Annotated in this window: 54 protein-coding genes (1 of these 54 running past the window's edge); 32 read left to right on the top strand and 22 right to left on the bottom strand. The window is 69.7% G+C overall.

The window, feature by feature from the left end:
• A protein-coding gene (locus AU195_RS15600; protein ID WP_059159966.1) for an NUDIX domain-containing protein crosses the window boundary here: on the bottom strand, positions 1-486 show its 5' portion. The gene continues 60 nt to the left of window position 1, outside the view; the window shows 486 of its 546 coding nt (coding positions 1-486); its start codon is at positions 484-486; the stop codon falls past the left edge of the window.
• A gap of 41 nt (positions 487-527) precedes the next feature.
• On the opposite strand from AU195_RS15600, the gene AU195_RS15595 reads away from it, so the two are divergent.
• Together AU195_RS15595 and AU195_RS15590 are read left to right on the top strand one after the other, a co-directional pair.
• Positions 528-1931, top strand: coding sequence for an acyl-CoA synthetase (locus AU195_RS15595; RefSeq protein ID WP_059159965.1), 1404 nt, complete (start codon positions 528-530; stop codon positions 1929-1931).
• Entirely contained in the window at positions 1922-2269 is a 348-nt protein-coding gene (locus AU195_RS15590; RefSeq protein ID WP_059159964.1) for a VOC family protein, read from the top strand. Before AU195_RS15595 ends, AU195_RS15590 begins: the two co-directional genes overlap by 10 nt.
• A 46-nt stretch (positions 2270-2315) precedes the next feature.
• Here the strand turns inward: AU195_RS15590 and AU195_RS15585 are convergent, their stop codons facing one another.
• Complete coding sequence (locus AU195_RS15585; protein ID WP_059159963.1) at positions 2316-2717, bottom strand: DUF302 domain-containing protein; 402 nt, start codon at positions 2715-2717, stop codon at positions 2316-2318.
• Positions 2718-2753: 36 nt separating this feature from the next.
• Positions 2754-3023, bottom strand: a complete 270-nt coding sequence (locus AU195_RS15580) for a metal-sensitive transcriptional regulator (protein ID WP_059159962.1) — start codon at positions 3021-3023, stop codon at positions 2754-2756.
• A gap of 143 nt (positions 3024-3166) precedes the next feature.
• Here AU195_RS15580 and AU195_RS15575 point away from each other — a divergent pair, with 143 nt between their 5' ends.
• The 4 genes from AU195_RS15575 to AU195_RS15565 are packed head-to-tail and all read left to right on the top strand — an operon-like array spanning position 3167 to position 6899.
• Positions 3167-4546: an MBL fold metallo-hydrolase gene (locus AU195_RS15575; protein ID WP_059159961.1), complete on the top strand. Its 1380-nt coding sequence runs from the start codon at positions 3167-3169 to the stop codon at positions 4544-4546.
• 18 nt (positions 4547-4564) lie between these two features.
• Positions 4565-4729, top strand: a complete 165-nt coding sequence (locus AU195_RS26480; protein WP_502687348.1) for a DUF8730 family Cys-rich protein — start codon at positions 4565-4567, stop codon at positions 4727-4729.
• Between the two features lie 18 nt (positions 4730-4747).
• Positions 4748-5521 (top strand): sulfite exporter TauE/SafE family protein, encoded by a 774-nt coding sequence (locus AU195_RS15570; protein WP_059159960.1) that lies wholly within the window; start codon positions 4748-4750, stop codon positions 5519-5521.
• Between the two features lie 16 nt (positions 5522-5537).
• The gene (locus AU195_RS15565) at positions 5538-6899 is read left to right on the top strand and encodes an MBL fold metallo-hydrolase (protein WP_059159959.1); all 1362 of its coding nucleotides are present in this window, start codon (positions 5538-5540) and stop codon (positions 6897-6899) included.
• Here AU195_RS15565 and dapD read toward each other — a convergent pair.
• The gene (gene dapD / locus AU195_RS15560) at positions 6874-7848 is read right to left on the bottom strand and encodes a 2,3,4,5-tetrahydropyridine-2,6-dicarboxylate N-succinyltransferase (RefSeq protein ID WP_172800598.1); all 975 of its coding nucleotides are present in this window, start codon (positions 7846-7848) and stop codon (positions 6874-6876) included. The two genes, AU195_RS15565 and dapD, sit on opposite strands and share 26 nt — an antisense overlap.
• Between dapD and dapE the strand changes: the two genes are divergently transcribed.
• Positions 7847-8947, top strand: coding sequence for a succinyl-diaminopimelate desuccinylase (dapE, locus tag AU195_RS15555; RefSeq protein ID WP_059159957.1), 1101 nt, complete (start codon positions 7847-7849; stop codon positions 8945-8947). The two genes, dapD and dapE, sit on opposite strands and share 2 nt — an antisense overlap.
• A 101-nt stretch (positions 8948-9048) precedes the next feature.
• Positions 9049-10668: an ABC-F family ATP-binding cassette domain-containing protein gene (locus AU195_RS15550; protein WP_059159956.1), complete on the top strand. Its 1620-nt coding sequence runs from the start codon at positions 9049-9051 to the stop codon at positions 10666-10668.
• A 3-nt stretch (positions 10669-10671) separates the two neighbouring features.
• Here AU195_RS15550 and AU195_RS15545 read toward each other — a convergent pair whose 3' ends face one another.
• Both AU195_RS15545 and AU195_RS15540 read right to left on the bottom strand, forming a co-directional pair.
• Positions 10672-11322 carry a type VII secretion target gene (locus tag AU195_RS15545; protein WP_059159955.1) on the bottom strand — a complete coding sequence of 217 codons (651 nt, stop codon included), beginning with the start codon at positions 11320-11322 and terminating at the stop codon, positions 10672-10674.
• 9 nt (positions 11323-11331) lie between these two features.
• A complete protein-coding gene (locus AU195_RS15540; RefSeq protein ID WP_059159954.1) occupies positions 11332-13440 on the bottom strand; it encodes an ATP-binding protein in 2109 nt (702 codons plus the stop codon).
• 26 nt (positions 13441-13466) lie between these two features.
• Between AU195_RS15540 and log the strand changes: the two genes are divergently transcribed.
• From log to AU195_RS25250, 7 genes are all read left to right on the top strand, one after another.
• The gene (gene log, locus AU195_RS15535; RefSeq protein ID WP_059159953.1) at positions 13467-14048 is read left to right on the top strand and encodes a cytokinin riboside 5'-monophosphate phosphoribohydrolase; all 582 of its coding nucleotides are present in this window, start codon (positions 13467-13469) and stop codon (positions 14046-14048) included.
• 38 nt (positions 14049-14086) lie between these two features.
• Positions 14087-15895, top strand: a complete 1809-nt coding sequence (gene fadD6 / locus AU195_RS15530; RefSeq protein ID WP_059159952.1) for a long-chain-acyl-CoA synthetase FadD6 — start codon at positions 14087-14089, stop codon at positions 15893-15895.
• 103 nt (positions 15896-15998) lie between these two features.
• A complete protein-coding gene (gene folP, locus AU195_RS15525) occupies positions 15999-16823 on the top strand; it encodes a dihydropteroate synthase (RefSeq protein ID WP_286149278.1) in 825 nt (274 codons plus the stop codon).
• Positions 16820-17794, top strand: a complete 975-nt coding sequence (locus AU195_RS15520; protein WP_059159950.1) for a glucosyl-3-phosphoglycerate synthase — start codon at positions 16820-16822, stop codon at positions 17792-17794. The genes folP and AU195_RS15520 overlap by 4 nt, the downstream gene beginning before the upstream one ends.
• A gap of 64 nt (positions 17795-17858) precedes the next feature.
• Complete coding sequence (locus tag AU195_RS15515; protein ID WP_059159949.1) at positions 17859-18170, top strand: DivIVA domain-containing protein; 312 nt, start codon at positions 17859-17861, stop codon at positions 18168-18170.
• Positions 18167-18799, top strand: a complete 633-nt coding sequence (locus tag AU195_RS15510; protein WP_059159948.1) for a DNA-3-methyladenine glycosylase I — start codon at positions 18167-18169, stop codon at positions 18797-18799. The genes AU195_RS15515 and AU195_RS15510 overlap by 4 nt, the downstream gene beginning before the upstream one ends.
• A 113-nt stretch (positions 18800-18912) precedes the next feature.
• Positions 18913-19080 carry a DUF3117 domain-containing protein gene (locus AU195_RS25250; protein ID WP_005059648.1) on the top strand — a complete coding sequence of 56 codons (168 nt, stop codon included), beginning with the start codon at positions 18913-18915 and terminating at the stop codon, positions 19078-19080.
• A gap of 68 nt (positions 19081-19148) precedes the next feature.
• Here AU195_RS25250 and glgA read toward each other — a convergent pair whose 3' ends face one another.
• The gene (glgA, locus tag AU195_RS15505; protein ID WP_157531146.1) at positions 19149-20312 is read right to left on the bottom strand and encodes a glycogen synthase; all 1164 of its coding nucleotides are present in this window, start codon (positions 20310-20312) and stop codon (positions 19149-19151) included.
• A 173-nt stretch (positions 20313-20485) separates the two neighbouring features.
• Here glgA and glgC point away from each other — a divergent pair, with 173 nt between their 5' ends.
• Complete coding sequence (gene glgC / locus AU195_RS15500) at positions 20486-21700, top strand: glucose-1-phosphate adenylyltransferase (protein WP_059159947.1); 1215 nt, start codon at positions 20486-20488, stop codon at positions 21698-21700.
• A 16-nt stretch (positions 21701-21716) separates the two neighbouring features.
• Here glgC and AU195_RS15495 read toward each other — a convergent pair whose 3' ends face one another.
• The 4 genes from AU195_RS15495 to AU195_RS15480 form a co-directional block, all read right to left on the bottom strand.
• Entirely contained in the window at positions 21717-23318 is a 1602-nt protein-coding gene (locus tag AU195_RS15495) for an ABC transporter permease (RefSeq protein WP_059159946.1), read from the bottom strand.
• A complete protein-coding gene (locus AU195_RS15490) occupies positions 23315-24256 on the bottom strand; it encodes an ABC transporter ATP-binding protein (protein WP_059159945.1) in 942 nt (313 codons plus the stop codon). Before AU195_RS15490 ends, AU195_RS15495 begins: the two co-directional genes overlap by 4 nt.
• Positions 24219-24905, bottom strand: a complete 687-nt coding sequence (locus AU195_RS15485; RefSeq protein WP_059159944.1) for a TetR/AcrR family transcriptional regulator — start codon at positions 24903-24905, stop codon at positions 24219-24221. The genes AU195_RS15490 and AU195_RS15485 overlap by 38 nt, the downstream gene beginning before the upstream one ends.
• Positions 24906-25035: 130 nt before the next feature.
• Positions 25036-25722 (bottom strand): O-methyltransferase, encoded by a 687-nt coding sequence (locus AU195_RS15480; RefSeq protein ID WP_059159970.1) that lies wholly within the window; start codon positions 25720-25722, stop codon positions 25036-25038.
• A 178-nt stretch (positions 25723-25900) separates the two neighbouring features.
• Between AU195_RS15480 and sigE the strand changes: the two genes are divergently transcribed.
• The 4 genes from sigE (at position 25901) to tatB (ending at position 29145) form a co-directional block, all read left to right on the top strand.
• The gene (sigE, locus tag AU195_RS15475) at positions 25901-26683 is read left to right on the top strand and encodes an RNA polymerase sigma factor SigE (RefSeq protein ID WP_059159943.1); all 783 of its coding nucleotides are present in this window, start codon (positions 25901-25903) and stop codon (positions 26681-26683) included.
• Between the two features lie 86 nt (positions 26684-26769).
• The gene (gene rseA / locus AU195_RS15470) at positions 26770-27168 is read left to right on the top strand and encodes an anti-sigma E factor RseA (RefSeq protein ID WP_059159942.1); all 399 of its coding nucleotides are present in this window, start codon (positions 26770-26772) and stop codon (positions 27166-27168) included.
• A 73-nt stretch (positions 27169-27241) separates the two neighbouring features.
• A complete protein-coding gene (gene htrA / locus AU195_RS15465; RefSeq protein ID WP_059159941.1) occupies positions 27242-28732 on the top strand; it encodes a serine protease HtrA in 1491 nt (496 codons plus the stop codon).
• Positions 28732-29145, top strand: coding sequence for a Sec-independent protein translocase protein TatB (tatB, locus tag AU195_RS15460; protein ID WP_059159940.1), 414 nt, complete (start codon positions 28732-28734; stop codon positions 29143-29145). The genes htrA and tatB overlap by 1 nt, the downstream gene beginning before the upstream one ends.
• Positions 29146-29149: 4 nt before the next feature.
• Here tatB and AU195_RS15455 read toward each other — a convergent pair whose 3' ends face one another.
• The 4 genes from AU195_RS15455 to AU195_RS15440 form a co-directional block, all read right to left on the bottom strand.
• Complete coding sequence (locus tag AU195_RS15455; protein ID WP_059159939.1) at positions 29150-30295, bottom strand: Mrp/NBP35 family ATP-binding protein; 1146 nt, start codon at positions 30293-30295, stop codon at positions 29150-29152.
• A gap of 58 nt (positions 30296-30353) precedes the next feature.
• Positions 30354-31709 carry a lytic transglycosylase domain-containing protein gene (locus AU195_RS15450; protein WP_059159938.1) on the bottom strand — a complete coding sequence of 452 codons (1356 nt, stop codon included), beginning with the start codon at positions 31707-31709 and terminating at the stop codon, positions 30354-30356.
• Positions 31710-31836: 127 nt separating this feature from the next.
• Positions 31837-32352, bottom strand: a complete 516-nt coding sequence (locus AU195_RS15445; RefSeq protein WP_059159937.1) for a DUF1003 domain-containing protein — start codon at positions 32350-32352, stop codon at positions 31837-31839.
• A complete protein-coding gene (locus tag AU195_RS15440) occupies positions 32349-33644 on the bottom strand; it encodes a magnesium transporter MgtE N-terminal domain-containing protein (RefSeq protein WP_059159936.1) in 1296 nt (431 codons plus the stop codon). Before AU195_RS15440 ends, AU195_RS15445 begins: the two co-directional genes overlap by 4 nt.
• 25 nt (positions 33645-33669) lie before the next feature.
• Between AU195_RS15440 and AU195_RS15435 the strand changes: the two genes are divergently transcribed.
• Positions 33670-34656 (top strand): HpcH/HpaI aldolase/citrate lyase family protein, encoded by a 987-nt coding sequence (locus AU195_RS15435; RefSeq protein WP_059159935.1) that lies wholly within the window; start codon positions 33670-33672, stop codon positions 34654-34656.
• Here the strand turns inward: AU195_RS15435 and AU195_RS15430 are convergent, their stop codons facing one another.
• Complete coding sequence (locus tag AU195_RS15430; protein ID WP_059159934.1) at positions 34657-35250, bottom strand: DUF4190 domain-containing protein; 594 nt, start codon at positions 35248-35250, stop codon at positions 34657-34659.
• A gap of 104 nt (positions 35251-35354) precedes the next feature.
• Here AU195_RS15430 and AU195_RS15425 point away from each other — a divergent pair, with 104 nt between their 5' ends.
• The 6 genes from AU195_RS15425 (at position 35355) to AU195_RS15400 (ending at position 41042) form a co-directional block, all read left to right on the top strand.
• The gene (locus AU195_RS15425) at positions 35355-35882 is read left to right on the top strand and encodes a YflT domain-containing protein (RefSeq protein ID WP_059094253.1); all 528 of its coding nucleotides are present in this window, start codon (positions 35355-35357) and stop codon (positions 35880-35882) included.
• Positions 35883-36060: 178 nt separating this feature from the next.
• On the top strand, positions 36061-37458 hold the full coding sequence (locus tag AU195_RS15420; protein ID WP_059159969.1) for an ABC transporter substrate-binding protein: 1398 nt from the start codon (positions 36061-36063) through the stop codon (positions 37456-37458).
• 8 nt (positions 37459-37466) lie between these two features.
• Entirely contained in the window at positions 37467-38393 is a 927-nt protein-coding gene (locus AU195_RS15415; RefSeq protein ID WP_059159933.1) for a carbohydrate ABC transporter permease, read from the top strand.
• A 12-nt stretch (positions 38394-38405) separates the two neighbouring features.
• The gene (locus AU195_RS15410) at positions 38406-39230 is read left to right on the top strand and encodes a carbohydrate ABC transporter permease (RefSeq protein ID WP_172800599.1); all 825 of its coding nucleotides are present in this window, start codon (positions 38406-38408) and stop codon (positions 39228-39230) included.
• Positions 39231-39234: 4 nt separating this feature from the next.
• A complete protein-coding gene (locus AU195_RS15405; protein ID WP_059159931.1) occupies positions 39235-40452 on the top strand; it encodes an ABC transporter ATP-binding protein in 1218 nt (405 codons plus the stop codon).
• Complete coding sequence (locus AU195_RS15400) at positions 40449-41042, top strand: suppressor of fused domain protein (RefSeq protein WP_059159930.1); 594 nt, start codon at positions 40449-40451, stop codon at positions 41040-41042. Before AU195_RS15405 ends, AU195_RS15400 begins: the two co-directional genes overlap by 4 nt.
• Here the strand turns inward: AU195_RS15400 and corA are convergent.
• Entirely contained in the window at positions 41039-42070 is a 1032-nt protein-coding gene (gene corA, locus AU195_RS15395; RefSeq protein WP_082703078.1) for a magnesium/cobalt transporter CorA, read from the bottom strand. The two genes, AU195_RS15400 and corA, sit on opposite strands and share 4 nt — an antisense overlap.
• A 91-nt stretch (positions 42071-42161) precedes the next feature.
• Between corA and AU195_RS15390 the strand changes: the two genes are divergently transcribed.
• On the top strand, positions 42162-43367 hold the full coding sequence (locus tag AU195_RS15390) for an NAD(P)-dependent malic enzyme (RefSeq protein WP_059159929.1): 1206 nt from the start codon (positions 42162-42164) through the stop codon (positions 43365-43367).
• A gap of 13 nt (positions 43368-43380) precedes the next feature.
• On the top strand, positions 43381-44211 hold the full coding sequence (locus AU195_RS15385) for a glycine betaine ABC transporter substrate-binding protein (RefSeq protein WP_059159928.1): 831 nt from the start codon (positions 43381-43383) through the stop codon (positions 44209-44211).
• A gap of 3 nt (positions 44212-44214) precedes the next feature.
• On the opposite strand, the gene AU195_RS15380 is transcribed toward AU195_RS15385, so the two are convergent.
• A complete protein-coding gene (locus AU195_RS15380) occupies positions 44215-45045 on the bottom strand; it encodes an SDR family NAD(P)-dependent oxidoreductase (protein ID WP_059159927.1) in 831 nt (276 codons plus the stop codon).
• Between the two features lie 101 nt (positions 45046-45146).
• Here AU195_RS15380 and AU195_RS15375 point away from each other — a divergent pair, with 101 nt between their 5' ends.
• Entirely contained in the window at positions 45147-45515 is a 369-nt protein-coding gene (locus tag AU195_RS15375) for a DUF732 domain-containing protein (protein ID WP_059159926.1), read from the top strand.
• A gap of 75 nt (positions 45516-45590) precedes the next feature.
• Here AU195_RS15375 and AU195_RS15370 read toward each other — a convergent pair whose 3' ends face one another.
• Positions 45591-49361 carry a multifunctional oxoglutarate decarboxylase/oxoglutarate dehydrogenase thiamine pyrophosphate-binding subunit/dihydrolipoyllysine-residue succinyltransferase subunit gene (locus tag AU195_RS15370; RefSeq protein WP_502687349.1) on the bottom strand — a complete coding sequence of 1257 codons (3771 nt, stop codon included), beginning with the start codon at positions 49359-49361 and terminating at the stop codon, positions 45591-45593.
• A gap of 217 nt (positions 49362-49578) precedes the next feature.
• Positions 49579-50337 (bottom strand): hypothetical protein, encoded by a 759-nt coding sequence (locus AU195_RS15365; RefSeq protein ID WP_059159924.1) that lies wholly within the window; start codon positions 50335-50337, stop codon positions 49579-49581.
• A 148-nt stretch (positions 50338-50485) separates the two neighbouring features.
• On the opposite strand from AU195_RS15365, the gene AU195_RS15360 reads away from it, so the two are divergent.
• Both AU195_RS15360 and AU195_RS15355 read left to right on the top strand, forming a co-directional pair.
• Complete coding sequence (locus tag AU195_RS15360) at positions 50486-51799, top strand: multidrug effflux MFS transporter (protein WP_059159923.1); 1314 nt, start codon at positions 50486-50488, stop codon at positions 51797-51799.
• A gap of 88 nt (positions 51800-51887) precedes the next feature.
• Positions 51888-53738 carry an MFS transporter gene (locus AU195_RS15355; RefSeq protein ID WP_059159922.1) on the top strand — a complete coding sequence of 617 codons (1851 nt, stop codon included), beginning with the start codon at positions 51888-51890 and terminating at the stop codon, positions 53736-53738.
• A 32-nt stretch (positions 53739-53770) separates the two neighbouring features.
• On the opposite strand, the gene AU195_RS15350 is transcribed toward AU195_RS15355, so the two are convergent.
• Positions 53771-57196 carry a TM0106 family RecB-like putative nuclease gene (locus AU195_RS15350; protein WP_059159921.1) on the bottom strand — a complete coding sequence of 1142 codons (3426 nt, stop codon included), beginning with the start codon at positions 57194-57196 and terminating at the stop codon, positions 53771-53773.
• A gap of 30 nt (positions 57197-57226) precedes the next feature.
• A partial coding sequence (locus AU195_RS15345; protein ID WP_059159920.1) for an LppP/LprE family lipoprotein occupies positions 57227-57671 on the bottom strand: 445 nt, incomplete at its 5' end.

Below are 57671 nucleotides of genomic sequence, written 5' to 3'. Positions count from 1 at the left end.
GGTGATCTCGCCGTCGGCGACCATCCGCTCGAACTCGCCCCGCGTGAACCACGCGCTGCGCATGTCCTGCTCCTCGTGCTCACGGTCGTGGTCACCCTCGGTCAGTTCGGTGGCGAGAAACACCCAGCCGCGCTGACTGCTCATCCCGGGCGCCACGTCGAGCAGGCCGAGCTTCGTGATGTTCCCGGCCCGCAGCCCTGTCTCCTCGCGCAACTCCCGCTCGGCCAGGTCGCGCGAGTCCATGTCGGCCCGCCCCGGGGCGGTGCCCTGCGGGAACTCCCACCGGCGCAACCCGAGTGGGTACCGGAACTGCTCCACCAGCTTCAGGCGGTCACCGTCACAGGCGATCACCAGCGCATAGTTCGGCTTGTCGACGACGGCGTAGATCCCGTCACTGCCATCCGGGCGTCTGATGTCGTCCTCGCGCAACGTCAGCCAGTCGTTCCGGTACACCTCGCGCGACGACACCTGCCGGATCGAATCCACGGGCCCAGTATCGCCCAGCCCGGACGAGTAGCCTCGTCGGCGTGTTGCTGACCTCGCTGAACCCCGCCGCGGTGGCCGGCGGCGCCGACATCGCCGACGCGGTCACGATCGGGGAGGCCGTGCTGAGCCGAAGCGATCTCGTCGGGGCCGCCACGTCGGTCGCCGAGCGCGTCGGTGGCGCACACCGGGTGGCGGTGCTGGCCACGCCGACGCCGGCTACCGTGCTGGCGATCACCGGCTGCCTGATCGCGGGCGTCCCCGTCGTACCCGTTCCCGCCGACGTGGGTGTGGCCGAACGCCGCCACATCCTCACAGACTCCGGTGCCCAGGCCTGGCTCGGGGAACAGCCGGACGACACCGACCTTCCACACATCCCGGTCCGCCTGCACGCCCGGTCCTGGCACCGCTATGCCGAACCCCGTCCCGACGACGCCGCGCTGATCATCTACACCTCCGGCACGACAGGCCCGCCGAAGGGCGTCGTCATCAGCCGCCGCGCGATCGCCGCCGACCTCGACGCGCTCGCAGAGGCGTGGCAGTGGACCGCCGAGGACACCCTCGTTCACGGTCTGCCGCTCTACCACGTGCACGGCCTGGTTTTGGGACTGCTCGGCTCTCTGCGCATCGGAAACCGGTTCATCCATACGGGCAAGCCGACCCCCGAGGCTTACGCGCAGGCGCGGGGCACGCTCTACTTCGGGGTGCCGACGGTGTGGTCCCGCATCGCCGCCGACGACAACGCCGCCCGCGCACTGACGTCAGCGCGGCTGCTGGTGTCGGGCAGTGCGCCGCTGCCGGTTCCGGTGTTCGACCGGTTGGCGGGCTCGACGGGGCATGAGGTGGTGGAGCGCTACGGCAGCACCGAGTCGCTGATCACCCTCAGCACCCGCGTCGACGGGGAACGCCGTCCCGGCTGGGTGGGACTCCCGCTGACCGGTGTGCAGACCCGTCTCGTCGGCGACGACGGTGCGCCCGTGCCCCACGACGGCGAAACCATTGCGCGCCTGCAGGTTAAGGGCCCGATGCTGTTCGTCGGCTACCTGAACCGGCCGGACGCGACGGCAGGCGTGCTCGACGCGGACGGGTGGTACCGCACCGGTGATGTGGCGGTCGTCGATGCGGACGGTATGCACCGCATCGTCGGGCGCGAGTCGGTCGACCTGATCAAGACCGGCGGCTACCGGGTCGGGGCGGGGGAGATCGAGACGGTGCTGCTGGGTCACGACGGCGTCGACGAGGCCGCAGTGGTCGGGGTGCCCGATGACGACCTCGGCCAGCGCATCGTCGCGTTCGTCGTCGGTGACGCGACGCCGGCCACACTGATCGACTATGTGGCCGAACAACTCTCAGCGCACAAGCGGCCCCGTGAAGTGCGCCTCGTCGACAGCCTGCCCCGCAATGCGATGGGCAAAGTGCTCAAGAAGGAGCTGACGCAATGGGTTTGACGTTCACCGATCTGTGCGTCGACGCCGCCGACATCCACGCGCTCGGCGGCTGGTGGGCCGAGGTGCTCGGATACACTCAGGAGGTCACCGACGACGGCGACGTGATCCTCCGGCCACCGGACGGTACCGGCCCGAACATCCTGTTCCTCGCCGTGCCGGACGACAAGGTGGTCAAGAACCGCCTGCACATCGACCTCACACCCGACGACCAGCAGGCCGAGGTGGACCGGCTGATCCGGCTCGGGGCCCGCCGGGTCGACATCGGTCAGGGCGACCAAAGCTGGGTGGTGCTGGCCGATCCGGAGGGCAACGAGTTCTGCGTCCTCTCCGGCGAATGACGCGCCGACGCGTCGGGCGAATGAGCCCGGCGCGAGGATCTCGCCGTCAGGCGGCGGCAAGGGCGTCGATGGCGGCCTGCAGCCGGGTGGTGACCTCTTCGGCGATCGGTTGCAGCTGCGGTTCACCGCTGACGTCCACGAGCAGCTGCGGGTTCATCGCCTCGACCAGGGTGGTCTGCGGATCGTCGGGATCGCTGCGCACCACCACGTTGCACGGCAGCAGCAGGCCGATCTGCCGGTCCACGCCGATTGCGCGGTGGGCCAGCGGGGGATTGCAGGCGCCGAGAATCAGGTAGTTCTCCATGTCCTCGTCGAGTTTGTTCTTCAGTGTGGACTTGACGTCGATCTCGGTGAGGACGCCGAAACCCTGTTCCGACAACGCCTCACGCGTACGCGCCACGGCGTCGTCGAAGGTCGTCTTGAGGCTGGTGGACAGTGCGATGCTCATCGTGACTCCTTTGTCGATTCGTCCGGCCGATGCGGATCAAGCCAGTGCGAGGAACAGCTTCTCGAGCTCGGCGACCGTCATGGGGTCCCTCGCATCGGCACCCTCACCCGCGACGCATTCCCGCAATCCGGTGGCCACAATCTTGAATCCGGCGCGGTCGAGCGCGCGTGACACCGCGGCCAGCTGTGTCACGACATCCTTGCATTCGCGCCCCTGCTCGATCATCGAGATGACGCCGCCGAGTTGACCCTGGGCCCGGCGGAGCCGGTTGAGAACCGCGTCGATGGCTTCCTGGTCGCCGACCATGGCTGTTCCTTTCGTCTACCTACGGGCCAGCATACCCGTCCGGGTATCACCCTGTAGATAGCTGGACGCTTGAAATAATTACCCGCGGGGGTATTGTTACGAACCATATATACCCCCTAGGGTATCTATCGAAAGGATGGCCGATGATCCTCGAGCAGTACTACATCGAGTGTCTGTCGCACGCGTCGTACCTGATCGGTGACGAAACCACCGGTCGCGCCGTCGTCGTCGACCCGCGCCGCGACATCACCGACTACCTGTTCGACGCGCGCAGATACGGTCTGACGATCGAGGGTGTCATCAACACCCACTTCCACGCCGACTTCGTCTCGGGCCACCTGGAGCTCGTCGACGCCACCGGCGCCTGGATCGGCTTCGGAGAGGCCGCCGAGACCGACTACCCGATCCGCCGCCTCGCCGACGGCGAGCACCTCTCACTGGGGCAGGTGGACCTGGAGATCCTGTCCACCCCCGGCCACACCTGGGAATCGATCAGCGTGCTCGTCCGCGAGCGTGTCGACGCCGAACCCGTGGCCGTGCTGACCGGGGACTCGCTGTTCATCGGCGACGTCGGCCGACCGGATCTGGTCAACATCGGCGACAGCTCGACCGGCGACCTCGCCCGGGCGATGTACCACACGATCCACGACACGCTGATGGCCCTGCCCGATGGCGTCACCGTGATGCCCGCCCACGGCGCCGGCTCGTCGTGCGGCAAGAACCTGTCCACCGAACTCACCTCCACCATCGGCGAACAGCGCAGGAGCAACCCATCGGTGCAGCCGATGAGCGAAGACGCCTTCGTCGCGATGATCACCGAGGGGCAACCGGCTGCACCCGCGTACTTCGCCTCCGATGCCGCCATGAACAAGCGGATCCACCCGCTGCTGGTCCAGGACCGTCTCGTGCCCCGCATGACGCCGCAGCAGGTGCGCACCGCCCTCGACAGCGGGGTGCGGGTGGTGGACGCCCGCACCGTCGACGACTTCGCCGCGGGACACCTGCGCGGGTCGGTCAACGTCGGCTTCGACGGCCGATTCGCCGAGACCGGCGGCATGGTGGCCGACGTCGGCGACCCGATCGCCCTGATCACGTATCCGGGCGAGGAGCAGGAAGCCGCGCTGCGGCTGGCCCGCATCGGCTCCGACAACGCCATCGGCTACCTCAACGTCGGTCGCGACGGTCGGTTCCCCGCCGAGCTGGCCGATCTGGTGCGCACCGCCCCTCGTACGACGGTCGCCGAATTCGACCGGCTGCTGGCCGAGGATGCGGTGACGCTGATCGACATCCGCAACCCCGGCGAGCGCGAAGCGGGCGCCATCCCCGGCTCCTTGCCCATTCCGCTCGCGCAGCTGCGGACGCGACTGGGCGAGGTGCCCGCCGGTAAGCCGATCGTCCTGCACTGCGCGGGCGGCTGGCGATCCAGCGTTGCGGCGTCGTTGTTGCGTGCCAACGGTTTCGAGCAGGTATCCGACCTGCTCGGTGGATACAACGCGTGGGTCGACGCCCACGCGACGCTCTGATCGGGAAAGGAGAGGCAGATGTGTTACGCCGTCACGTGCCCGTCCTGCGGCAAGACGTCGTGGGACGGCTGCGGCCAGCACGTCGACGACGTGATGCGGTCGGTTCCGGCCGCGGACCGTTGTCGCTGCGAACGAGCCGCTGCACCACCGCGCCGCACCGCCGGCCGGTTCTGGCGCCGGTGACCGGGTAGAGGAGGTCGTATGGCGGTGGCGACAGGACTGGGCCTCGGTGCGCTGATCGGCGTCCTGCTGGGGTTGCTGGGCGGCGGGGGATCGATCCTCGCCGTCCCCGCGCTGGTCTACGGGATGGGACTCGGAATCGAGCAGGCCATCCCCATCTCGCTGATCGTCGTCGCCGCGGCCTCCGTCGTCGGGGTGCTGCCGAAAGTCCGTGCCGGACAGGTGCAGTGGCGGCTCGCCGGCATCTTCGCGGCGGCCGGCGTCCCCGCGACCGTCGTCGGCAGCGCGATCAGCAGGCACCTACCCCAGTCGGCGCTGCTGATCGGGTTCGCGGCGGTGATGGTGGTCGCCGGTACCCGCATGCTCACCGACCAGGAGAACACCGGCACCGCATGCGAGGTCCGGGGCGGGCGGGTGAACTGGCGGCGCTGCGCACCCCGGTCGATCGGCGCCGGCCTGCTGGTCGGACTGTTGACCGGCCTCTTCGGCGTCGGCGGCGGGTTCCTCATCATCCCGGCGCTCGTCGTGGTGCTCGGCGTCGAGATGGCCACGGCCATCGGCACTTCGCTGCTCATCATCACCGCCAACTCCGTCGCCGGCGTGCTCTCCCACCTCGACGCCGTCACCGTCGACTGGACGGTGACCGCGGTGTTCGTCGCCGCGGCGATGGCGGCGTCGCTGGTGGCCGGACATCTCGGCACCAAGATCGACACCGGCCGGCTGCAACGGTGGTTCGCCTACCTCGTGTTCGCCGTCGCCGCATACGTACTCGTCGACACCATCTTCCTACGCTGACCCAGAAGGGATCTCCATGGACGTCTCCATCATCGAAACCTCAGGACTCGGTGACCGCAGTTACCTGATCAGCGACGGTGACACCGCCGTCGCGATCGATCCGCAGCGCGACATCGACCGCGTGCTCGCACTCGCGGCCGAACGCCGCGCACGCATCACCCACGTGCTGGAGACCCACCTGCACAACGACTACGTGACCGGCGGGCTGGAACTCTCGCGCACCGTCGGAGCCGAATACGTGGTGCCCGCGGGCGATGACGTCGGCTACACCCGGCGCGCCGTCACCGACGGTGATGTCATCGAGGCCGGACCCATCCGGTTGGAGGTGATCCACACGCCGGGCCACACCCATCACCACGTCAGCTATGTGCTGCGCGACGACACCGGCGCGGTCCACGGCGTCTTCACCGGCGGCTCGATGCTGTTCGGGACCACTGGACGCACCGATCTGGTCGCGGCCGACGACACCGAAGAGCTCACGCACGCGCAGTACCACTCGGTGCGCAGGCTCGCCGAGTGCCTACCCGGCGATACCCGCGTCTACCCGACCCACGGATTCGGCAGTTTCTGTTCGGCGACACCGGCTTCCGGCGACGCGTCGACCATCGGCGAACAGCGGCAGGCCAACCCGGCGCTCACCCAGGACGAACAGAGCTTCGTCGACGAACTGCTCGCCGGACTGGCGGCCTACCCCGCCTACTACGCGCACATGGGCGTCATCAACCGCGAGGGCCCCGCACCGGTCGACCTCACACCGCCCGCGCCCGTCGACCCCACCGAACTGCGCCGCCGGATCGAAGCCGGTGAATGGGTGGTCGACCTGCGCACCCGCACCGCGTTCGCCGCGGGACACCTGCAGGGAACCCTCGGTTTCGAGCTGTCCGGGTCCTTCGTCAGCTACTTCGGCTGGCTCTACGAGTGGGGCGCCCCGGTGACGCTGATCGGGGAGTCGCAGGACCAGATCAACGACGCCAAACGGGAACTGGTGCGCATCGGGGTGGACCGGCTCACCGGTTCGGCCACCGGCGACATCGACGACCTGCGCGACGGGGCCGCGATCGGCAGCTATCCGGTGTCCGATTTCGCCGGCCTGGCAACACAACTGGAGGATGACGCGGTTGCCGTACTCGACGTGCGGCAGAGCCACGAATACGACGACGACCACATCACCGGAGCCGTCAACGTCCCGCTGCACGAACTCCCACAGCGACTCGACGACGTCCCCGCCGGAACGGTCTGGGTGCACTGCGCGTCGGGCTACCGGTCGTCGATCGCGGCGTCCGTCCTCGACCGTGCCGGCCGCGACGTCGTCCTGATCGACGACGATTTCGACAACGCCAAAGGATTGCCGCTCAGTTCGCGTGCAGCGCCTCGTTGAGCGTGATGCCGGACCCGTCGCGCTTGACCACCTCGACGGCGCCGGACACCGAATTGCGCCGGAACAACAGGTTGTTCGCGCCGGAGAGCTCCCGGGCCTTCACCGTCTGCCCGTCCGACGTCTGCACCTTGGTGCCCGCGGTGACGTAGAGACCGGCCTCCACGACGCAGTCGTCGCCCAGCGAGATGCCCACCCCGGCGTTGGCGCCGAGCAGGCAGCGCTTGCCGACGGAGATGACCTCCTTGCCGCCACCGGACAGGGTGCCCATGATCGAGGCGCCGCCACCGACGTCGGAGCCGTCGTCGACCACGACACCGGCCGAGATCCGGCCCTCCACCATCGACGAACCCAGGGTGCCGGCGTTGTAGTTCACGAAGCCCTCGTGCATCACCGTCGTGCCCGCGGCGAGGTGCGCACCCAGCCGCACGCGGTCGGCGTCGGCGATGCGCACACCCGTCGGGGCCACGTAGTCGACCATCCGGGGGAACTTGTCGATGCCGAAGACGGTGACCGCGCCGCGGCGCCGGAGCCGGGCGCGGACGGTCTCAAAGCCGTCGACCACGCACGGCCCGTAGTTGGTCCAGACCACGTTGGCCAGCACCCCGAAGATGCCGTCCATGTTCGCGCCGCGCGGCTGGATCAGCCGGTGTGAGAGCAGGTGCAACCGCAGGTAGGCGTCGTACCCGTCGGCCGGCTTATCCTCCAGCGACCCGATGACGGTGCGCACGACGACGATGTCGACGTCGCGGTCCTCGTCGCGGCCGGTGAGCTCGCCGAGTTCGGCGGGCACCTCGGCAATAGACAGACGCACCGTGCCCGACTGGCCGAGGTCCGCGCCCAGTTCGGGCGCCGGGTACCAGGTGTCGAGGACGGTTCCGTCGGCGGCGATGGTGGCCAGGCCGATTCCTGCAGCTGAAGTCACGGGGCTAGAGATTACCGTTGACCCCATGGTCTCCCCACAGGCTCTTCGCGCAAGCGGCTCATCGCTCGACCTCCGTGGTGACCCCGTCGACCTGACCGCCGCCCTGGTCGACATCCCCAGCGAATCGCGTCACGAGAAGCGCATCGCCGACGAGATCGAAGCCGCGCTACGCGAACAGACCGAGGGCTTCGAGGTCATCCGCAACGGTGACGCGGTGCTGGCCCGCACCAACCGTGGGCTGCCCTCCCGCGTGCTGCTGGCCGGGCACATCGACACGGTGCCCGCCGCCGACAACGTCCCCAGCCGCCTGGTGGGTGACGAACTCCACGGCTGCGGCACCTCCGACATGAAGTCCGGCGACGCGGTGTTCCTGCACCTCGCCGCGACCGTGACGCAGCCCGCCCACGACATCACGCTGGTGATGTACGACTGCGAGGAGATCGAGGCGTCGGCCAACGGGCTCGGCCGCATCGAACGCGAACTGCCCGACTGGCTGCAGGCCGACGTCGCGATCCTCGGCGAACCGTCCGGCGGCTTCATCGAGGCCGGTTGCCAGGGCACCCTCCGAGTCGTGGTGCGCACCACCGGGACACGGGCGCATTCTGCACGAAGTTGGTTGGGCGACAACGCGATTCACAAACTCGCCCCGGTCCTCGACCGGTTGGCGGCCTATCAGGCGCGCAGCGTCGACATCGACGGCTGCGTCTACCGCGAAGGGCTCTCCGCGGTCCGGATAGACGGCGGCATCGCCGGCAACGTGATCCCCGACGCCGCGTCGGTCACCGTCAACTTCCGATTCGCGCCCGACCGCACCGTCGAGCAGGCGCTGACCCATGTGCACGAGGTGCTCGACGGACTCGACATCGCCATCGAGCAGACCGACGCGGCCGCCGGGGCGCTACCGGGGCTGACGAAGCCGGCCGCCGCGGCCCTGGTCGAGGCGGCCGGCGGGCGGGCGCGGGCGAAGTACGGGTGGACCGACGTGGCGCGGTTCGCGGCGCTGGGCATCCCCGCCGTCAACTACGGGCCGGGTGATCCGAACCTCGCCCACCGCGCGGACGAGCGGGTCGAGGTAGGCCAGATCACCGCGACCACCGGCGTGCTGCGGCGCTACTTATCCGCTTGACCGTCTCCGTATCGTGAGAAGCATGCTGGGAATCGACGCCTGAGCCGTCCTGTTCCGTTCCGCGGTGCCGCCGTACCCGCAGCTCACGAGAGATCCCACGCATGTCCGATCCATCGATCGTCTGTTCCGGCCTGTCCTTCGCCTGGCCCGACGACACCGTTGTCTTCGCCGACCTGTCCGCCTCCTTCAACCCGGGCCGCACCGGGCTGGTCGCCCCCAACGGTGCGGGCAAATCGACCCTGCTGCGGTTGATCGCGGGCGAACTCCGGCCGTCGGCCGGCACCGTGACGGTCACCGGTTCGCTCGGTCATCTCCCGCAGACCCTGCCGTTGGCCGCCGGCCTCACCGTCGCCGACGTGCTCGGCGTCGCCCCGGTGATCGCCGCATTGAACGCGCTGGCCGCCGGTGACGCCGGCGACGCCGTGTTCACCGCGATCGGCGACGACTGGGACGTCGAGGAACGCGCCCGCGCCCAACTGGACCGGCTGGGGCTCGACCACGTCGGTCTCGATCGTCGCCTCGAAACGCTGTCCGGGGGCGAGATCGTGTCGCTCGGCTTGGCGGCACAACTCCTCGAGCGGCCCGACGTCCTGCTGCTCGACGAGCCGACCAACAACCTCGACGCCGGGGCGAGGCGTTCGCTGTACGCCGCGCTCGACGAGTTCGGCGGCACCCTGCTGCTGGTCAGCCACGACCGGGTGCTGCTCGACCGGATGGACCGGATCGCCGAGCTGAGCCGCGGCGAGATCGTCTTCTACGGCGGCGGTTTCACGGTCTACCGGGAGGCGGTGGCGCTCGAGCAGCGGGCGGCAGAGAGCGACCTGCGCAACGCCGAACAACAGCTCAAACGCGAGAAACGGCAGATGCAGGAGGCCCGTGAACGCGCGGTGCGGCGGGCGAACACCGCCGCCCGCAACCTCTCCGACGCCGGTCTGCCGAAGATCCTCGCCGGAGCGAGAAAGCGCAGAGCGCAGGAGTCCGCGGGCAAGGCCGACGATGTCCACGCCAGGCGGGTGGGGGACGCGCGAGCACGGGTCGACGACGCCGAGCGTTCCCTGCGGGACGACGACGCGATCGTGCTGGACCTGCCGGACACCCACGTGCCCGCGGGCCGGACCCTGTTCACCGGCCGGGGGTTGCGTGCCCACCGAGGCGAGCGAATTCTGTTCGCGGACAACGGGATCGATCTCTCCGTCCGCGGGCCGGAGCGCATCGCGCTGACGGGGCCGAACGGCGCGGGCAAATCCACGCTGCTGCGGATCGTCGCCGGAGCCGTCGAGCCCGACGCCGGTGTCGTACAGCGGGCCGACGGACGCACCGCCTACATCTCGCAGCGGCTGGACCTGCTCGACGACGATCTGTCGGTGGCCGATAACCTGGCTCGCTTCGCCCCCGACATGACGGTGACCAGGAGTCGACACCTGTTGGCGCAGTTCCTGTTCCGCGGTGACCGGATCCAGCTGCCGGTGTCGGCGCTCTCGGGTGGGGAGCGGCTGCGGGCGACGCTGGCGTGCGTGCTCTACGGCGAAACCGCGCCGCAACTGCTGCTGCTCGACGAACCGACCAACAACCTCGACCTGGTGAGCGTCGGCCAGCTGGAGTCGGCGCTCGACGCGTACCGGGGGGCCTTCGTGGTGGTCAGCCACGACGAGCGGTTTCTGGCCGAGATCGGCGTGAACCGGTGGCTGCGCCTGGCCGACGGGGTGCTGGCCGAGATGTGAGGGTCAGACCTGCTGCGTCGGGGGCGGGGTGGCCGGCTCGGGCTCACCCTCGCGCGTCTCGTCCACGGGCGCCCGTTCGGATTCGGGGCCCGCCTGCGCGCCGGTCTCCCCGGCGGCGCCCGTCGCCGACTCCACGATCTGCTGTACGCCCTGCATCACCTGCTGCGGGATCTGCTGTGCCGCCTGCGCGATGCCCTGCATCGCACCGCTGCCCTGCTGACCTGACTGCCCGAATTGGCCGAGCTGACCCAGCATCTGGGCGATCGCGCCGGTCGCCCCGCCCGCCGCGTTGGCACCACCACTCGCCGGACCGCTCGCATTCGGAGGAGTCCCGGCGCCGGCGTCGCCCATGGCCGCCTTGAGCTTGCCCGCCGAACGTTCGTCGCCCTTGTCATAGGCCGCGGCGGCCTTGCGGAGCAGCTCGGCGATCTTGTCACCGCTGTTGGCGGTGGTCTGCAGCGTGCCCTGCCGCGCCCCGAGCAGGGTGCCGAGCGCGTTCTGCACCGCGAAGGCGACCTGCCCGTGGGAGGTCTCGACACCCGCGACGGTCGGGGAGCCACCCATCAGTTGGGAGACGCCCGCGGCGATCTCGGCATGCTTCTCGGAGAACTGGCGCAGCCCATCGGTCTGCACGAACAGCGGCCCACCGGTCATGGAGCCAGTTTAAGGGCGGGCCGGCGGACCGGTCGGCGGCAGTTTCCCGGTGCGCGCGGCGTCGGCCTGGCGTACGGCGTCGGCCGCGGCGCCCTGCAGGCCCATCCCGGCGAACGCCGCTGCCGCCTCGTCCAGACCGGCCGGATCCGACGCCGTGAAGGCCCTGGCGTGCAGGAGGGCGATCCGCCCGAACGCGCAGTCGACGCCGAGGCGGGCCATGTGGTCGGCGGCGCGGGCATCACCGAGGCGCACCGCGATGTGCAACGCCCGCAGCGCCACCGCCAGCTGACCGCCCCGCTCGGCGGCGCGAGCCGCGTCACGGGCCGCCGCGACCGCTCCGTGGGTGTCGCGCCGCGCCGACATCGTCCATGCCCGGCCGAGACCGAGTTCGGGCGCGAACAGCATCGACTTGAGCCCGTGCCGAGACTCGGCGCGGGCCAACGCCTTACCGGCCTCGACGGCGGCGCCCTGCTCACCGAGGGCCTGCGCGAGCAGCATCCACGCCAACGGACCCCACGAATAACCCGTCGGTGCGAGCGCCGCGGCGGCCTCACGCAACAGAGCCACCGCGTCGTCCACGTCACCGCGGGCGATGAGGACGTCGGCGATCAGCACCTCGCCGATGGCCCGGCCCGGCTGCTGCAGTTCGGCGAAATCGGTGAGCCGGCGGGCCAGTTCGTGTGCGCGGTCCAGGTCGCCGGACATCATCAGCGCCGTCGTCTGTCCGAACCCGCTGGTGAACCGCAGCAGGCCGGGATGATGGGCGGCGGCCGCCCGCTCCGCCAGCGCGTCGACCTCGGCGAACCGGCCCATCCGCGCACAGCTGAGGGCCGCGGCGGCGGCCGCCCACCCGATCGCCGTGTCGTCGGCGTCCGCGGAGGCCAGTACCTCGGAGGCGATCTCCACCGCCCTTGCCGGCGTGCCCGCGTTCATCGCGAAAGTCGATGACAGCGCGTCGATGGTCGTCCTGGCGCCCTGGCGCTGGACCCGCTTGCGCACCGTGCGCAGGAACGCCGTCGCCCGTTCGGGTTCCGACAGCATCCAGAACCGGTTCGCCGCGCACGGCAGCGCCCACGCCATCAACTCCGTATCGGTGAGCGAGGCCTCGTCGACACCGGCGAGCACCTCGTCCGCGTCGCGTCCGCGGCCCTGCCAACCGAGCGCGTAGCCCAGCGCCAACCGGGCCCGCAGGTCACCTGGATCCTGCATCGCCGCCCGCGCCAACCGTTCGCTCAACCGGAGGTCGCCGAGCCGCAAGGCCTCCTCGGCCGCGGACGTCAACTCCGCGGCGGGCACCGGGTGGTCGCTGTCGAGCGCCATCGCCGCCACCCGCAGTCGCTCCAGCACACCCGTCGGGCGGCCGGCCGACAGCCGGGCCACCACCTCGGTGCGCAGCCTGCGCAGTTCCGGCCCGCCGATCAGATCCCGCACGGCGTCGACGAACAGCGGATGCCCGGCACGGACCGACGCACCGTCGACGCTGACCGCTCCTGCCGCGGTCGCCGCGGCCACGGCATCCTCACCGGCCAGCTGACCCAACTGCGCCGTCGGCAGCGGATCGCACACCGCCAGGTACTCCAGCGCGTGCCGCGCCGGGACGGGGAGATCGGCGATGAACGACTCGACCTGCGCCGCCACCCGGGCGTCGTCGTGTCCCGGCGGCTGCAGGTCGATGCGGGCCAGCAGATCGTCCTCCCACAGCGCCGCCAACGGCGCGGGCACGGGCCCGTCTGCGGCCACCGACACCACCAGGCTCGCGGTGCCGGTCAGGCCGAGCTGGTACAGCAGGGTCGCCGACAGCGGGTCGAGGAGGTGCGCGTCGTCGACGTACAGCACCTGATCGCGCAGCCTCTCGCGCGCGGCCCGCACGATCGCGGCGGTCTTGCCGGTGGCCGGGATGTCGATCAGATCGCCCAAGGCGCCGAACGGGATGACGGCCTGCGACGCGGTTGCCGTCACCGCCGGGCCCGGCCCCAGACGCTGCGCGGCCGCCCGCAGCAACGTCGTCTTACCCACCCCGGCCGGGCCGATGAGGACCGCGCCGGAGCGCCCGCGAACCCCCGCCTCGATGGCTTCCAGCGCCGGTTCGTGCGGCGCCACCACCCAGTCGACAGGCACCGCCGGATTGTAGGACCGTCTAGGTTGTGCGTGTGCCCGATCGACCCGACCGCGCGTGGGCGGTCTGTGTGTACTGCGCCTCCAGCCCGACCGACGAGCGGTTGCTGAACCTGGCCGCCCGCGTCGGTGAGGCGATCGCCGACCGCGGTTGGACCCTGGTGTCCGGCGGCGGAAACGTCTCGGCCATGGGAGCCGTCGCGCACGCCGCGCGTGCCCACGGCGGCCGGACCGTCGGCGTGATCCCCAAGGCGCTGGTGCACCGGGAGGTGGCCGATGTCGACGCCGACGAACTCGTCGTCACCGACACGATGCGTGAGCGCAAGCAGGTGATGGAGGAGCGCGCCGACGCGTTTCTGTCGCTTCCCGGCGGTATCGGCACACTCGAGGAATTTTTCGAAGCCTGGACTGCGGCGTATTTGGGTATGCATAGCAAGCCGGTGGTGATGCTCGATCCGATCGGTCACTACGACGGCCTGCTGGCCTGGTTGCACGGGTTGGTCGACAGCGGTTACGTCGCCCGCGGTGCGCTGGAACGGCTGATCGTCGTCAGCGACCTCGACGAGGCGATGGAAGCGTGCGCCCCTCGCCTCCAGTTCGGGCGTGGTTAGGTGTTGCGCACGGACGACGATCGGAGGGGTTGCACCGCATGAGCGACGAGAAATCGGGGACTCGGCACAGCGTCGGGTTGTTCGACATCGCCGGCCAGGTTCCGGGTCTGATCATGGATGTGCCCGTGATCGTCCGTGGCGTGCTGACGGGGTTTCTGGCACGCCCGTCGGCAAAGACGTCGATCGGGAAGGTGTTCCAGGAGCGGGCCGCCAAACACGCCGACAAGGTCTTCCTCAAGTTCGAGGATCGAGAGGTCACCTACCGCGAGGCGAACGAGACGGTGAACCGCTACGCGGCCGTGCTCGCCCAGCGCGGTGTCGGGCCCGGTGACGTCGTCGGGATCATGTTGCGCAATTCGCCCGAACCGATCCTGCTGATGCTGGCGGCGGTGAAGTGCGGCGCGATCTCCGGGATGCTCAACTACAACCAGCGTGGCGACGTGCTCGAGCACAGCCTCGGCCTGCTGTCGGCGAAGGTCGTTGTCGCCGACCCCGACTTCCTCGAGCCGATCCGGGAGTGCGGCGCCGACACCGACAACCTGATCGACCTCGACGAGTTCCAGTCGCTCGCCGAGTCCCAGTCGACGTCGAACCCGTCGTCCGCCTCCGAGGTACACGCGAAGGACAAGGCGTTCTACATCTTCACCTCGGGCACCACCGGGATGCCCAAGGCCAGCGTGATGACGCACTACCGCTGGCTGCGCGCGCTCGCCGGGTTCGGGGGCATGGGCATGCGGCTGAACAGTGACGACGTCGTCTACTGCTGCCTGCCGCTCTACCACAACAACGCGTTGACCGTCGCCCTGTCCTCGGTGCTCAACTCCGGGGCGACGCTGGCGATCGGCAAGTCGTTCTCGGCGTCGAAGTTCTGGGACGACGTGATCCGCTACGACGCCACCGCATTCGTCTACATCGGAGAGATCTGCGCCTACCTGCTCAACCAGCCCGAGAAGGACACCGACCGCAAGCATCGGGTGCGGGTGGTCGCCGGAAACGGTCTGCGGCCGGCCATCTGGGACCAGTTCACCGAACGGTTCGGCATCGACCGGGTGTGCGAGTTCTACTCCGCCAGCGAGAGCAACACCGCGTTCGTCAACTTCTTCAACCTCGACAAGACGACAGGCATCTGCCCGACCCCGGTGGCGTTCGTCGAATACGACGAGGAGTCCGGCGACCCGGTCCGCGACGACAAGGGCCGGGTGAAGAAGGTCCGCCGCGGCCAGCCGGGTCTCCTGCTGAGCAAGGTGAGCAGCTTCCAGCCGTTCGACGGCTACACCGACGACAAGGAGTCCGAGAAGAAGCTCGTGCGCGACGCCTTCAAGGACGGCGACGTGTGGTTCAACACCGGCGACCTGATGCGTTCGCAGGGCTTCGGGCACGCGGCGTTCACCGACCGGCTGGGCGACACCTTCCGCTGGAAGGGCGAGAACGTCGCCACCACCGAGGTGGAGGCCGCGGTGTCGACGGATCCGCAGGTCGAGGAGTGCACGGTGTTCGGCGTCGAGGTGCCCGACACCGGCGGCCGCGCCGGCATGGTGGCGATCCAGCTCAAGGACGGTCAGGAGTTCGACGGCAAGGCGCTGGCGAAGGCCGCGTTCGACAAGTTGCCGGTCTACGCGGTGCCGCTGTTCGTTCGCGTGGTGGAGGAACTCGCGCACACCTCGACCTTCAAGAGTCAGAAGGTCGACCTGCGCAAGGAGGGCTACGGCGGCAGTAGCGGCGAGGGCGACGACGAGGACGTCAAGATCGACGACCCGATCTATGTGCTGTCCGGCCCCGACGAGGGTTACGTCCCGTTCTACGACGAGTACCTGACCGAGGTGAAGGACGGCAAGAAGCCGAAATAGCGGCCGGCCGCGCTCACACACGCCGGAAGCACGCCGTCCGTAGCCTGAAGAGGTGGAGTCGACCTTCTGCGGACGCCGCGTGGCCGGTGACCGTGCCTTGATCATGGCGATCGTGAACCGGACGCCGGACTCGTTCTACGACCGGGGCGCGACGTTCACCGACGAGGCCGCCAAATCCGCCGCGCACCGCGTCATCGAGGACGGGGCCGACGTCGTCGACGTCGGGGGAGTGAAGGCCGGGCCCGGTCAGACCGTGGACGCCGACGCGGAGATCGCTCGCGTCGTGCCGTTCATCGAGTGGTTGCGCGGCACGTTCCCGGACGTCGTGATCAGCGTCGACACCTGGCGTGCGGCGGTGGCGAAACAGGCCTGCGCCGCCGGTGCCGATCTGATCAACGACACCTGGGGCGGTGTCGACCCGGAACTGCCCGCGGTCGCCGCGGAGTTCAACGCCGGCCTGGTGTGCTCGCACACCGGCGGAGCGGTGCCGCGCACCCGCCCGTTCCGCGTGAACTACGGCATCACCGAACGCGGCGTGGTCGACGACGTCATCGCCGAGGTCACCTCGGCCGCGCAGCGGGCGGTCGCCGCGGGCGTGGCGCCCGACCGCATCCTCATCGATCCGACGCACGATTTCGGCAAGAACACTTACCACGGTCTTAGTTTGTTGCGGCACGTGGAAGAGCTTGTAAAAACTGGATGGCCGGTCCTGATGGCGCTGAGCAACAAGGACTTCGTCGGGGAGACTCTGGGTGTGGGTTTGACTGAACGCCTCGAGGGCACCCTCGCTGCAACCGCTCTGGCTGCCTCGGCCGGGGCGGCGATGTTCCGGGTGCACGAGGTCGGGCCCACTCGGCGCGTACTGGAGATGGTCGCGTCGATTCAAGGCGTGCGTCCGCCGACGCGCACGGTGAGGGGACTGGCATGACTGTTGTTTCGCGGTTACCGGAACTGGAGACACCCGAACTGCACTCCGCCGATGCGATCGCGCGGCACCGCTGGTTCGACACCCACAGCTGGAACCGACCGACGTGGACGATCGACGAACTCGAAGCCGCCAAGGCCGGACGCACCGTGTCGGTGGTCCTGCCCGCGCTCAACGAGGAGGAGACCGTGGCAGGGGTGATCGAGACGATCAGCCCGCTGCTCGGAGGCCTGGTCGACGAGTTGATCGTGCTGGACTCCGGCTCCACCGACGACACCGCGATCCGGGCGCTGGCCGCCGGAGCGCGGGTGGTCAGCCGTGAGACCGCACTGCCGGAGGTGAGCCCGCAGCCGGGTAAGGGTGAGGTGCTGTGGCGCTCGCTGGCCGCGACCACCGGCGACGTGGTGGCCTTCGTCGACTCCGACCTGCTCGACCCCGATCCGATGTTCGTGCCGAAACTGCTCGGCCCGCTGCTGCTCACCCCGGGTGTGCATCTGGTCAAGGGTTTCTACCGGCGGCCGCTGAAGGTGAGCGGCCGCGAGGACGCCAACGGCGGCGGCCGCGTCACCGAACTGGTGGCCCGTCCGCTGCTGGCGTCGCTGCGGCCCGAGCTGACCTGCCTGCTGCAACCGCTGGGCGGCGAGTACGCCGGCACCCGCGAACTGCTCACCTCGGTGCCCTTCGCACCCGGCTACGGCGTGGAGATCGGCCTGCTGGTCGACACCTACGACCGGCTGGGGCTCGACGGCATCGCCCAGGTCAACCTCGGCGTGCGCAGCCACCGCAACCGCCCGCTGACCGAACTGGCGTCGATGAGCCGCCAGGTCATCGCGACGCTGATGTCACGCTGCGGGGTCGGTGACTCCGGCGTCGGGCTCACCCAGTTCTTCGCCGACGGGGAGGGGTTCACCCCGCGCGCATCGGGCGTCTCGCTCGAGGACCGGCCGCCGATGGTCACGCTGCGTCCGCGATGAGCGCTCGCGCGCAGAGCAGACTGCCCGGCTAGCGCTGTCACACCGGTCAGGCAGTATCGGTGTCGTGACGCTGATTCTGCTCTACCTGGTGGTGCTCATCCTCGTGGCCGTCGTGCTGTTCGGGGTGGGCAGTGTGCTGTTCGGCCGGGGCGAATCCCTGCCGCCGCTCCCGCACGCCACCACCGCGACGGTGTTACCGGCCTCCGGCGTCACCGGCGCCGACGTCGACGCGGTGAAATTCACCCAGACGCTGCGCGGCTACAAGGCCGGCGAGGTCGACTGGGTGCTCGACCGGCTGGGGCAGGAGATCGACGCGCTGCGCGGTGAACTGGCCGCGGTGCGCGCCGCCGCCGACATGGCCGAGGACTCCCCGTGACCGTCACCGCCGGGGGTGGGCCCGTCGACGACGGGCGGGTCCGGTGCGGCTGGCTCGACGGATCCCGGCTCGCCGCAACGGATTTCGAGCTCTACCGGGACTATCACGATTTCGAGTGGGGCCAACCGGTTCGCGAGTCGCCCGCGCTGTTCGAGCGGATCAGCCTGGAGGCCTTCCAGAGTGGTCTGTCGTGGCTCATCATCCTGCGTAAGCGGGAGAACTTCCGGCGGGCGTTCGACGGCTTCGACATCGAACGGGTCGCCGGCTACACCGACCGCGACGTCGAGCGGCTGATGGCCGACACCGGAATCGTCCGCAACCGCGCGAAGATCGAGGCGACGATCGCCAATGCCCGCGCGGCCACCGCCCTCTCCGACGGCGGGGTCGACCTCGCGCAGTTGCTGTGGTCGTTCGCACCGGCCCGACGCGCCAGGCCCGCGACCTTGTCAGAGGTGCCCGCGGTGACCCCCGAATCGACCGCCATGGCCAAGGAACTCAAACGCCGTGGATTCCGATTCGTCGGTTCCACGACCGCCTACGCCCTCATGCAGGCAACCGGAATGGTCGACGACCACGTCGTCACATGCTGGGTGCGGCCGGCCACCGAGGCGCCCCGACACAGCGGTTAAAACGGGTCTTTGCACACGTGGTCGCGCGGATAGGGAACAATGGAGGAGTTGAGTGCCGGTTCCGCCGAGAGGTGGGCGGCCTGGCGGTTGGTTCAGTGTGGAGGGAGCTCTCGATGGCGGCGATGAAGCCCCGGACCGGTGACGGTCCCCTGGAAGCAACCAAGGAGGGGCGCGGCATCGTGATGCGGGTACCACTGGAAGGTGGTGGCCGGCTCGTCGTCGAATTGACTCCCGACGAGGCGGCTGCGCTGGGCGACGAATTGAAGAACGTCACCAGCTAGCAGTTTTCGTCCTTCCCGGCGCGGCGGCCTTCGAGCCCCGCGCCGGACCCCGACTGCCTGTCGGTCGGCTACTCCGACACCTTGCGGTAGATCTCCATGGTCTGCTCGGCGATGTGGGCCCACGAGAACTCGGCGATGCACCGCTCGCGGCCCGCGGCGCCGTACGCCCGGGCCCGCTGCGGTTCGGCGACCAGTGAATTGACGGCATCGGCCAACCGGGTCTCGAAGAATCCGGTGTCGTTCGCGTCGTAGTGCACCAGCAACCCGGTCTGGTGGTCGGCGACGACCTCGGGGATTCCGCCCACATCGGAGGCGACCACCGCCGTCCCGCACGCCATGGCCTCGAGGTTGACGATGCCCAGCGGCTCGTAGACCGACGGGCACACGAAAACTGTTGCCGCCGAGAGTATTTCGCGGATCTTGCCGATGGGCAGCATCTCGCGGACCCAGAACACCCCGGTACGGGCCCGAGCCAGCTGCTGCACCGCGGCCGTCACCTCCGCCGCGATCTCCGGGGTGTCGGGGGCGCCGGCGCACAACACCAGCTGCACCTCGGGGGCGAAGTGGTGGGCGGCGGCGACCAGGTGCGCCACCCCCTTCTGCCGGGTGATGCGGCCGACGAACGCGACGATCGGCCGGCCGGGATCCACGCCGAGTTCGGCCAGCACCGACTCGCCCGGCTCGGGCTGGGTGGGATACCAGACGTCGGTGTCGATGCCGTTGCGCACCACGTGCACCCGGCCGGGGTCGAGCGCGGGATAGGTCTTGAGCACGTCGTCGCGCATCCCGGAGCTCACCGCGATCACCGCGTCGGCGGCCTCCACCGCCGTCTTCTCCACCCATGACGACACCCGGTAGCCGCCGCCGAGCTGTTCGGCCTTCCACGGCCGCATCGGCTCCAGCGAATGCGCGGTCAGCACGTGCGGGATGCCGTACAGCAGCCCCGACAGATGGCCGGCGAGCCCGGCGTACCAGGTGTGGGAGTGCACGACCGTGGCGCCCCCGGCGGCGTTGACCATGTTCAGGTCCGCCGACAGTGTGGACAACGCCGGATTGGCGCCAGCCAGCGCCGGGTCGGGTGCGGCGACGAAGGCATCCGCGCGCGGTGCCCCCATGCAGTGCACGTCGACCTCACACAGGCGGCGCAACTGCGCGACGAGTTCGGTGACGTGTACGCCTGCTCCGCCGTAGACCTCGGGTGGGTACTCCCGAGTCATCATCGCCACCCGCATGGGTACGACGGTAGTGGTCGCACCCCGCTGACGACAGTCCGGTTCGCGAACGCGATTGCCGCGGATGCCTGCGGGTATGCCAACTGTCGAAATCGACGTTCTACCACCCGCGAACGCGTGACCAAAGGTGTCAATGGCTGGCCCCAGTCCCCGGCGCCGGATAGGTTTGAGACATGAGGGAATTGCCACACGTGCTGGGCATCGTCCTGGCCGGCGGGGAGGGCAAGCGGCTGTATCCGCTCACGGCGGACCGTGCCAAGCCGGCGGTTCCCTTCGGTGGGGCGTACCGGCTCATCGACTTCGTGCTGTCGAACCTCGTCAATGCGCGCTACCTGCGGATCTGCGTTCTCACCCAGTACAAGTCGCATTCGCTGGACCGGCACATCTCGCAGAACTGGCGGCTGAGCGGCCTGGCCGGCGAGTACATCACCCCGGTTCCCGCGCAGCAGCGGCTCGGACCCCGCTGGTACACCGGTTCGGCCGATGCGATCTACCAGTCGATGAACCTCATCTACGACGAGGATCCGGACTACATCGTGGTGTTCGGCGCCGACCACGTCTACCGGATGGACCCCGAGCAGATGGTCCAGTTCCACATCCAGAGCGGGGCGGGCGCGACGGTCGCCGGGATCCGGGTGCCGCGGTCGGAGGCCAGCGCGTTCGGGGTCATCGACGCCGACGAATCGGGCCGCATCCGCAGCTTCGTCGAGAAGCCCGCGGACCCGCCCGGGACACCGGACAACCCCGACGAGGCGTTCGTGTCGATGGGCAACTACATCTTCACGACCAAGGTGCTCATCGACGCCATCCGCGCCGACGCCGACGACGACGACTCCGATCACGACATGGGCGGCGACATCATCCCGCGCCTGGTGTCCGACGGGATGGCCGCGGTCTACGACTTCAGCAACAACGAGGTGCCCGGCGCGACCGAACGCGACCACGGCTACTGGCGCGACGTCGGAACGCTCGACGCGTTCTACGACGCACACATGGATCTGGTGTCGGTACACCCGATCTTCAACCTGTACAACAAGCGCTGGCCGATCCGCGGTGAGTCCGAGAACCTCGCGCCCGCCAAGTTCGTCAACGGCGGTTCGGCGCAGGAGTCGGTGGTGGGCGCGGGCAGCATCATCTCCGCGGCCTCGGTCCGCAACTCCGTGCTGTCGTCCAACGTCTACATCGACGACGGCGCGATCGTCGAGGGCAGCGTCATCATGCCCGGCACCCGGATCGGTCGGGGGGCGGTCGTCCGGCACGCGATCCTCGACAAGAACGTCGTCGTCGGCCCGGGCGAGATGGTCGGCGTGGACCTCGAGAAGGACCGGGAACGGTTCTCGGTCAGCGCGGGTGGCGTCGTTGCGGTCGGTAAGGGCATCTGGATCTGAACGGCCGCTGACCGGCTCAGATCGCGTCGCGACGGCGGTACAGCCACCCGGCCAGCGCCGTGAACGCCGCGGCCACCACACCCATGACCACCATCGCCGTCACCGGATAGTCGGTGGGGGCGGTCGTCTGCAGGACCGGTGACGCGTCGAGCAGCCACTGCGGCAGCCGCAGCAGCGCCCCGAGGTACAGCGAGACGACGATGAACGCCACCGCCAGCCAGGCGACCCACGGCCGGCGCACCGCAACGGCCAGCGCCGCGACACCGGCGACCACCGCGAGCGCGGGCACGAACGCCAGCCCGGCGACGGTGAGCTTGCCGATGGTCGCCGGTTCGCCGAGCGTCAGACCGGCACCCAGCCCGTTGCCGAGTCCCGCGCCCAGCATCAGCAGCGTGGCCCCCAGGATCGCGGCGGCCACCGCGCCGAGCAGCCAGCGCCACCGGGACACCGCTGCGGCCAGCACGGCTTCGCCGGTGCCCGACTGTTCGTCGGCGTGCACCCGCAACACAGCGCTCACCACGTATGCGGTCGCCGCGGCCGCGAGGAACTGCGTCATCGTCGTGTAGACGCCGTCGTTGCCCTGCACGGCGAGCACCCGGGCCAGCAGGTCGTTGGTCGCCGCGGCGTCGATCAGCGATTTCGTCATCGAGCCGAACGCCAGTCCGCCGAGAAACAGGCCGACACCCCAGCCGACGGTCAGGCCGCGCTGCAGCGTCAGGTGCAGACCCAGCACGCCGCGGATGGCCGGGGCGCCGGGCCGGTCACCGGTGGTGGGCAGCGTGCCGTCGTCGTACTGCCTGCGGTTCTCGAGGTACGCGGCGAGCGCGATGAGCGCGACGGTGACGGCGACGAGCAGGGCGAGCGGCCACCAGCGCAGCGCGACGAACGCCCGCATCTGCTGCGCCCAGGCGATGGGGGACAACCAGCTCAGCGCGCTTCCCGAGTTGTCGATGACGTCACCGATCCCGCGGACCAGCGCGGCTGCCGCCAGCACCCCCATCGCGGCGCCGGTCGCCGCCCGGGCCTGCCGCCACAGCTGGGCGGTGACCGCGGCGACGGCGCCGAAGAGCATCGACACCGCGGTGACGCCGAGGCACATCGCGAAGGTGTCCACGAACGCGAAACCCGCCGCCGACATCGCCACCGCCATCGTGACGGTGAGCACGGCGTTGACCGCCCCGACCAGGATGAGTGCCGCGGTCGTGCGCGCGTAGCGGCCGACCACCGAGGACAGCACCAGTTCCGCTGCGCCGCTTTCCTCTTCGGCCCGAGTGTGCCGGATGACGGTGAGGATGGACAGGATCGAGGCGGCGACGATCAGCGTGAGCATCAGCTCGTTGGCCATCATCGCGCCCAGGTCGGTCTCGCGAACGCCGAACATGGGTCCGCCCATGATGATTCCCGCAGGCGTCTTCATCAGGTTCACCCGGGCCAGCCGCTGTGGCTCGTCGGGATAGGCGAGTTTCACCGCGTTCGGGGCGTAGACCATCATCAGTGTCAGCACGGCGATCCAGACGCCGAGCCGCACTCGGTCGCGGCGCAGCGCGAGCCGAATCAGTTGGCCCACACCGGTGTACGGGGAGGCCGTGCGGGCCGGTGTCGCCACGGTGGTGGTCATCGCCCGGCCCCCGCGTATTCGCGAAGGAACATGTCCTCGAGTGATGCGGGGGTGACCGTGAGTTCGGTGATCCCCAGCTCGGACAACCGGGCCATGGCCGCGTCGAGATCCGCGCGGTCCACCGCGAACCTGGCACCGCCGTCGACCGTCGTGAACTCGTGGACGAACGGGGCGTCGCGCAACGCGGCGGCGTCGCCGCGGATTCGCGCGGTCACCGTGGTGCGCATCAGGTGGCGCAGTTCGTCGAGTGGTCCCGAGCGCACGGTGCGGCCCGCCCGGATGATCGTCACGGTGTCGCAGAGCTTCTCGACCTCGGCGAGGATGTGGCTGGACAGCAGGACCGCCGCCCCGTCGCGGGCCACCTCCCGGACGCAGTGCTGAAAAGCCTTCTCCATCAACGGGTCCAGACCGGACGTCGGTTCGTCGAGGATGAAGAGGTCGGCGCCGGTGCTGAACGCGGCGACCAGGGCCACCTTCTGCCGGTTGCCCTTGGAGTAGGTGCGGGCCTTCTTGTGCGGGTCGAGTTCGAAGCGTTCGATCAGTTCGTCGCGGCGGCGGGTGTCGAGCGCGCCGGGGCCGCGCAGCCGGGCGAGGAAGTCGATGGCCTGCAGGCCGGTGAGGTTGGGCCACAGTGTGACATCGCCGGGTACGTAGGCGATGCGGCGGTGCAGGTCGACCGCGTCGCGCCATGGGTCCCCGCCGAGCAGGCGCACCTCGCCCGCGTCCGCGCGCAGCAACCCGAGCAGGACGCGGATCGTGGTGGACTTACCCGACCCGTTGGGGCCGAGGAATCCGGCTATGTCACCGGGGGACACGCTCATGTCCAGGCCGTCGAGCGCGCGGGTGCGGCCGAACGTCTTGACCAGTCCGCGGATCTCGACGGCGCGTGGGGCGGTGCCCTCAGGCCGTCGCGGGGACCTGCTCGTCTGAACCGTCATCACCGTCTCCTTGGTGTGTGAGAAGGGCGTCGCGTTGTGCGAGGAAGGCGTCGTACATCGTCGAATCGGCCATCAGCCCGTTGGTGTAGAGCTCGAGCGCGGGCAGGACCATGTCGGAGGAGTAGTCGCGCAGGACCCGGCGCAGGTCGGTCGGGTCGTCGTGCATCTGCAGGTACAGCAGGAAGCCGCCGCCGTTGGCCATCGCCAGGAAGCGGGCCCGGGCACTGGGGTCGTGGCTGGGTTTGACGGTGCCCGCCCTGACCCCCTCGTCGAGATACTGCTCGACGTTGTCGATCATGCGCCGCCACAACGTCTTCGCGAGGTCGCCGCCGGACTGCATGCTGCGCACCAGGTAGGCCATCAGCGGGGCGTACGACTCGATCTCGGCCATCTGCGCCAGCCAGGTGGCCGGGTCGTTGCTCTGGATCGACGCCGACTTCCCACTGCGGATCTCCTCGGTGACGTAGTCGTCGCACGCCTTGCGAAGACCGTCCTTGGAGCCGAAGTGGTGGATCACCAGAGCGGCGCTCACCCCGGCGGATTCGGCGATCGTGCGCACCCCGACGCGGAAGCCGTGCTGGCCGAACTGCTCGATCGCCGCATCGCGGATGCGGGCGAGGGTGGTGCGGTCCTCCGCGGCTGAACGCATGTTCAATATGCTAAACGCGCGTTCAGTCGCGGGTCAAGGCCTGGACACGCATCGCGCCGAGATCGACGAAATGGCGGCGACTACTCGCACTTTTGCGCCCGTTTGTTCGTTTCGGCGCAGGGGGAAAGCTTCAGTCGCGGGCGGCGGCGAGCAGCCCGTCGCCGAGCGGGATCAGCACCGGCGTGAGGCGTTCGTCCTCGGCGATCAGCCGGGCCGCCTCACGGACGGCGCTGACCTCGGCGTCGTTGGCCCCTGCGTCTCCGGCGCGGCCGCCGAGCGCGGCGCGGTGCACGACGATCGCCCCGCCGGCGCGCAGCAACCGCACCCCCTCGACCACGAACTGCGGCTGATCGACCGGATCGCCGTCGATGAACACCAGGTCGTAGGACTCGTCGGCCAGCCGGGTCAGCACGTCCTGGGCGCGACCGCTGATCAGTCGCGTCCGCCCCGGCCCGATGCCGGCCTCGGCGAACGCCTGCTTGGCGATGCGCTGGTGCTCGGGTTCGACGTCGATGGTCGTCAGCACGCCGTCCTCGCGCATACCCGACAGCAGCCACAGCCCGCTCACGCCCGCGCCGGTGCCGACCTCCACGACCGCCTTCGCCTCGGTCAGCCGTGCGAGCACGGACAGCAGAGCCCCCACCGCGGGCGTGACCGCCCCGGCGCCGATATCGACCGCACGGTCGCGGGCCGCCGCGACGATCGCGTCCTCGGAGATGGACTGTTCGGCGTGCGCGACGATCGCTTCGGCGCGGCTGGGTCGCTCTTGACCCCGGGGGTCGTGTCGCTGACCCGCCGGGTCGTCGGTGCTGGCCATGCCCGCACTGTAGAGCGCGGCCACGAGGCGCGCGCCCGCGACACGCCCGCACGGCAACGTGTGATGTACGTCCAATCGGGCCTGTTTTCGCAGGTGAACAAACGGGTATCCGGCATTCTCAGGGAACGTTCATATTGCTCATATCGCTCCCACACCCCGTTCGGGAACGGTGGCTGGCATGGAACACGGGAGGCGTCTCCGCTTCGGGAATAGGAACCCCGCCGATCGTGTTGCGCACAGTGACCAGCCGACGACCATGACCGACGCCGGCCATGACTGCGCCGGCCTTGACTTGGAGGATCCGACGACCACCACGACTGCGGCGGCGCAAGCCGCTCCCGTTTCGATGGCGCATCTCGAACAGTTCAGCGATTCGGACTGGGTCGAGCCGACCGACGAACTCACCGGGACGGCCGTGTTCGACGCCACCGGCGACAAGACGACGATGCCGTCCTGGGACGAGCTCGTGCGTCAGCATGCCGACCGGGTGTACCGGCTGGCCTACCGCCTGTCGGGTAACCAGCACGACGCCGAGGACCTCACGCAGGAGACGTTCATCCGCGTCTTCCGCTCCGTGCAGAACTATCAGCCCGGCACCTTCGAGGGCTGGCTGCACCGCATCACCACCAACCTGTTCCTCGACATGGTGCGGCGCCGAGGTCGCATCCGCATGGAGGCGCTGCCCGAGGATTACGACCGGGTGCCCGCCGACGATCCGAACCCGGAGCAGATCTACCACGACTCCCGGCTCGGACCGGACCTGCAGGCCGCGCTCGATTCGCTGCCGCCGGAGTTCCGCGCCGCGGTCGTCCTGTGCGACATCGAAGGTCTGTCCTACGAGGAGATCGGCGCCACGCTCGGCGTCAAGCTCGGCACGGTCCGCAGCCGGATCCACCGCGGCAGGCAGGCGCTGCGTGACCACCTGGCCCGTCACGCGCCGGACGCCGCCGCATCCGCCTGATCACGATGTCCTGGCGGACCGGTCCGCGCTACATTCGTGGGAGCGGTGACGTACAGACCGGTGAGCGAACCGAGAGGAGTCAGGTGATGGTCGATCCCGGGCATGTGTTCCGGCGGGCGTTCTCCTGGCTCCCCGCTCAGTTCGCGTCTCAGAGCAACGCCCCGGTGGGCGCACCCCGCCAGTTCGGCTCCACGGAGCATCTGTCCATCGAGGCCGTCGCGGCCTTCGTCGACGGGGAACTGAGCATGACCGCGCACATGCGGGCGGCCAACCATCTGTCGCTGTGTCCGCAGTGCGCCGCGGAGGTCGACGCGCAGGGCCAGGCCCGCAAAGCGTTGCGGGACTCGCAGCCGATCGCGATACCGAACACGCTGCTCGGAATGCTGTCGCAGATCCCGCAGCACATGCCGCATTCACCGGTCGAGGAAGCCGAGCAGTCGAAGTTTGCTGACGACCCTACGCGTGACCGGCGCAGACGCCGGTAGGCTGAGTTCTGAGGAGTCGAGCAGCGCCTGCGCCCGGCCATGCCGGGCGCTCCGATAGAGAGTGATACCACCGGTGACCAATCAGGACCAGGCCAGCCGACGCATGGCACCTCGCCCCGTCGAGCGTCCCCCGGTCGACCCGGCGGCCCAACGCGCCTTCGGCCGGCCCAGCGGTGTCAGCGGTTCATTTCTCGGTGTCGACGAATTCCGTGGCCAGGGCGAGTACACCCCGACGAACAAGGCGCCCGACCCGGTGCTGGCCGAAGCCTTCGGCCGTCCGCCGTACGCCGGTGCCGACTCCCTGCAGCGCCACCCGGCCGACGCCGGAGCGCTCGACGCCGAACGCGGCGACACCGGCGACATCGAACCGGATCCATGGCGCGACCCCAACGCCCCCGTCGCGCTGGGCACCCCGGCCGTCCACGCACCTGCGCCGGCGCACGCCCCTGCCCAGGTCGGCAAGCTCGGTGTCCGCGACGTGCTCTTCGGCCGCAAGGTGTCCTACGTCGGCCTCGCCATCCTCCTGCTCACCGCGTTGATGGTCGGCGCGCTCGGCGGCTGGGTCGGCAACAAGACGGCCGAGACGGTGCAGGCGTTCACCACCTCGAAGGTGACGCTCGAGACCAGCGACAGCGGTGACCCGCCGGAGGGCCGCATCACCAAGGTGGCCGACGCGGTCGCCGATTCCGTGGTGACCATCGAGGCCAAGAGCGACCAGGAGGGCTCCCAGGGCTCCGGTGTGGTGATCGACGGCCGCGGCTACATCGTCACCAACAACCACGTCATCTCCGAGGCGGCCACCAACCCCGCCAAGTACAAGATGTCCGTCGTGTTCAACGACGGCAAAGAGGTGCCCGCCAACCTCGTCGGCCGCGACCCGAAGACCGATCTGGCCGTGTTGAAGGTCGACAACATCGACAACCTCACCGTCGCCAAGATGGGCGACTCGGACACACTGCAGGTCGGCGAGGAGGTGATCGCCGCGGGCGCCCCGCTGGGTCTGCGCAGCACCGTCACCTCCGGCATCATCAGCGCCCTGCACCGGCCGGTCCCGCTATCGGGCGACGGCTCCGACACCGACACCGTGATCGACGGTGTGCAGACCGACGCGTCGATCAACCACGGCAACTCCGGCGGCCCGTTGATCGACATGGACGCCAACGTGATCGGCATCAACACCGCAGGCAAGTCGCTGTCGGACAGCGCCAGCGGCCTGGGCTTCGCGATCCCGGTCAACGAGGTCAAGACCGTCGTCGAGGCGCTGATCAGGGACGGCAAGATCTCCCACCCGACGCTCGGCCTGACCGCGAAATCGGTCAGCAACGACGTGGCCTCCGGCGCCCAGGTCGCCAACGTCAAGGCGGGCAGCGCCGCCGAGCGGGCCGGCATCCTGGAGAACGATGTGGTGGTCAAGGTCGGCAGCCGCGACGTCGCGGACGCCGACGAGTTCGTGGTCGCGGTGCGTCAGCTCAAGATCGGCGAACCCGCGCCGATCGAGGTCGTCCGCGACGGCCGCCCGGTGACGCTGACGGTCACGCCCACGCCTGACGCCAGCACCGACTGATGTTCGCGAACATCGGTTGGGGGGAGATGCTGATCCTGGTGATCGCCGGGCTGGTGATCCTGGGACCCGAACGGCTGCCCGGAGCGATCCGCTGGACCTCGAGCGCGCTGCGCCAGGCCCGCGACTACGTCAGCGGTGCGACCTCCCAGTTGCGTCAGGACTTCGGCCCCGAGTTCGAAGACCTCCGCGAACCCATCACCGAACTGCAGAAGCTGCGCGGTATGACCCCGCGCGCGGCGCTGACCAAACACCTGCTCGACGGCGACGATTCGTTCTTCACCGGGAAGTTCGATCAGCAGAACGGCACACCGGCCGCCGGTCGGGAGAAGCCGGTCACCCCGGTCAGCCCGCCCGCCGCGGCCACCCCGCCGGGCGAGTCGACCGCGACGCCGTTCGACAGCGACGCCACGTAGCGGTTCAGCGTCCTGCGGGATCCAAGCCGAGCGACATGCCGGCCAGCCCGCGTTTGCGTGCCGACAGCGCGTCGGCGATACCGCGCAGTTCCTTACCCGCCGGTGAGTCGGGCGCCGAGAGCACCAACGGCACGCCCGAGTCGCCCGCGGCGACCAGCGCCGGATCCAGCGGGACCCGACCGAGCAGCGGTACGTCGGCGCCGACGGCGCGGGTCAGCCGCTCGGCGACCTGACGGCCTCCGCCCTCACCGAACAGCTGCATCGTCGTCCCGTCGGGCATCAATAGGCCCGACATGTTCTCGACGACGCCGACGATGCGCTGGCGGGTCTGCAGGGCGATCGCGCCGGCCCGCTCCGCCACCTCGGCCGCCGCGAGCTGCGGTGTGGTGACCACGAGGATCTCCGCGCCCGGGATCAGCTGGGCCACGGAGATCGCCACGTCACCGGTGCCCGGGGGCAGGTCGAGCAGCAATACGTCCAGGTCGCCCCAGAACACGTCGGCGAGGAACTGTTGTAACGCCCGGTGCAGCATCGGGCCGCGCCACACCACCGGGGTGTTGCCCTGGGTGAACATCGCGATCGAGATGACCTTCACCTCGTGCGCGATGGGCGGCAGGATCATCGAGTCGACCTGGGTGGGCCGGTCGGTGGTGCCCATCATGCGGGGCACCGAATGGCCGTAGATGTCGGCGTCGAGCACCCCCACGGACAGGCCGCGGGCCGCCATGGCCGCGGCGAGGTTGACCGTGACGCTCGACTTGCCGACCCCGCCCTTACCGGAGGCGACGGCGTAGACGCGGGTGAGCGAACCGGGCTGGGCGAACGGGATCACCGGCTCGCGGGGGTCGCCGCGCAGCTGTTTGCGCAGTTCGGCGCGCTGCTCGTCGTTCATCACGTCGAGGCTGACCCGGACCGCACCGGTGCCGGGCACGTCGGCGACCGCCCGCTGGACCTGTTCGGTGATCTCGGCGCGCTTCGGGCACGCCGCGGTGGTGAGGTACACCTCGACGTGGACCGAGCCGTCACCGGGATCGACGGTGACGTTCTTGACCATGCCGAGCTCGGTGATCGGTCGGCGCAGTTCGGGGTCGATCACCTTGGCCAGTGCGGCACGGATCGCCGTCTGGCGCTCATCGGAATTCTGGGACATCACCTGCGAGTCTAGGCCGACCCGGCAGGCCGTTCCCACACGCGGGCGGTGCCGCCGGTCAGGCCAGCGGACCAGGGGCCGGACCGGTCGGTGCCGGGCCGGGCAGAGGAGCCGCCGGCACGGCGGCCGGTCCAGGGGCGGCGGGCGCCGGGACGGGACCCGGGGCCGGACCCGAGGCGGGCGCGGCGGGCGGGCCGGGAAGCGCCGGCCCTGGGACCGGAGCCGCGGGCAGCACCGGTCCGGGTGCGGGCGCGGCGGCCGGTGCGGGCTTGTCCTCCAGGCAGAAGACCACGCAGCTCGGCTGCGGCGCCGGGGGCGGAGCCATCCACGGCGGCACCCAGGGCGCGGGCGCGCCGGGCGCCGGGGCGGTGGTCGCCGGCGCCTCCGGGGCGGGGCCGGGGAGCGGGCCGAGCCGCTGTCCGGGCGCGAAGCCGGGCACGTTGGTGCCGGGCATCCGGCTGGCGTCGGTGCGGGTCAGCAGCGGTACCAGGGCCAGCGGATCGTCGGCGGGCAGGCCCATCGCGTTGACCGGGGTGCCCGGGCCCAGACCATCGGCGCCGTTGGTGTGGGAGGCTCCGAGCGCGGGGACGGGTCCGTTGATCGGGGGCAGGTCCACCGGCACCACGCCGGTCGCATAGCCGCCGGCCCAGCTGAGCACGTTGCGGGCGTAGGCGACCGAGTTGTTGTACCGCAGGATCGCCGACATCACCTGGGACGGGTCGCGCAGGTTCAGCCCGCCGCTGCACAGGTAGCGGGCGGCGGCCAGCGTCGAGTCGTAGAGGTTCTGCACGTCGGCCTTGCCGTCGCCGTCACCGTCGGAGGCGTAGCGGGCCCAGGTGCCGGGCAGGAACTGCATCGGCCCCATCGCCCTGGCGTAGGTCACCCGGTTGGCGTTGCGGCTCAGCTCGATGACCTCGTTGCCGGGCAGGGTGCCGTCCAGCGCGGGACCGTAGATCGGGTTGACCGCGGTGCCGCGGGAGTCCGTCGCGCCGCCGGAGGCGTGCCCGGATTCGATGCGGCCGATCCCGGCCAGCAGGTTCCAGCTCACCCCGCAGTTCGGGGCGGCGGCGGCCATCATCCGTTCGGCGTTGCGGTAGGCGCTCAGTGCCATGGCGGGGATCCGCATGTGGCCCGGGGAGTTGACGACCACGGCCGGAGGCGGCGAGGACACGGTGGACGCGGCGATGCGGAACGCGCTCGGCCCCTTCTTGACCGCCACGACGGACGGACCCGGGGGGTTCTGCGGAGCTTTCGCGACGGCCGCCAGCGGCGTGACCGCGGCGTTGCTCACCGAATGCTGCAATGTCGGCGCGGACGCGCCGACGGCGCCTGCCAGCACCAGCGGCGCGATGATGACCACTCCGGCGGCGGGCTTGCGTAGTGCCTTGACCGCGCGGCGCCGGGCCGCCGTCACCGCGGCTGTTCCCCCTATGTGCACTCCAACCGTCCTAAGCGTCTGCGCTGGCCCGACCCAGGTGTGTGAACCAAGTCACCATACATACCTCGTGTCACGTCCGTTGCAGCAATGCAACAAAACCGATTCAGCCGGTCCGCTTGGCCCGCCGGTCCTCACCGTCGTTCGCGGCGATCAGCGTCGCCACCATGTCGCGTAGTTCTTCCAGCTCACGCCGCAGGTAGTCGCGGGTGGCGACCTCACCGACGGCCAACCGCAACGCGGCCAGTTCGCGGGCCAGGTACTCGGTGTCGGCCTTGGTCTGCGCGGCGCGCCTGCGGTCCTCGTCCAGCGAAACCCGGTCGCGGTTCTCCTGGCGGTTCTGCGCCAGCAGGATCAACGGCGCGGCGTAGGCCGCCTGGGTGGAGAACGCGAGGTTGAGCAGGATGAACGGATACGGGTCCCACTGCAGGGAGACGGCGAAGAGGTTGAGCGCGATCCAGACGATCACGATGATCGTCTGCACCGCCAGGTAACGGCCCGTGCCGAGGAAGCGCGCGACCCGCTCGCCGAACTGGCCGACCGCCTCCCGGTCCACGGTGAACGAGATGCGACGCGGGCTACGCGGGGTGTCCAGCCGTCCGCGCGCCGACAAGTCGCTCATGTCGTCCCTTCGGTGCGGGTCAGTTCGGGCTCGGTGACCCGTTCGCGCCAGTCGTCCGGCAGCAGGTGGTCGAGGACATCGTCGACGGACACCGCGCCCAGCAGGTGGTTCTCCTCGTCGACGACCGGACCGCAGACGAGATTGTAAGCCGCGAAGTACCGCGTCACCGCGCCGAGGGAATCCTGCGGGCTCAGGCTGGGCAGGTCGGTGTCGAGGATCCCGCTCACCAGCGTGGCGGGCGGCTCCCGCAGCAGCCGCTGCAGGTGCACACACCCGAGGTAGTGGCCGGTCGGCGTGGCGGTGGGCGGGCGCGCGACGAACGCCAGCGACGCCAGCGCGGGCGTCAGGTCGGGATCGCGCACCCGGGCCAGCGCCTCGGCAACCGTGACGTCCGGGGCCAGCACCACCGGTTCGGAGGTCATCAGACCGCCCGCGGTATCGGGGGAGTGGCTCAGCAGACGGCGCACGTCCTCGGAGTCCTCGGGATCCATGCGGCGCAGCAGCGTTTCGGCGTCGGCGGGTGTCATGGAGCCGAGCAGGTCCGCGGCGTCGTCGGGATCCATCGCCTCGAGCACGTCGGCGGCGCGGTCGGTCTTGAGCTGACGCAGCACGTCGGCCTGGTCGTCGACCGGCAGCTCCTGCAGCACGTCGGCGAGGCGCTCGTCGTCGAGGGCGTTGACCACCTCGTAGCGGCGCTTGGCGGGCAGTTCCCGGATGGCCTCGGCCACCTCGACCGGCCGCTGGCCCTCGAACTGCTCGAGCAGTGAGGCCACCCCCTGATCGGGCATCGCCAGACCGGACGGCGTCAGGCCGTGCACGTGCGCCCATTCGACGACGTGGATGTTGGACCGCCGGCCCAGCCGCCGCTGTGTGCGCACCGCGACGCGGGTCACCAGCCAGTCACGGGTCCGGCTCTGCTCGATGCCGAGATCGACCACCACGACGTCGATTCCGGCGAGCTGGGTCAGGTCGGGGTCCTCCACACGCACCCGGGTGTCGAGGACCTGACCGACCACCAGCACCTCACCCGGGCGCTGGACGAACTTGCGCAGGGACACATTGGCCGTGGTGAGCGTGACCGCGCTGGGCTCGATCGCAGTGACCCGCAGAATCGGCACGAAAATCCTTCGGCGGGTGAGCAATTCGACGACGAGTCCCAGGACGCGCGGCTGCTGGCGGACGATGCTGATGCTGATCACGATGTCGCGCACACGGCCGATCGACTCGCCGTCGGGGCCCAGCACGACCATTCCCGCGAGTCGTGCCGCGTAGACCCTGTTCACCGCCGCCATGACTCAAAGGGTAGAGAGTAGAGCCGTGAACCACGCGATTCGACCCCGCGAACCCGACGAATCCGCCCGGCCGCGCCGGACGTGCCTCTCGGTGCCGGGCAGCAGCGCGAAGATGATCGACAAGGCCAAGGGGTTGCCTGCCGACGAGGTGTTCCTCGACCTCGAGGACGCCGTCGCACCGGAGGCGAAGGCCGAAGCGCGCACCCGTGTCGCGGTGGCGCTGGCCGAATCCGGTTGGGGCGGACAGTTACGCGGCGTGCGGGTCAACGACTGGACGACGCCGTGGACCTACGCCGACGTCATCGAGGTGGTGTCGACCGCCGGTGTGCACCTCGACCTCATCGTGTTGCCCAAGGTCACCGACGTCTCCCACATCCACGCGTTGGATCTGCTGCTCGGCCAGTTGGAGACGACGCACGGGCTGCCCGTCGGGCGCATCGGCATCGAGGCGCAGATCGAGAACGCCGAGGGGCTGACCAACATCGACGCGATCGCCGCGGGGCCGCGGATGCAGGCGCTGGTGCTCGGCCCCGCGGATCTGATGGCGAGCCTCAACATGCGCACGCTGGTCGTCGGCGAACAACCCGAGGGCTACGACGTCGGCGACGCCTACCACCACATCTTCATGCGCATCCTCATCGCCGCCCGCACTCACGGGATCCACGCCATCGACGGACCGTTCCTCAAGGTGCGCGACGTCGAGGCGTTCCGCCGGGTGGCGGGCCGGTCGGCGGCGCTGGGATTCGACGGCAAGTGGGTGCTGCACCCGGACCAGATCACCGCGGGCAACGAGATCTTCAGCCCGCGCCAGCAGGACTACGACCACGCGGAGTTGATCCTCGAAGCCTACGAGTGGCATACGTCCGGCGCCGGCGGCGCCCGCGGCGCGGTGATGCTGGGCGACGAGATGATCGACGAGGCCAGCCGCAAGATGGCGCTGGTGATCGCGGCCAAGGGGCGGGCCGCCGGGATGACGCGCCAGGGCGAACCGTTCCGCCCGCCCGACCGCTAGTCAGGGGTTCATGAGGACGACGGCCATGAGGAGCCCGGCGAGCAGCGACACCGCTCCGACGGCGATCCCGGCGATGGCCAGGCCCTGACCCTCTTCCTGGTTCTGCTTGATCTGGTTGAGCGACACCAGGCCGAGCGCGATGCCGGCCACGGAGCCGATGCAGCACACGAAGCCGATCAGCGAGGCCACCAGCGACCAGATCGCCAGCGAGTTGGTCTTCTGGCCCGCACCGTATCCGCCGGCGTAGGACGGGTATCCGGGCGGCGGCGGGGGATAGCCGGCGGGCGTGTCGAACGGGGCGCCGTACCCGCCGTAGGGCTGGTACCCGGGCGGCGGAGGCGGATACCCCGGCTGCTGGTACCCGGGCGGCTGGTATCCGGGCTGCTGGAAGTCCGGCTGCGGATAACCGGGCTGCTGGTAGCCGGGCTGTTCATACCCGGGCTGGTAGCCGGGTTGCTCGAATGCGGGCGGCGGCGGATAGCCGGGTTGCTCGCCGTAGGCGGGTGTTTCGTAGCCGCCGGCGGGCGGTTCGGCGCCGCTGGGGCCGGGTTCGGCCGCTGACGAGGTCTCGGGGTCGCGGTCCGGGGTCGTCATGATCTCAACCTAGCGCACCGGGTGGGCACGAATCGGGCCTCTGAGACGTTGATCTGGTGAGAACCCGCTGCCGAATCCGGCGTCCTAGAGGAGAATGACGAGCGATGACGAGTCCTTTCCAATCCGGGCCGACACCGGGCGCGCCACCCACCTCACCGGCAGGCGCGCGTGGGGTGCCCGCCGCGCTGCCCACCCCGCCCAAGGGGTGGCCGGTCGGGTCCTACGCGACCTATGCGGAGGCGCAGCGCGCGGTCGACTACCTCTCGGATCAGCAGTTCCCCGTACAGCAGGTGACCATCGTCGGGGTCGATCTGATGCAGGTGGAACGCGTGACCGGCCGGCTGTCCTGGCCGAAGGTCCTCGGCGGCGGGGTGCTGACCGGTGCGTGGCTGGGTCTGTTCATCGGCCTGATCCTGGGGTTCTTCAGCCCGAACCCGTGGAGCGCACTGCTCACGGGCCTGATCGCGGGTGTGTTCTTCGGTCTCATCACATCCGCGATCCCGTACGCGATGGCCCGCGGCACAAGGGATTTCAGCTCGACCATGCAGCTGGTCGCCGGCCGCTACGACGTGCTGTGCGATCCGAAGAACGCCGAACAGGGCCGGGATCTGCTGGCGCGCTTGACGATCTGAGGTGGGCGACGCATCCGCGGCGCGGATGACACGACCAGGTCACGATCGGGGGCGAATCCACCGCCCGACCCGCCGAAGTGTTGCACATCACGCGCGTCTCCCTCTACGGTTTGCGCGCGGGAAGTTCCCCGCCGGGGCCGCTCGGAGCGGCTGAAGGGGAACAGACGGGAGGCTGGTGGTGCGCGCTCGGCGGCTAGGTGCTGCAGCAGTCGCCGCGCTGGCGACCGCGTCGATGGTTTCGGCGTGTGGATCCGGCGGCGACGGAAAAGTCATCAACCTGTACACCTCGGCCAACGAACTCGCCACGTTCACGGCGCTGGCCAAGCGGTGTACCGAAGAACTCGACAACGGGTTCACGGTGCGGCAGGTCAGCCTGCCCAAGAGCGCCGACGAGCAACGGCTCCAGCTCGCGCGGCGGCTGACCGGTAACGACAAGACGCTCGACATGATGGCCATGGACGTCGTGTGGACCCCCGAGTTCGCCGAGGCCGGCTGGATCGTCCCGCTCTCCGAGGATCCCGCGGGCCTGGCCGAACGGGATGCGACCACCGACACGCTGCCCGGCCCGCTGGAGACCGCCACGTGGCAGGACAAGCTCTACGCGTCGCCGATCACCACGAACACCCAGGTGCTCTGGTACCGCGCCGACCTGATGCCCGCCCCGCCCGGCAACTGGGACGCCATGGTCGCCGAGGCCACCCGGCTGCACGAGGCCGGCCAGCCGAGCTGGATCGCGGTGCAGGGCAAGCAGTACGAGGGTCTGGTCGTGTGGTTCAACACGCTGCTGGAGAGCGCCGGCGGGCAGGTGCTCTCCGACGACGGCACCACGGTCACGTTGACCGACACACCCGAACACCGGGCCGCCACCGTCAAGGCGCTGCAGGTCATCAAGTCCGTCGCCACCGCCCCGGGCGCCGACCCGTCGATCACCCAGACCGACGAGAGCACCGCGCGCCTGGCGCTCGAGCAGGGCAAGGCCGCACTCGAGGTGAACTGGCCGTTCGTGCTGCCGTCGATGCTGGAGAACGCGGTCAAGGGCGGTGTGGGCTTCCTCCCGCTCGACCAGCGTCCAGACCTGACCAGCGCCATCAACGAGGCGGGCACCTTCTCGCCGAGCGACGAGCAGTTCCGCACGGCCTACGACGCCAGCCGCGAGGTGTTCGGATTCGCGCCCTTCCCTGAGGTCAACCCGGGCACGCCCGCGAAGGTGACGCTCGGCGGTCTCAACCTGGCCGTGGCGAAGACCTCCCAGCACAAGGCGGAGGCCTTCGAGGTGATGCGGTGCCTGCGCAGCCCGGAGAATCAACGGACCACCTCTGTGGAGGGCGGTCTGCCCGCGGTGCGGGCGTCGCTGTACGACGATCCCGCATTCCAGGCGCGGTATCCGCAGTACGACATCATCCGCAGGCAGCTGATCGACGCCGCGGTGCGTCCAGCCAGCCCGCAGTACCAGGCCGTGTCGACGCGGATCTCGGTGACGCTGGCGCCGATCAACCAGATCGATCCGGAGCGCACCGCTGACGAACTGGCCGAGCAGGTCCAGAAGGCGATCGACGGCAAGGGGCTCATCCCGTGACAGCCACTGTGGACCAAGCACCGGCCACCGCAGCGCCGACCGCGACCAGCGGCGGCACCGACGACGAGAAATCCGAGCGGCGGCTGGCCTTCCTGCTGATCGCTCCCGCGGTCATCCTCATGCTGGCGGTCACCGGCTACCCGATCATCTACTCGGTGTGGCTGAGCCTGCAGCGCTACAACCTCGCCACCCCCGACGACACCGAGTTCGTCGGCCTGCAGAACTACGTCACCGTGCTCACCGACGGCTACTGGTGGAGCGCACTGGCGGTCACGCTGGGCATCACGATCGTCTCGGTGGCCATCGAATTCGTGCTCGGCATGGCGCTGGCGCTGGTGATGCACCGGACCATCTTCGGCAAGGGCGTGGTCCGCACCGCGATCCTCATTCCGTACGGCATCGTCACCGTCGCCGCGTCCTACAGCTGGTACTACGCCTGGACCCCGGGCACCGGGTACCTGGCCAACCTGCTGCCCGAAGGCAGTGCGCCGCTGACCGAACAGCTACCGTCGCTGGCGATCGTCGTGCTCGCCGAGGTGTGGAAGACGACGCCGTTCATGGCGCTGCTGCTGCTCGCCGGTCTGGCGCTGGTGCCGCAGGATCTGCTCAACGCCGCGCAGATGGACGGTGCCGGCTCGTGGAAGCGGTTGGTGAAAGTCATTCTGCCGCTGATCAAACCGGCGATCCTGGTGGCGCTGCTGTTCCGTACGCTCGACGCGTTCCGGGTGTTCGACAACATCTACGTGCTGACCCAGGGCGCCAACAACACCGGTTCGGTGTCGATCCTGGGTTACGACAACCTGTTCAAGGCGTTCAACCTCGGTTTGGGCTCGGCGATCAGCGTGCTGATCTTCCTGTGCGTGGCGATCATCGCGTTCATCTTCATCAAGCTGTTCGGCGCGTCGGCCCCCGGGTCAGAGGAGGAAAGGCGCTAGATGAACGAGCGGGTGACTGCCGGGCGGGCGACGGGATGGGCCGTCGTCAACGTCCTCGTCGTGCTCTACGCGCTGTTCCCGGTGCTGTGGATCCTGAGCCTGTCGCTGAAGCCGACCTCGAGTGTCAAGGACGGCAAGCTGATCCCGACGGAGATCACGTTCGCCAACTACAAGGGCATCTTCAACGGCGACGCGTTCAGTTCGGCGTTGTTCAACTCGATCGGCATCGGCCTGATCACCACCGTCATCGCGGTGCTGGTCGGCGGGATGGCCGCCTATGCGGTGGCGCGGCTGGCGTTCCCCGGGAAGAAGCTGCTCGTCGGTGTCGCGCTGCTGATCGCGATGTTCCCCCAGATCTCCTTGGTCACACCGCTGTTCAACATCGAGCGCTCACTCGGCCTGTTCGACACGTGGCCGGGCCTGATCATCCCGTACATCACGTTCGCGCTGCCGCTGGCGATCTACACGCTGTCGGCGTTCTTCCGCGAGATCCCCTGGGATCTGGAGAAGGCCGCGAAGATGGACGGTGCCACACCGGCGCAGGCGTTCCGGAAGGTGATCGCCCCGCTCGCGGCGCCCGGCATCGTCACCGCCGCGATATTGGTGTTCATCTTCGCGTGGAACGACCTGCTACTCGCGCTGTCGCTGACGGCCACGCAGCGGGCCATCACGGCGCCGGTGGCGATCGCGAACTTCACGGGCAGTTCCCAGTTCGAGGAGCCGACCGGGTCGATCGCGGCGGGCGCGATGGTGATCACGATCCCGATCATTGTCTTTGTTCTCATCTTCCAGCGACGAATCGTCGCCGGGTTGACGTCCGGTGCGGTGAAGGGGTAGCGCGATGGCCGAAATCGTCTTGGACAAGGTGACCAAGAGTTATCCGAACGGCGCGACGGCGGTGAAGGATCTGTCGATCACCATCGCCGACGGCGAGTTCATCATCCTGGTCGGACCGTCCGGGTGCGGGAAGTCGACGACGCTCAACATGATCGCCGGGCTGGAGGACATCTCCTCGGGTGAACTGCGTATCGGCGGGCAGCGGGTCAACGACAAGGCGCCCAAGGACCGCGACATCGCGATGGTGTTCCAGTCCTACGCGCTGTACCCGCACATGAGCGTGCGGCAGAACATCGGGTTTCCGCTGACGCTGGCCAAGGTCAAGAAAGAGGAGATCAACGCCAAGGTCGAGGAGACCGCGAAGATCCTCGACCTGACCGAACTGCTGGACCGCAAACCCGGTCAGCTCTCCGGTGGGCAGCGCCAGCGGGTGGCGATGGGACGCGCGATCGTGCGCAACCCCAAGGCGTTCCTGATGGACGAGCCGCTGAGCAACCTCGACGCGAAACTGCGTGTGCAGATGCGTTCGGAGATCTCGCGGTTGCAGAACCGGCTGGGCACCACCACCGTCTACGTCACCCACGACCAGACCGAGGCGATGACGCTCGGCGACCGTGTCGTGGTCATGCTGTCGGGCGTCGCGCAGCAGATCGGCTCGCCCGAGGAGCTCTACAACCGCCCGGCGAACCTGTTCGTCGCCGGCTTCATCGGCTCACCCGCGATGAACTTCTTCCCGGCGTCGCTGACCGACGTGGGGGTGCGGCTGCCCTTCGGCGAGGTGACGCTGACCCAGGAGGCGCACGACCTGATCAACCGGCGCGGTAAGCCGAAGAACATCATCGTCGGTGTCCGCCCCGAACACCTCGAAGACTCCTCGGTGCTCGACGGCTACGCCCGTATCCGCGCGCTGACGTTCGAGGTCACCGCCGACATCGTGGAATCGCTGGGGGCGGAGAAGTACGTGCACTTCCGCACGGAGGGCGCCGGCGCGCAGTCCGACCAGCTGGCCCAGCTCGCCGTCGAATCCGGCCAGGGCGAGAACGAGTTCGTGGCGCGGGTGTCCACCGAGTCCCCGGTCCGCCAGGGCGCCACCATCGAACTCGCGCTCGACACCTCGAAGCTGGTGATCTTCGACGGCGATTCGGGGGAGAACCTGACGATCCCCGACGAGCGGTCCACGGAGGCGCCGACGATCGTGGAACCGGCCAAGCCCGAAGAGTGACCGATGTCCTGAGCGCGGTGCGCGCCCACCTGGGCGAGCACTTCCGGCGGGTCGGCATCACGAGCGAACCCGCCTCCGCCAGCGTGACCTTTCTGGGCACCGAGCGGATCGAGGTGCTGCGGTTCGGGCCGGACGACGACGGCGTCGCACACTACGTCTCGCTGGGGTGTTCGCGGCATCCGATGTTCGACCCGACCGAACTGGTGACCGATCCGGTCCACGGACCGCGCGCCGAAGTCGTTGTCGCCCTTCGGGGTCCGACGCCCAAGGGGTTGTCCCGCTCGCTGGCGGTGTTGGCCGCCGCACCCGCCGTCGAAGGTCTGGTGCTCGAGGCCGACGCGTTGATCGACCTCGAGACACCGCTGTGGGAACCCTCCCCGTTCACCGCATTCCTGTTGGGGCGCAGCGAAATCGAGGACATCCCGCTACCCGGCCCGATGCCGGCGGTGACGGTCTTCTCGGCCACCCCGATCACCCCGACGGAGGCCGCGTGGGTGCGCCTCAAGGGTGCCGACGCGATGCGGGAGGCGTGGACGACAGACGGGGTAGACGTGCTGGATCCCGACCGTAGGGCGGCCAGCCCGAGCTAGAGCCAGTCGTTGTGGCGGAAGGTGCGGTACAGCAGCGCGCACACCGTCACCATGACCAGCAGCACCGCGGGATAGCCCCACTGCCAATGCAGTTCGGGCATGTGGTCGAAGTTCATCCCGTAGACCCCGGCCATCGCGGTGGGAACCGCGGCGATCGCCACCCACGCCGAGATCTTGCGCATGTCGACGTTCTGCTGCATCGCGACCTTGCCGAGCGCGGCCTGCACCAGCGAGCTGAGCATGTCGTCGTAGCTGCCGATCCGGTCGGAGGCGCGGATGTTGTGGTCGAGGACGTCGCTGAGGTAGCGCCGCACCTCGATCGAGATCAGGTCCTCGAGATCGGTGATCCGCTGCAGTGCCGGCGTGAGCGGCGCGACGGCCCGGCGCAGTTCCACCACCTCCCGCTTCAGGAGGTAGATGTTCTCGATATTGGTGCGCGACCGCGGCGAGAAGATCTCCTCCTCCATCGCGTCCATGTCGGTCTCCACCATCTCGGTGACCTCGAGGTAACTGTCGACCACCTGGTCGGCGATCGCGTGCATCACCGCGTACGGCCCCAGTGACAGGCTCGCCGGGGAGTCCTCGAGGCGGCGGCGGACACCGGTCAGCCCGCTGTGGTCGCCGTGGCGGACGGTGACGACGAAGTCGCGGCCGACGAACATCATGATCTCGCCGGTCTCGACGATCTCGCGGACCTTCGCCATCGAATCGTGCTCGATGTACTTCACGGTCTTGAGCACCAGGAACAACGTGTCGTCGTAGCGTTCGACCTTCGGACGCTGGTGGGCGTGCACGGCGTCCTCGACGGCGAGTTCGTGCAGCCCGAACACGTCGGCGACCGTCTGCATCTGGGGCTCATCGGGTTCGTGCAGACCGATCCACACGAACGCGGTGCGGCCCTGGTGCGCCAGGTCGTGCGCGCGCTCCAGCGCGGAGGCGTGGGTGAACGTGCCCGGCAGGCGCTCGCCGTCGCAGTACACCGCGCAGTCGACGACCGCCCGGGCCACCGAGACGTGGGAAGACGGCATCCGGGAATGGTACGCGCCCGACCCGCCCGCCAGGACCTCACCGAGGGGTGAGCATGGCCGGTGAGAACTGAGGGTCCGATAGTGTTCACTCGTGGCTGAAACAGTTGTTGGTTCCTCGCGCGAGCGCTCGTCAGCGGTTCCCACCCCGCAGGTCGTCATCGATGACGAGGAGATCTTCGCCGCCCACGAGGGCGGCAAACTCTCGGTGGAGCTCAAGGCGCCGCTGGACACCCAGCGGGCGCTGTCGATCGCCTACACCCCGGGTGTCGCGCAGGTGAGCCGCGCCATCGCGAAGGACCCCGCCCTGGCCGCCAGGTACACGTGGGCCAACCGGCTCGTCGCCGTCGTCAGCGACGGCAGCGCGGTGCTCGGCCTCGGCGACATCGGCGCGGCCGCGTCGCTGCCGGTGATGGAGGGCAAGAGCGCGCTGTTCAAGACGTTCGGCGGGCTCGACTCGATCCCGATCGTGCTCGACACCAAGGACCCCGACGAGATCGTCGAGACGCTGGTGCGGCTGCGCCCGACGTTCGGCGCGGTCAACCTCGAGGACATCTCGGCGCCGCGCTGCTTCGAGATCGAACGCCGCGTCATCGAGGCGCTCGACTGCCCGGTCATGCACGACGATCAGCACGGCACCGCGATCGTCGTCCTCGCCGCGCTGATGGGTGCGGCGCGGGTGCTCGACCGGGACATGACCGGGCTGCGGGTGGTGATCTCCGGCGCCGGCGCCGCAGGCGTCGCGTGTGCCAACATCCTGCTGGCCGCGGGCATCGCCGACGTCACCGTGCTCGACAGCAAAGGCATCGTCCACAGCGGGCGCGAGGACCTGAACTCCTTCAAGGCCGAACTCGCCGAACGCACCAACCCCGCGGGCCGCACCGGCGGAGTCGCCGAGGCGCTCGACGGCGCCGACATGTTCCTCGGGCTGTCGGCCGGTGTCGTGGCGGAGGAGCTGATCGCCACGATGGCGCCGGGCGGCATCGTGTTCGCGCTGTCCAACCCCGACCCGGAGATCCACCCCGACGCCGCGCGCAAGTACGCCGCCGTGGTGGCGACCGGCCGCAGCGACTTCCCGAACCAGATCAACAACGTGCTGGCGTTCCCCGGCGTGTTCCGCGGCGCGCTCGACGCCGGGGCGCGACGGATCACCGAGCGGATGAAGGTGGCCGCGGCCGAGGCGATCTTCTCGGTGGTCGGGGACGACCTGGCCGTCGACCACATCGTGCCCAGCGCACTCGATCCGCGGGTGGCCCCGGCGGTGGCCGCCGCGGTCGGTGCGGCCTCGCAGGTCGGCTGAGCCGCACCACACCGTGCGCCGTCTGCTGATCGCCCTGTGCGCGGTCCTGGTGACCGCGTGCGGGGGACCGCAGACCGGGCCGTCGCTGACGATCGGATCCGCCGAGGACGACGCGTCGCTGGTGACCGCCCATCTTTATGCCGCTGCCCTGCGCCACTACGGCACCGGCACCCGGGTGGAGCCGACCGCCGACCCGCTGACCGCCCTCGATGCCGGTGACGTCGCGGTGGTGCCGGGGCTGACCGGCCGCCTGCTGAACCGGTTCCAGCCCGACGCGACCGCGCGCGCGGACGAACAGGTGTACCGCGACATGGTCTCGGCGCTGCCCGAGGGTGTCGCGGCCGGCGACTACACCACCGCGGCCGAGGACAAGCCGGCCCTCGCCGTCACCGAGGACACGGTCGCCGAACTGGGCGGCCAGGATCTCTCGGCGGTGGTGCGCCGGTGCGGCGACGTCCGGCCGGGCCGGGTCCGCGGGGCGCGCACCCCGGCGGCGATCGGCACCTGCAGACTCCCCGCGCCGCGCGAATTCGGTGACACCGCATCGCTGTTCGACGCCGTGAAGGCCGGTGAGGTCGACGCCGCGTGGACGACGACCGCGACGCCGGGCATCCCGTCGGACCTGGTGGTACTCGCCGACAGCACCTCGCTGGTGCGCGCCGAGAACGTCGTGCCGCTGTACCGCCGCAACACCCTCGGCGAATCGCAGGTGCTCGCGCTCAACGAGGTCGCGGGTGTGCTGGACACCGCGGCGCTGGCCGAGATGCGCGCCCGTGTCCGCGACGGCGACGACCCGGCGGTCGTCGCCGGCGAATGGCTGGCGGAGCACCCGCTGCGCGACTGACGGTCAGTGCGGGCGGGGGAGCAGCTTTCCGGTCACCGAGGAGAACAGGCGCTGGTAGTGCGGCCCGACGATTCGGATGACGGCGTCGAGCACCTTGGCGTCGTTGCCGATCAGCACCCGCGCCTTGTTCTTGCGGACCCCCTCGAGGATGACCCGCGCCGCCGTCTCGGGGCTGGTGTTGGCGAGCTTCTTGTCGAACAGCTTGGCCAGTTCCTCCGGGTCGAGTCCTTCGGCGGCGGTGGCGTTGCGCGCGATCGCGGTCTTGATGCCGCCGGGGTGGACGGTGGTCACCTTGACCGGGTGCCCGGCCGCCGTCATCTCCTGGTTCAGCGCCTCGGTGAAGCCGCGCACCGCGAACTTGGCCGCGTTGTAGGCGCCCTGGCCGGGCACCGCGAACAACCCGAACACGCTGGAGACGTTGATGACGTGTCCGTCGCCGGAGGCGATCAGGTGGGGCAGGAACGCCTTGGTGCCGTTCACCACGCCCCAGAAGTCGACGTCCATCACCCGTTCGATGTCCTTGAACTGGCTGACCTCGATGTCGCCGGTGAACGCGATGCCTGCGTTGTTGTAGATCTGGTTGACCTTGCCGAAGTGCTCGGCGACCTCGTCGGCGTAGAGCAGGAACGCCTCGCGCTCGGTGACGTCGAGGCGGTCGGCCTTCACCTGGCCGCCGATCTCCTTGATGCGCCGCTCCGTCTCGGCCAGCCCCTCGATGTTCACGTCGCTGATCGCGACGCTGGCCCCGGAGCGGGCCAACTCGACGGCCAGCGCCTGCCCGATACCCGATCCGGCGCCGGTGACGACGGCGACCTTGCCGGCGAAGCCCTGCATACGCACTCCTCGTGTCGGTTGACTGGCGTCGAGGTTAGTCGGTACTCGCGGTACCGGTACAGCGGGGTAACGGTCTGTGACCGCGCCGCGATGGTCCTGGCATGAAGCGCTTCCACCGCGCGGCCGTCGCGTCGCTCGCCGTGTCCGGCATCATCGGGTCCGCCATGTCGCTGGGCACGGGAACCGCGGGGGCCGACACGGCCACCGACATGTTCCTGTCCGCGCTGGCGGGGTCCGGTGTGAGCGGGGTCGACACGGCCACCGCGGTGCGCGTCGGCCAGTCGGTGTGCCCGATGCTGGCCGAGCCGGGGCAGAACGTCGCGAACGTCGCGGCCGACGTCGCCGACATGATCGGCCGCCCGCTGGGGCCGGCCACCATGTTCACCGGACTGGCGATCCAGGTCTTCTGCCCGGGCGCCGTCGCGGCGCTCGCGTACGGCAAGTCGCCGCTGCCCCTCCCCGGTCTCTAGGAACGCCGAAACGAACGTTCGGGCGCGGAAGTACGAGTAGATCGCGCCCGAACGTCGATCTCGGCACGGGCCCCGTTACGGGGCGAACGCCTCGTCGAGGATCTCCTGCTGTTCGACGGCGTGCACCTTCGACGAACCCGATGACGGCGCCGACATCGCGCGGCGCGAGATCCGCGTGATGCCGGTGAAGTGGTCCGGCAGCATCTCGGGCAACGTCAGCCCGAACGTCGGCCACGCACCCTGGTTCGCCGGCTCCTCCTGCACCCAGAACTTCTCCTCGACGTTCGGGTACTTGTCCAGCGTCTCGGCGAGCCGTCGCTTGGGCAGCGGGGCGAGCTGCTCGATGCGCACGATCGCCACGTCGTCGCGGCCTTCCTTGTTCTTGCGCGCCACCAGCTCGTAGTAGATCTTGCCGCTGGTGAGCAGCACCCGCGTGACCTTGTTGCGGTCGCCGTCGCCGTCGGTGTAGGTCGGCTCCTCGAGCACCGAGCGGAACTTCTGCTCGGTGAAATCGCGGATGTCGCTGACCGCGGCCTTGTTGCGCAGCATCGACTTCGGCGTGAAGACGATCAGCGGCCGCTGGATCCCGTCGAGGCTGTGCCTGCGCAGCAGGTGGAAGTAGTTCGCCGGGGTCGACGGCAACGCGATCGTCATCGAGCCCTCCGCCCACAGCTGCAGGAACCGCTCGATGCGGCCCGAGGTGTGGTCGGGACCCTGACCCTCGTGGCCGTGCGGCAGCAGCAGCACGACGTCGGAGAGCTGACCCCACTTCGCCTCACCGGAGCTGATGAACTCGTCGATGATCGACTGCGCACCGTTGATGAAGTCGCCGAACTGCGCCTCCCACAACACCATTGCGTCCGGGTTGCCGACGGAGTAGCCGTATTCGAAGCCCACCGCGGCGAACTCCGACAGCGGCGAGTCGTACACCAGGAACTTGCCGCCGGTCGGGTTGCCGTCGGAGTCCGTCGCCAGCAGCTGCAGCGGCGTGAACTCCTTGCCGGTCTTGCGGTCGATCACCACCGAGTGGCGCTGGGTGAACGTGCCGCGGCGGGTGTCCTGACCGGACAGCCGGACCAGCTTGCCCTCGGCGATCATCGTGCCCAGGGCCAGCAGTTCGGCGAACGCCCAGTCGACCTTGCCCTCGTAGGCCATCTCGCGGCGCTTCTCGAGCACCGGCTTGACGCGCGGGTGGACGGTGAAGCCCTCCGGCACCGCCAGGTGGGCGTCGCCGATGCGGGCCAGCAGTGACTTGTCCACCGCGGTGGCGAGTTTGGCCGGGATCTGCTGGTCGGCTTCCACCGATTCGCTGGGCTCGATCTCGTGCTTCTCGAGTTCGCGGACTTCGTTGAAGACCTGTTCGAGCTGCCCCTGGTAGTCGCGCAGCGCGTCCTCGGCCTCCTTCATGGAGATGTCGCCGCGGCCGATCAGCGCTTCGGTGTAGCTCTTGCGGACCCCGCGCTTGGTGTCGATCACGTCGTACATCGAGGGCTGGGTCATCGACGGGTCGTCACCCTCGTTGTGCCCGCGGCGGCGGTAGCACAGCAGGTCGATGACGACGTCCTTCTTGAACTTCTGCCGGAAGTCGACGGCCAGCCGGGACACCCACACCGCGGCCTCGGGGTCGTCGCCGTTGACGTGGAAGATCGGCGCGCCGATCATCTTCGCCACGTCGGTGCAGTACTCCGACGACTTCGCGGCCGCAGGCGAGGTGGTGAAGCCGATCTGGTTGTTGACGATGAGGTGGATCGTGCCGCCGGTGCGGTAGCCGCGCAGCAGCGCCAGGTTCAGCGTCTCGGCCACCACACCCTGGCCGGCGAACGCGGCGTCACCGTGCAGCATCAGCGGTACGACGGTGTAGCCGTCGTCGCTGGCGCCCTTGTCGAGCAGATCCTGTTTGGCGCGCACCAGGCCTTCCATCACCGGGTCGACGGCCTCGAGGTGGCTCGGGTTGGCGGTCAGCGACACCGTGATGTCGTTGTCGCCGAACATCTGCAGGTACGTGCCGCTAGAGCCGAGGTGGTACTTCACATCGCCGGAGCCGTGCGCCTGCGAGGGGTTGAGGTTGCCCTCGAACTCGCTGAAGATCTGGCTGTAGGGCTTGCCGACGATGTTGGCCAGCACGTTGAGCCGGCCGCGGTGCGGCATGCCGACGACGACCTCGTCGAGCGCGTGCTCGGCGCACTGGTCGATCACCGCGTCCATCGCCGGGATGACGGTCTCGGCGCCTTCCAGTGAGAACCGTTTCTGCCCAACGTATTTGGTCTGCAGGAACGTCTCGAAGGCCTCGGCGGCGTTGAGCCGGCTCAGGATGTACTTCTGCTGCGCGACGGTCGGCTTCTCGTGGGTGCCCTCGATACGATCCTGCAGCCATTGCTGCTGTTCGGGTTCGAGGATGTGGGTGTACTCGACGCCGATGTGGCGGCAGTAGGAGTCGCGCAGCACGGCGAGCACGTCGCGCAGCTTCTTGCGCTCGGCGCCGGCGAACCCGTTGACCTTGAACTCGCGGTCCAGATCCCACAGCGTCAGGCCGTGGGTGAGCACGTCGAGGTCGGGGTGGCTGCGGAAGCGGTCCTTGTCCAACCGCAGCGGGTCGATGTCGGCCATCAGGTGGCCGCGGTTGCGGTACGCCGCGATCAGCTCGATGACGCGGGCGTTCTTGTCCTCGATCGAATCGGGGTTGTCGGTGCGCCAGCGCACCGGCTCGTACGGGATGCCGAGCTCGCGGAAGATCTCGTCGAAGAACTCGTCGGACAGCAGCAGCTGGTGCACGGTCCGCAGGAAGTCACCGGATTCCGCGCCCTGGATGATGCGGTGGTCGTAGGTGGACGTCAGCGTGATGAGTTTGCCGATGCCGAGGTCGGCGATGCGTTCCTCGCTGGCCCCCTGGAACTCCGCCGGGTACTCCATCGCGCCGACGCCGATGATCGCGCCCTGTCCGCGCATCAGCCGGGGCACCGAGTGCACGGTGCCGATGGTGCCCGGGTTGGTCAGCGAGATCGTCACACCGGAGAAGTCCTCGGCGGTGAGCTTGCCGTCGCGGGCCCGCCGCACGATGTCCTCGTAGGCGGCGATGAACTGGCCGAACCGCATGGTGTCGGCCTTCTTGATCGCCGCGACGACCAGTTGCCGGTTACCGTCCTTGCCCTGCAGGTCGATGGCGAGGCCGAGGTTGGTGTGCGCGGGGGTGACCGCGTTCGGCTTGCCGTCGACCTCGGTGAAGTGGCGGTTCATGTTGGGGAACTTCTTGACCGCCGCCACGATCGCGTAGCCGATCAGGTGGGTGAAGCTGATCTTGCCGCCGCGCGTGCGCTTGAGGTGGTTGTTGATGACGACGCGGTTGTCGATCATCAGCTTCGCCGGGATGGCGCGCACGCTGGTCGCGGTCGGCACCTCCAGCGACGCCGACATGTTCTTGGCGACGGCCGCGGCGGCGCCGCGCAGCACCTGGTTCTGGTCGCTGTCGTCGGACGGCTGCGACGCCGGCTTGGCGGCGCCGTTGCTCGACTTGTCGGACTTCGCGGACTTGTCGGACGTCTTGGTGTCGGCCGGCTTGGTCGACGACTTCGATTCGGCGGGCTTGGCTTTCGTCTGCGACTTCGAATCCTGCGACTTCGAGTCCTGCTTCGAGTCAGGTGACGTGGCGGCTTGCGCCTTCGAGTCCCGGGCCTTGGGCGCCGGGGCGGGCGCCGGCTCCGGTGGGGTCTTCGGTGCCGCGGTGGTGGCCGTCTGCTGACCGTTCCCGCTCCCGCTGGAGTCGGTGGTCGGTTCCGGGTTGTAGTCGACGAGGAACTCGTGCCAACTGGGGTCTACCGACGAGGGATCCTCGCGGAATTTGCGATACATCTCCTCGACCAACCATTCGTTCTGGCCGAATGGTGAAGGTGAACTGCTCACGGCAGCTACTCGCCTCGATTCCGTCGTCTCAGGCGAGCATGGCAAGGATGCTCGCCGCTCATGTTCTGTTCTGCGGGTTACCCGCTTTGGCGCCGACTAAAGGCTAGCGCTCCGGCCACCAGCGGACCACGGCAATGCCGCCTTGGGCGGGTTGTGGTCGTAGTGGTCATGAATTCGGTTGCACCGACGGCAGCACGTGCAGTGTCGCCGGCCAGCGCGACGGCGGCGGGCCGAAGGCCGATCGGGCGTTCTCGACGATCTTCTTGCCCATCATCCGGTTGCCGACCCCGCCGACGACGGCGCCGATGCCGACCGGCAGCACCTTGCCGAACGCCAGCGCGCCGCGTTTGAGGGTGTAGCGCTTGACGAAGTACCTCAGCAGCCGCGAATTGAGTTGCGACACCGCGGGCAGCGGAAGCGTTGCCGCCCCTTCGCTGACCCACGCGCCACCGGTGCGGCCGCGGCCGAGGAGGTCGGCGACCGCCTGCTTGCTGTCCTCCCCGACGAGCACCGAGAGCACCAGCGCCCGGCGCCGCTCCCGTTCGTGGGCCGGGATGCCGTGCACCTCGGCGACCGCGAGGACGAACAGCGACGTCGCCTCCAGGAACACCACGGTCTCGCCTGCCACCGCCGACATCGCCGCGAGCGTGCCGATGCCGGGCAGGGCCGCGGTGGAGCCGACCGCGGCGCCGCTGGCCATCACCGCGCTCATGTAGTGCTTTTCCAGCTTGCCGATGATCTGGGCCGGGGAGGCGTTGCGGTCACCGGCGCGGACCCGGTTCACGTACGCCTTCACCGCGGGCTCCTGCACCCGGGAGCTGCGTTCGATGATCTGCGACAGCACCTTGGCCGCCGCGCCCGGTTTGTCGTCGGGGTTCTGGCCGGCGAGCGCCAGCTGTTTCTTGCGGTCCGATCGAGCGCTCATCGCGAGGCCTCCCTTACCGTGGCGCCTGACTTCCCAGGCTAACGCGATGACAACGAACGACCACCGCCGCGGGGTGCCGGGCAGTGACTGCAGTCACTGTTCGGTGGCGGATGGAAGAAAATATCGACGCGACTCGCTGACCCTATCCATGGCAACATCCCCCCACGTGAACGAGACCCCTGCCCTCGGTGCGCCGGTGCCCGTCGCGCCGAGCCGGGTGCGGATGATCGTGGTGCTCGGCGCCCTGGTCGCTCTCGGTCCGCTCACGATCGACATGTATCTGCCTGCGCTGCCGAGCATCGCCGAAGAACTGAACGTGTCCTCGTCGGTCGCGCAGCTCACGCTCACCGGCACCCTGGCGGGGCTCGCGCTCGGCCAGTTGGTGGTGGGCCCGCTGTCGGATTCGCTGGGGCGGCGCCGCCCGCTGATGGCCGGGATCGTGCTGCACATGCTGGCGTCGGTGCTGTGCATGCTGGCGCCCGACATCACCGTGCTCGGAGTCGCCCGCGGACTGCAGGGCATGGGCGCCGCCGCCACCACGGTGGTGGCGATCGCGGTGGTGGGCGACCTGTTCGCCGGCAGGGCCGCGGCCACGGTGATGTCGCGGCTGATGCTCGTGCTCGGGGTCGCGCCGGTGCTGGCGCCGTCGCTGGGCGCGGCGGTGCTGCTGCACGCGTCGTGGCAGTGGGTGTTCGCCGCGCTCGTCGTGCTGGCCGGCGGGCTGCTGCTCGTGGCGGCCCTGGTGCTGCCGGAGACGCTGCCCGCGGCGCACCGCCGTCCGCTCAACGTCCGCGGCATCGCGGGCACCTACGCCTCGCTGCTGCGTGACCTGCGGTTCGTCGTGCTCGTCGTGGTGGCGGCGCTGGGCATGTCCGGGTTGTTCGCCTACATCGCCGGCGCGGCGTTCGTGCTGCAGGGCGACTACGGGCTGGATCAGCAGACGTTCGCGCTGGTGTTCGGCGCCGGAGCGGTGGCGCTGATCGGCACCACCCAGTTCAACGTGGTGCTGCTGCGCCGGTTCTCGCCGCAGCAGATCATGGTGTGGGCGCTGGCCGTGGCGTCGCTGGCCGGTGTCGTCTTCGTCGGTCTGACGCTCGCCCGTGCCGGCGGTCTGGCCGGATTCCTGGTGTCAGTATGGGTGATCCTGGCCGCGATGGGATTGGTGTTGCCGAACGCGCCTGCGGTCGCGCTGTCGCGGCACCACGAGGCCGCGGGCACCGCGGCGGCCCTGCTCGGCGCCGGGCAGTTCGGGCTCGGTGCGGCGGTGGCACCGCTGGTCGGTGTGCTCGGCAACGACGAGTTCGCACTCGCCCTGGTCATGACGGTCGGCACGATCGTGGCGCTGGTCGCCTTGGTGGCCGTCGGGTTGCGGGGGACCGGCGACGACGGGGAGCTCACCGACGACGAGCTCGACGAGGCCTTCGACCAGGCCCTGGACGAGGCGGCCGCCGAACCCGCGTGAGTGCCCGGCCGCCCGTGGACTTGTTTCGTCCGGTGCCGGGTACGTAGCGTCGGCTGGCTGCATCCTTCGATAGGCGAGTCGACCCGATATGTTCTCCACCTCACAAGCCCGACCGGTGACCGGTGACCCATGGCCCGCGCTGTGGGCCATGATGGTCGGCTTCTTCATGATCCTGGTGGACGCCACCATCGTGGCGGTCGCCAACCCGGTCCTCATGGAGAAGCTGGGCGCCGACTACGACGCGGTCATCTGGGTGACCAGCGCGTACCTGCTCGCCTACGCGGTCCCGCTGCTGGTGGCGGGCCGGCTCGGGGACCGGTTCGGACCCAAGAACCTCTACCTGCTCGGTCTGGCCGTCTTCACCGCCGCGTCGCTGTGGTGCGGGCTGGCCGGGTCCATCGACATGCTGATCGCCGCGCGCGTCGTCCAGGGCATCGGCGCCGCGCTCTTGACGCCGCAGACCCTCTCGACGATCACCCGGATCTTCCCGCCCGAACGCCGCGGTGTGGCGATGAGCGTCTGGGGCGCGACGGCCGGGGTGGCCACGCTGGTGGGGCCGCTGGCGGGTGGCGTCCTGGTGGACCACCTCGGATGGCAGTGGATCTTCTTCGTCAACGTGCCGGTCGGGCTGGCGGGTCTGGCGCTGGCGTTCTGGCGGGTGCCCGCGCTGCCCACCACCGCGCACCGGTTCGATCTGCTCGGGGTGCTGCTGTCGGGCATCGGCATGTTCGCGATCGTCTTCGGACTGCAGGAGGGGCAGTCCCATGATTGGCAGCCCTGGATCTGGGCGGTCATTCTGACCGGTGTCGCGGTGATGGCGGGCTTCGTCTACTGGCAGTCGGTCAACCCGCACGAACCGCTGATCCCGTTGCGCATCTTCGGTGACCGCGACTTCTCGCTGTCCAGCTTCGGTGTGGCCGTGATCGGGTTCGTGGTGACGGGCATGATCGTGCCGGTCATGTTCTACGCCCAGGCGGTGTGCGGGCTGACGCCCACCGAGTCGGCGCTGTTGACCGCGCCGATGGCGATCGCCACCGGAGTGCTGGCGCCCGTGGTGGGGCGCATCGTCGACCGCACCCACCCGCGACCGATCATCGGGTTCGGGTTCTCGGCGCTGGCGATCGCGCTGACGTGGTTGTCCGTCGAGATGGCGCCGGACACGCCGATCTGGCGGCTGGTGCTGCCGTTCCTCGTCATGGGTATCGGCATGGCGTTCATCTGGTCACCGCTGGCAGCCACCGCGACGCGCAACCAGCCGGCGGACCTCGCCGGCGCGGGATCGGGTGTCTACAACACGACGCGCCAGGTCGGGTCCGTGCTGGGCAGCGCGAGCATGGCGGCGTTCATGACGTCGCGGATCAGCGCGGAGATGCCGTCGGCGACGGGCGCGGCGCCGCGCGGGGAGGGTGCGGTCTCCGCGCTGCCGCCGTTCCTGCACGCGCCGTTCGCCGCGGCGATGTCGCAGTCGCTGCTGCTGTCGGCGTTCGTGGCGCTGATCGGTGTGGTCGCGGCGATCTTCCTGCGCGGTTTCGGTGATCGCCCCGCGCCGGTTCCCGCCGCGCCGGCGGCACGAGCCGAGCCGCAGGACGACGGCGACGGCTATGTCGACGACGACGACTATCTCGAGTACGCGGTCACCTGGGACGACCTGCAGTTCACCGAACCGATCACGCCACGCCCGGACGTCGGCGCCGACGACAGCGTCACCCAGCCGCTCGTCGCCCATGCGCCGCGCAGGTCGGTGCATCCCGAACCGGCCCCCGCCGAGGACCCGTGGCGTCGCGTCCTCGACGAACTGCTGCCGGAGACCCCGCCACGGCCCGCCGTCGAGCCGACGAACGGGCGGCGGCGCCGGTACCGCGACGACGGCGACGGCGAGCCCGAGTGGCTGCGGCGGGCGCCCGAGCAGTCGCGGGGCCGCCATTCGCGCGGCGACTGACGACGACGGGCCCGGCACCGCTGTGGGCGCGCCTACGTCGTCAACGACAGGAACGCGCCGAGCTCGACGAGCCCCCTCGGCGTGGCGGGCAGGTACTCGGTGAGCGCCTCCGACCGCACGATCACCGCCGCGTACTTGGCCCGGCTGATCGCCACGTTGAGGCGGTTGCGGTTGAGCAGGAACGAGATTCCGCGCGGCACGTCATCGATGGACGAGGCCACCATCGAGATGAACACCACCGGCGCCTGCTGACCCTGGAACTTGTCCACGGTGCCCACCCGCACACCGGCCAGCCCCGCGGCGTCGAGGCGCTGCCGCAGCAACACCACCTGCGCGTTGTACGGCGTCACCACCATCACGTCGTCTTCGGTGAGCGGCCGGGGCCCGTCCTCGTCGGTCCACACCGCGCCCAGCAGCGGGCGGATCCGCGCGACGATCGCGTCGGCCTCCTCCGGGCTCTCGGTCGCGTTGCCGTCGTGCGGGACGGTCACCTGGTGCACGCCGGGTGACCAGCCCTCGAGGGTGCGCGCGGCGGTGACGGCGTCGAACGACTGCAGCCGACCGTCGTAGGACAGCCGGGACACCGCCGCGCACACCCGCGGGTGCATCCGGTACGACACGTCGAGGAAGTAACCGCGTTCAGCGGGCAGCGTGTGCGCACCGTCGACCAGCCAGCCGAGCGCCGAGGTGTCGACCGGTTCGGGATGTGTGCCCTGACTGACCTGCGGCAGCTGCTGCGGGTCGCCGAGCAGCAGCAGGTTCGCCGCGGCCGGCGCGACGGCGATGGTGTTGGCCAGGCAGAACTGCCCGGCCTCCTCGATGACGAGCAGGTCGAGGCAGCCGCGCGGAATCCGGTTGCCGTTGGCGAAATCCCACGCGGTGCCCCCGACGACGCAGCCGTCGTTGTCACTGAGGAACGCCGGGAACTGCGCCTCGTCGAGCACGGTCCAGCAGGCGTCGTCACCGTGCCGCTTCTTGGCGACCCGCGCCGCGTCCACCCCGGCGCCGATGATCCCGCGGAACAGGTTCTCCACCACCGCATGGGACTGCGCCACCACGCCGACCCGCCAGCCGTGGGTGTCGACCAGCGTCGCGATGATCGTCGCCGCCGTGAACGTCTTGCCGGTGCCCGGCGGGCCGTGCACGGCCAGATAGGACGAGTCGAGGTCGAGCAGCGCGGTGGTGATCACCGCCGGGGTGTCCGGCCCCGTGGGCAGCGGGCCGCCGCTACGGGTGCGGGGCGGACGGCGCAACAGGATGTCGGTGACGGCGGTGGCGGGCAGCCGCGGCAGGCTCTCGGCCACCTCGGTGGCGGTCGCCTCGATCGAGTCGCGCAGCGCGGTCGTGCGGATCGGGGGTCCGGGCGCCAGCGCGAACGGCAGCTGGTCGAACACCCCGCCGCCCCGGGGGGTCCGCTCGACGATGACGACCTCGGTGGGCGCGTCGGCGTCGTCGTACTCGACGACGGTGGCGCTGCCCGCGGCCCGCCGGTCCGGATCGTCGCCGAGCCCTTCCGGGGCGGGCGGCTCATACAGCGCGTACATCTCGCGGCTGAGCCCACCCGCGGCCATCGCGCCGGTCAGCCGGACCCGGCGCTGCGGTTTGCGGGCGCGCGGCGGGGTGTGCCAGTCCGTGTCGACCTGCGCGCCGTCGGTGTCGACGAGGAAGACGTCGGTGCTGTCGGCCCATTCGTCGACGGGGTTGTTGAGCCGGTCGAAGTGCGACCACCAGAACGGTTTGTCCTCGCGGCGGTGGTAGCCGCGGGCGGCGGCCACCATCGCGACCGCCGACTGCTCCGGGGTGCGGCCCTCCAGCTCGTCGCCCGCGTAGCGGCACAGCGCGCGGTCCAGGGCGTCGACGGGTTCGGGTTCGGCGCCGTCGCGGACCGGCTGCGGCCCCCGCGGCGGCACCTCGCAGTCGATGGCCCGGCACACCAGCCAGTCACGCAGCTTGCGCGTCGAGGTGCAGTCGTACCGGTTGTAGTCCTCGATCTCCTTGAGGACACCCGCCGCCTCGTCGTTGCGTCCCGCGGCGCGCAGTTCGCAGTACTCGGCGTACTGGGTGATCGACGCCGCGGCCGTCGTCACGTCGCCGGTGCGGAGTTGGCCACCCATGTAGAGCGGTTCGAGCGATTTGAGGCTGTAGTTCTCGGTGCCGATGCGAAAGCTCTTGCGCACCAGCGGGTACAGGTCGACCAGCACACCGCTGCGCAGCAGGTCGTCGACCGCCTCCTCGCCGACGCCGTACCGCCCGGCGAGCCGCAGCAGCGCCGTCTTCTCGTAGGCGGCGTAGTGGTAGATGTGCATGGTGGGGTGGCGTCTGCGCCGTTTGCGCACGAACTCGAGGAAGTCCTCGAGCGCCGTGCGCTCCTGCCTGCGGTCGTGCGCCCACAGCGGGTGGAACCCGTCCGCGGTGTCGAGCACGCCGAACAGGTACTCCAGCCCCCACTCGTGGCCGTCGTCGGTCCACAGCGGGTCGCCCTCGAAGTCGAAGAACAGGTCACCCTTGTCGGGTTCGGGGAGCAGCATCAGCGGCTGCGGATCGGCGACCTCGTACGGCGGTTTCCCGTCGACGCGCGGCGCGATCTGCAGCCGGGCCTGCGCGCTCAGCGCGGCGACGGTGCGCGCAGCCAGTTCCGGCACCGGCCCGCGGTGCGCGGCGAGTTCGTCGACCGTCGTGATCCCCGCGTCGAGGAACCGGGCCCGCTGGCTCACCCGCATACCCGCCACCAGCAGCAGATCGTCCTGCGCGCGCACCTCGACGCTGCACTCCGGGCAGCGGAAGCACGCTCGGACGTGTTCGTCCTCCCAGCGCACCGGCGCGCCGCCGGCCAGATGGCCGTCGAGCAGCCGCTGCAGCGCCTCCCGGCGAGGCCGGTACGCCGGCAGCAGTTCCTCCAGCGGATACCGGGCGGTGGCTCCGTCGCCGAGCACGAGCTCCACCTCGTCGGCGACCGGCACGCCGGCCGCGGTCAGGGCCTCGGCGTAGGCGGCCAGCTGCAGCAGCGCCTCGACCTTCACCGAGCGCGCCAGCTTGGTGTCGCGCAGCAGGTAGCGGTCGCCCTCGAGGACCAGGAAGTCGGCGAAGCCGGCGAACCGGCCGTCGAACATGGCGGCCTGATAGATCACCGGGGCGCGCCGGGCGACGGCGCGGGTGGTGGCCTCGGCGGCGGCGGTCAGCCCCGCCACCGTGTACGGCGGCCGGCCGATGACGGTGATGTTGTGGTCACCGCCGGCCCTCAGCGCCTCGAGGTGACGCTTCTCGTGTTCGTCGCCGAGGTGGGCGGTGCGGGCCAGCAGATCGTCCTCGGTGGCCACCGCCGGACCCCACCCCAGCCGGGCGTCGAAGGAGCGCAGCAGCGCGTACTCGCAGCGGGCGGCCGCGGCGAGATCGGATGCGCTGTAGATGACCCTGCGGTGTGCGGCGTCGTCCTGCGCCCCAACGGATTCGACGAACACGCCAGCCACTGTAGGGCAGCGGTCCGACAGCTATCCGGTGTTGCCGATCAGCTCCACGCCGTTGCCGTTCCAGCGGAACCGGACAATGCTGGCCAGCCCGTCGACCTCGCCGGAATAGCGCAGGGCAACGGTGTCGCCGGTGGTGCCTGCCGGGTCGAGGCCGTTGAACCCGTAGGTGTCGGGCACCCCGGTGGGGATGAACTTGCCGAGGTGGAACATCACCGCGCGGGTGTTGGGGTTCTCGGCGTTGGTGTTCGCACGCACGATCACGGCCGACAGTTGCGCGCACGCGTTGTAGTTGCCCGCGACCGGTTCGGGGCTCCACGCCTGATCGCTGCGCGGATCCCGCGGCAATGAGGAGACGGCCTTGGCGATCTCCGGGGCGGCCAGGTTCACCGCGCACGGATCCGACGGAGCGGCGGCCGGCGGCGGCGGCCCGACGGTGGGGGCGATGCTCGGCGTGGCGGGGGCAGTG

This window comes from Mycobacterium sp. IS-1496, assembly GCF_001499995.1.
In the GTDB taxonomy this organism is placed as follows: Bacteria; Actinomycetota; Actinomycetes; order Mycobacteriales; family Mycobacteriaceae; genus Mycobacterium.
The sequence above is the reverse complement of the archived record's forward strand: the minus strand, read 5'-3'. Positions and strand labels throughout refer to the sequence as shown.

Coding starts and splice junctions, on each gene's coding strand:
- AU195_RS15380 (WP_059159927.1), bottom strand. CDS start 45,045: ATGCAGGGCTTCGCCGGCAAGGTCGCCGTCGTCACCGGCGCCGGATCG.
- glgA (WP_157531146.1), bottom strand. CDS start 20,312: ATGCGGGTGGCGATGATGACTCGGGAGTACCCACCCGAGGTCTACGGC.
- dapE (WP_059159957.1), top strand. CDS start 7,847: ATGGTCTCCCCACAGGCTCTTCGCGCAAGCGGCTCATCGCTCGACCTC.
- AU195_RS15405 (WP_059159931.1), top strand. CDS start 39,235: ATGGCCGAAATCGTCTTGGACAAGGTGACCAAGAGTTATCCGAACGGC.
- AU195_RS25250 (WP_005059648.1), top strand. CDS start 18,913: ATGGCGGCGATGAAGCCCCGGACCGGTGACGGTCCCCTGGAAGCAACC.
- AU195_RS15570 (WP_059159960.1), top strand. CDS start 4,748: ATGGCGGTGGCGACAGGACTGGGCCTCGGTGCGCTGATCGGCGTCCTG.
- AU195_RS15455 (WP_059159939.1), bottom strand. CDS start 30,295: ATGTCCCAGAATTCCGATGAGCGCCAGACGGCGATCCGTGCCGCACTG.
- AU195_RS15565 (WP_059159959.1), top strand. CDS start 5,538: ATGGACGTCTCCATCATCGAAACCTCAGGACTCGGTGACCGCAGTTAC.
- fadD6 (WP_059159952.1), top strand. CDS start 14,087: ATGAGCGACGAGAAATCGGGGACTCGGCACAGCGTCGGGTTGTTCGAC.
- AU195_RS15495 (WP_059159946.1), bottom strand. CDS start 23,318: ATGACCACCACCGTGGCGACACCGGCCCGCACGGCCTCCCCGTACACC.
- AU195_RS15550 (WP_059159956.1), top strand. CDS start 9,049: ATGTCCGATCCATCGATCGTCTGTTCCGGCCTGTCCTTCGCCTGGCCC.
- AU195_RS15425 (WP_059094253.1), top strand. CDS start 35,355: ATGACGAGTCCTTTCCAATCCGGGCCGACACCGGGCGCGCCACCCACC.
- dapD (WP_172800598.1), bottom strand. CDS start 7,848: ATGGGGTCAACGGTAATCTCTAGCCCCGTGACTTCAGCTGCAGGAATC.
- sigE (WP_059159943.1), top strand. CDS start 25,901: ATGGAACACGGGAGGCGTCTCCGCTTCGGGAATAGGAACCCCGCCGAT.
- glgC (WP_059159947.1), top strand. CDS start 20,486: ATGAGGGAATTGCCACACGTGCTGGGCATCGTCCTGGCCGGCGGGGAG.
- AU195_RS15575 (WP_059159961.1), top strand. CDS start 3,167: ATGATCCTCGAGCAGTACTACATCGAGTGTCTGTCGCACGCGTCGTAC.
- AU195_RS15520 (WP_059159950.1), top strand. CDS start 16,820: ATGACTGTTGTTTCGCGGTTACCGGAACTGGAGACACCCGAACTGCAC.
- AU195_RS15440 (WP_059159936.1), bottom strand. CDS start 33,644: ATGGCGGCGGTGAACAGGGTCTACGCGGCACGACTCGCGGGAATGGTC.
- AU195_RS15445 (WP_059159937.1), bottom strand. CDS start 32,352: ATGAGCGACTTGTCGGCGCGCGGACGGCTGGACACCCCGCGTAGCCCG.
- rseA (WP_059159942.1), top strand. CDS start 26,770: ATGGTCGATCCCGGGCATGTGTTCCGGCGGGCGTTCTCCTGGCTCCCC.
- AU195_RS15355 (WP_059159922.1), top strand. CDS start 51,888: ATGTTCTCCACCTCACAAGCCCGACCGGTGACCGGTGACCCATGGCCC.
- AU195_RS15580 (WP_059159962.1), bottom strand. CDS start 3,023: ATGGTCGGCGACCAGGAAGCCATCGACGCGGTTCTCAACCGGCTCCGC.
- AU195_RS15545 (WP_059159955.1), bottom strand. CDS start 11,322: ATGACCGGTGGGCCGCTGTTCGTGCAGACCGATGGGCTGCGCCAGTTC.
- AU195_RS15480 (WP_059159970.1), bottom strand. CDS start 25,722: ATGGCCAGCACCGACGACCCGGCGGGTCAGCGACACGACCCCCGGGGT.
- AU195_RS15490 (WP_059159945.1), bottom strand. CDS start 24,256: ATGACGGTTCAGACGAGCAGGTCCCCGCGACGGCCTGAGGGCACCGCC.
- AU195_RS15585 (WP_059159963.1), bottom strand. CDS start 2,717: ATGAGCATCGCACTGTCCACCAGCCTCAAGACGACCTTCGACGACGCC.
- corA (WP_082703078.1), bottom strand. CDS start 42,070: ATGCCGTCTTCCCACGTCTCGGTGGCCCGGGCGGTCGTCGACTGCGCG.
- AU195_RS15365 (WP_059159924.1), bottom strand. CDS start 50,337: ATGAGCGCTCGATCGGACCGCAAGAAACAGCTGGCGCTCGCCGGCCAG.
- AU195_RS15430 (WP_059159934.1), bottom strand. CDS start 35,250: ATGACGACCCCGGACCGCGACCCCGAGACCTCGTCAGCGGCCGAACCC.
- folP (WP_286149278.1), top strand. CDS start 15,999: ATGGCGATCGTGAACCGGACGCCGGACTCGTTCTACGACCGGGGCGCG.
- AU195_RS15360 (WP_059159923.1), top strand. CDS start 50,486: ATGGCAACATCCCCCCACGTGAACGAGACCCCTGCCCTCGGTGCGCCG.
- AU195_RS15590 (WP_059159964.1), top strand. CDS start 1,922: ATGGGTTTGACGTTCACCGATCTGTGCGTCGACGCCGCCGACATCCAC.
- AU195_RS15485 (WP_059159944.1), bottom strand. CDS start 24,905: ATGCGTTCAGCCGCGGAGGACCGCACCACCCTCGCCCGCATCCGCGAT.
- AU195_RS15370 (WP_502687349.1), bottom strand. CDS start 49,361: ATGTATCGCAAATTCCGCGAGGATCCCTCGTCGGTAGACCCCAGTTGG.
- tatB (WP_059159940.1), top strand. CDS start 28,732: ATGTTCGCGAACATCGGTTGGGGGGAGATGCTGATCCTGGTGATCGCC.
- AU195_RS15375 (WP_059159926.1), top strand. CDS start 45,147: ATGAAGCGCTTCCACCGCGCGGCCGTCGCGTCGCTCGCCGTGTCCGGC.
- AU195_RS26480 (WP_502687348.1), top strand. CDS start 4,565: ATGTGTTACGCCGTCACGTGCCCGTCCTGCGGCAAGACGTCGTGGGAC.